Raw genomic sequence first — 57,671 nt, forward strand, 5'->3', positions numbered from 1 at the left:
TGGTGATCACCATCTCCCCAAGCGAAGGCGAGCGCTATCAGGGCGTGGTCGGTCTGGAAGGGGATACGCTGGCCGCCTGCCTGGAAGATTATTTCATGCGTTCCGAGCAGCTGCCAACTCGTCTGTTTATTCGTACCGGTGAAGTAGACGGTAAAGCGGCGGCGGGCGGTATGTTGCTGCAGGTTCTGCCAGCGCAAAACGCGGAAACCGACGACTTCAACCACCTCGCGACGCTGACCGAAACCATCAAGGCCGAAGAGCTGCTGACGCTACCAGCGAACGATGTGCTATGGCGCCTGTATCACGAAGAAGAAGTCACGCTGTACGATCCTCAGGACGTAGAGTTCAAATGCACCTGCTCACGCGAGCGCTGTGCTGACGCGCTGCGCACGCTGCCGGATGAAGAGGTCGACAGTATTCTGGCCGAAGATGGCGAAATCGACATGAACTGTGATTACTGTGGCAGCCGCTATGTGTTTGACTCCATGGACATCACGGCGATCCGCAACAATGCCTCTCCGGCGGATCCGCAGGTTCACTAAGTTTGCAAAACGCCTCCGATTGGAGGCGTTTTTTTTCAGCGGTAATAGTCGATTTTAACCCGCTGCCCCTGCACCATCACGTCCTGCCAGACCTTCGGCGCCGCCGTCAGTTTTCCTTCAGAAGCGGCCTGCTTCAGCGCTGACATCATCTGGTTTTTATCCAGATCCCGGGCCTGACCGATATCCTTCCAGTTCCCGTCTATCTTGCCGTACACTTTGCAGTAGCTCATTTCCGGCTGGCACAGCAGCCATTCATCCTGCCCGTCGCCGTTCAAATCCATCCCAACCAGCAGACACTTATCCTCGTCATCCAGACACTCGCGAGCCTGGTAACTTTCATCTTTTACCATGGCCTGCCACCACGCGTTTTCCGGCACGCGATTTTTATCCGCCAGCACGATACGCTGACGCAGAGATTCAACCGTCAGCTTCACCACCGCCACACCGCCCGTTTTGCCATTGCTCAACAGCATCGCCAATTGCCTTCTGCGATCGGGACTGGCGACAAACACCGGGTCTTTTTGCAGCTCGCTGAGCGCATCGTAGCCCCGCCGCCCGGCGTATTGCAGCATGGTCATACTCACCTTCTCGGGCTTCAGGACGCCGCTGTGGTAACGCGCCATTTGGTTATTAACGCTGATCCGGTAAGGGTCCAGAAGCGGGGAATTCACCGCGACCAGCAAGGCCAGCGCCAGCAAAAGCACCGCGCGGTTAATCCCTCCCGGCTGTAGAACAGTCTCCCGACGCTGGCGAACGAGCGTGACGACATAGCCAAAGGCCCACACCAATACGGTGAAGGTTATCAGCGCCGCATATACCCTCGTCGGCGTCCAGCCGTATGACGAAACGCGCAACCACAGCGCATAGCTTGCCAGCAAAGCATAAACCGGCGACAGCAATAACGTCAGCTTTATCGCACCATCAAGCAGAGCAGGATAAGGTCGGGTTTCTCTTTCCGGATGATAAGCCACTGCGGCAGTGCCCATCACCATCAGCGTCAGCGTGTTGAGCAGCGCATTACAGGAGAAGTGCAGTGAAATCGACCCCAGGCCAACCACCGGCAGCGTCGCCAAAAACATCAGAGAAATCAGCGACAGCAGCGGTAAAAGCCCCGTGGCAAAAACGCTGAAGAAATGTTTTACCGCGTTAATAGCCCGAACCTGGTCACGGCAAAGCGTGACCGCCAGCGCCGCTGCCGTACAGGTAGCAATCCAGGCAAACGCCGACGAACTGAAAAACAGGCGATCAAAGAAGGCGATATCCACCAGCTTAAATAACCCGGCCCAAAGCGCCAGCACGCCCCAGAAAAAGAGCACCAGCAGCCCGGTCAGCAGCAGAGTAATACCGTTCCGCCAGAGCTGGCCGTAGAATACCTGCCAGCCTCCCCAACCGCGATTCGAGTGCAGCCGCCCCTGCAGCCAGGGCAAGGTCAGAAACAGCATCACCGCCAGCGAACAGAGATACCCCAGCACAATATCGTGCCGACTCCAGCTTTCCAGCCCCTGGGTCGTCCAGTTCACCCAGCCGCTCATCAGCGCCACAATCGGCAAGGGGAGCAACGCCAGGCCCCAAAATCGCAGGCCATTGAAACGCACGGTGATAAGCGCCAGCGTCGCCGCCAGCACTACGGACAGGGAGCGCAGATACAGGGCTTGATTATCCCCTCGCAGCCAGATGCTACTCACCCTGTCTCCTTCGGTGAGGTACAGCACCACGCCTAAAAGAAACCCCACCAGCAAAATCCCCCAGCGGGTCGCCTTAGGCAACGGTTCAGACATGAACATAGTTGTCATCCCTTATTAGCTCATTTTTGACTTAGTGTAACGACCTGCTGCGACTTGCAAATGACGCTCTTGTTTCATTGCGTTGCGCATGAGAGCGCGTTCATTCACAAAGTTCTTCGTTATTATCCTAATTATTAACATATCTGCCATATTTTCCCCGAAAGCCAGCGAATTCCTGCCATACTCTGCCCCCGTTGCGGCATCCCCTGTGCATTTCCCCTGTTAAATTTAAGCAGGCGCGTAAATTTATGATAGTGGTCGCGGTTAACACCCCCTAAACAACCCTACAATATTCGGCAGTATAAATTGGCTAAGGAGCAGTGAAATGCGAGTTAAAGGCATAACCCCGCAAGATCTCAAGGCTTATGGCATTCATGACGTCAGCGAAGTCGTCTATAACCCCGATTACGACACCCTTTACCGCGAAGAACTCGACCCTAACCTGCAGGGTTTTGAGCGCGGTGTGGTCACTAACTTAGGCGCCGTCTCCGTAGATACCGGGATCTTTACCGGCCGCTCTCCAAAAGATAAATACATCGTCCGCGATGACACCACCCGCGACACCTTATGGTGGGCCGACAACGGTAAAGGCAAAAACGATAACAAACCGCTTTCCGAAGAAACCTGGCACCAGCTCAAAGGGCTCGTCACTCATCAACTGTCGGGCAAGCGCCTGTTTATTATTGACGCTTTCTGCGGGGCCAATGCCGATACCCGCCTGTCAGTGCGTTTTATCACCGAGGTTGCCTGGCAGGCACACTTCGTGAAAAACATGTTTATTCGCCCAACGGACGAAGAGCTGGCAACGTTTGAGCCCGATTTTGTGGTGATGAATGGGGCTAAATGTACCAATCCAAACTGGAAAGAACAGGGCCTGAACTCCGAAAACTTTGTGGCGTTTAACCTGACTGAACGCATGCAGCTTATCGGCGGCACCTGGTACGGTGGCGAGATGAAGAAAGGGATGTTCTCTATCATGAACTACCTGCTGCCGCTGAAGGGCATCGCCTCCATGCACTGCTCGGCAAACGTCGGTGAAAAAGGGGATGTGGCGGTGTTCTTCGGCCTGTCCGGCACCGGTAAAACGACGCTTTCTACCGACCCGAAACGCCGCCTGATTGGCGACGATGAGCACGGCTGGGACGACGACGGTGTGTTTAACTTTGAAGGCGGCTGTTACGCGAAAACCATTCGTCTGTCAGAAGAAGCTGAGCCGGATATCTATCACGCGATTCGCCGCGATGCGCTGCTGGAAAACGTGACCGTCCGTGCCGACGGCACAATCGACTTCGACGATGCGTCCAAAACGGAAAACACCCGCGTTTCTTACCCGATTTATCACATCGACAACATCGTTAAGCCGGTGTCGAAAGCGGGTCACGCTACTAAAGTCATCTTCCTGACTGCGGATGCCTTCGGCGTACTGCCACCGGTTTCCCGCCTCACCGCGAACCAGACTCAGTACCACTTCCTGTCCGGTTTTACCGCCAAACTGGCGGGTACCGAACGCGGCGTGACGGAGCCAACGCCAACCTTCTCCGCCTGCTTCGGCGCGGCGTTCCTGTCGCTGCACCCAACGCAGTATGCTGAAGTGCTGGTGAAACGCATGCAGGCATCCGGTGCCCAGGCGTACCTGGTGAATACCGGCTGGAACGGTACCGGCAAACGCATTTCTATCAAAGACACCCGCGCGATCATCGACGCTATTCTCGACGGCTCGCTGGACGACGCAGAAACCTTTACGCTGCCGATGTTTAACCTCGCCATTCCAACCTCGCTCGCGGGCGTTGATACCCAAATTCTGGACCCGCGTAATACCTACGCGTCCCCGGAGCAGTGGCAGGAAAAAGCTGAGCAACTGGCGAAGCTGTTTGTCGAAAACTTCGAGAAATACACCGATACTCCTGCCGGTGCGGCCCTGGTCGAAGCCGGTCCGAAGCTGTAAATCTGAAGCATTAGACGAAAAAAAACGAACCCTTCGGGGTTCGTTTTTTATTGGGCCACAGGCCAGCTAGCTTTCCCGATGAGTCACCACCCGGGTTATCGGCAGCGGGAGATAAGCCCTGATTCGCAGCCCTCCCCGCTCGCTCTTCCCGAGATCCAACATCCCGTTATGGTTGTCGATGATGCGCTGCACGATGGCTAAACCCAGCCCTGTGCCGCTGGTACTGCGGGCGCTATCGCCGCGAACAAACGGCTGGAACAGATGCTGAAGCTGGTCTGGCTCAATGCCTGGGCCATCATCTTCCACCTGGAACCAGGCGCGATTTAATTCGCTGCCGCTGCTGACTTTGATCCAGCCATTGCCGTAGCGCGCCGCGTTCACCACCATATTCGCCACCGCGCGCTTGATAGACAGCGGATGGATATTCAGGCGGATTTCGCCGGCCTGCAGATCGGTATCGATTTCACGCTCGTAACCGCTTTCTGCCGCAATAACTTCCCCGAGCACGCCGTTGAGATCCGCCATCTCCAGCGGCATCTCCTGCCCGGTGCGCAGGTAGTCGATAAACTGTTCGATAATCGCATTACACTCTTCGATATCTTTGTTAATCGACTCGGCCAGATAGCCATCCTCCTGCCCCATCATTTCAGTCGCCAGGCGGATACGCGTCAGCGGCGTGCGCAGATCATGGCTAACGCCCGCCATCAGCAGCGTGCGGTCATCGGCCAACTGTTTAACACCCGCGGCCATATGGTTAAACGCCCGCGTTACCGACCGCACTTCCGAAGCGCCATATTCGCGCAAAGGAGGAGGAATAATCCCTTTACCGACCTGCAGCGCAGCGTGCTCCAGGTCGACCAGCGGTCGGTTCTGTATTCGAATAAACAGCCATGCGCCGCCTATCGCCAACAGCATGATCGCCAGCGTGTAGCGGAACAGCGGGGAGAAATCGCCCTGATGGATTTCGGTCAGCGGAACGCGGACCCAGATATTCGGCGACAGCCAGGTCTTCAGCCAGACAACCGGGGAGCTTTTGTTCACCTCAACGCGCACTTCGGTCGGGCCGCCAAGCTGCTGCGCCATTTGCTGGCTCAGAAACTCGTAGTGCTGCGCCCAGCGCAGGCCAGCGTCTTCCGCCGCCTCGTTGGAGTAAAGTGAAATGCCCAGCTCGCGGTAAATCTCACGACGAAACGCAGGCGGCACCACAAGTTGGGTGCCGTCTTCAAGCTGCAGTTTGTCGGTCATTAGCATTCTGACTTCGTACGCCAGCACCTTATTAAACTGCTGCAGGCTCGGCAAAATCGCGAAGTTCAGAACGACAAGATAAGTCGTCACCAGGCTGACAAACAGCAAGGTGACGATCAGCAACAGCGTACGGGCAAACGAGCTTCTGGGGGAGAAGCGAACTCGCCTCATGCCTTAGCGCCGTCCGGGACAAAGACGTAGCCAAGACCCCAAACGGTCTGGATATAACGCGGATGCGCCGGGTCCTCTTCCACCATGCGGCGCAGGCGGGAGATTTGCACGTCAATGGAACGCTCCATCGCGGAGTATTCGCGGCCACGGGCCAGGTTCATCAGTTTGTCGCGGGAAAGCGGCTCGCGCGGGTGGCTGACCAGCGCTTTCAGCACCGCAAACTCACCGCTGGTCAGCGGCATTGGCTCGTCTTCGCGAAACATTTCACGAGTGCCTAGATTCAGCTTGAACTTACCGAAAGCGATAACTGCTTCTTCCTGAGAAGGCGCACCCGGCAGTTCGTTCGCCTGACGGCGCAGGACCGCGCGAATACGGGCCAGCAGTTCACGCGGGTTAAACGGCTTAGGAATATAGTCATCAGCGCCGATTTCCAGGCCGACGATACGGTCAACTTCTTCACCTTTCGCGGTCACCATGATGATCGGCATTGGGTTACTCTGACTGCGCAGACGGCGGCAGATAGAAAGACCATCCTCGCCCGGCAGCATGAGATCCAGCACCATCAGGTGGAAGGATTCACGGGTCAGCAGGCGATCCATTTGTTCGGCGTTAGCGACGCTGCGAACCTGGAAGCCCTGCTCGGTGAGATAACGCTCTAACAGCGCGCGCAGACGCATGTCGTCATCGACCACCAGAATTTTATAGTTCTCTTGCATCGTTTGTACTCCCAAAGGCTCGAACAGTTGAGTGTGTATTCTTAAAAAACTGCGCTAATACAACCAGTCAATTCTGGTATACATTCTAGTCGAAATTGTTACAAAGCATATTAAACAGTCGGTTATCAACGTTTTAAATCAAAATTTGGTGACTTGCTTCCCAAAATGCGCCGGTTGCATTCCTTATTGAGCATCGGTTTAAATCACACTCTGATTTTACAGGCTGTAGGGCAGAAAGATGAAAACGCCGTTAATCACCCGTGAAGGCTACGAAAAGCTCAAAAAAGAGCTGGATTATCTGTGGCGTGAAGAGCGCCCCGAAGTGACCAAAAAAGTGACCTGGGCCGCCAGCCTCGGCGATCGCAGCGAAAACGCCGACTATCAGTACAACAAAAAACGCCTGCGTGAAATTGACCGCCGGGTTCGCTACATCACCAAATCTCTGGAGCGCCTGAAAATCGTCGATTACTCACCGCAGCAGGAAGGCAAAGTCTTCTTCGGCGCGTGGGTCGAAATTGAAAACGACGACGGCGACCTGCTGCGTTTTCGCATCGTTGGTTACGACGAGATTTTTGGCCGCAAGGACTACATTTCTATTGATTCGCCGATGGCGCGCGCGCTGCTCAAAAAAGAAGTGGGCGATTTAGCCGTGGTGCAAACGCCGGCGGGAGAAGCGCAGTGGTACGTCAATGAAATTGAGTACCCTAAACCCGAGTAATGTGCACAGAACTGTCTGAAACCCAATATCCGTGGGTCGTCGGCTGGCATTTTCGCGCCCCGATCCGTATAACTGTTTGCTGAATTTTCCGTACTACACAGATGAAAAGCCATGATGAATGATTCGCTTTGCCGCATTATTGCGGGTGAGCTTCAGGCCAGAAACGAACAGGTGGAAGCCGCCGTTCGCCTGCTGGATGAAGGGAATACCGTGCCGTTTATTGCACGTTATCGTAAGGAAGTCACCGGCGGTCTGGATGACACGCAACTGCGTCAACTGGAGACTCGTCTTAGCTACCTGCGCGAGCTGGAAGAGCGCCGTCAGTCCATCCTCAAGTCTATTGCCGAGCAGGGTAAACTGAGCGACGAACTTGCCGGTGCCATCAACGGCACGCTGAGCAAAACCGAACTCGAAGACCTTTACCTGCCGTATAAACCCAAGCGCCGTACCCGCGGGCAAATCGCCATCGAAGCCGGCCTTGAGCCGCTGGCGGATTTGCTGTGGAACGAACCTTCACACGACCCGGAGCAGGAAGCCGCTCGCTTTGTGGATGCCGACAAAGGCGTCACCGACACCAAGGCCGCGCTGGACGGCGCACGCTACATCCTGATGGAACGCTTCGCCGAAGATGCCGCTCTGCTGGCAAAAGTGCGCGACTATTTGTGGAAAAATGCGCATCTGGTTTCCGCCGTGGTAAGCGGTAAAGAGGAAGAAGGCGCGAAATTCCGCGACTACTTCGCCCACCACGAAGCCATTGCCAACGTTCCCTCTCACCGCGCGCTGGCGATGTTCCGCGGGCGTAACGAAGGTATTTTACAGCTGTCGCTGAATGCCGACCCGCAGTTTGATGAGCCGCCGCGCGAGAGCTACTGCGAGCAGTTGATCATCTCTCACCTGAATCTGCGCCTGAACAATGCCCCGGCCGACAGCTGGCGTAAGGCCGTGGTGAGCTGGACCTGGCGCATCAAGGTGTTAATGCACCTTGAAACCGAGCTGATGGGCACCGTGCGCGAACGCGCCGAAGATGAAGCCATCAACGTTTTCGCCCGCAACCTTCACGATCTGCTGATGGCGGCCCCGGCTGGCCTGCGCGCCACCATGGGCCTCGATCCGGGCCTGCGTACCGGCGTAAAAGTCGCGGTGGTTGACGCCACCGGCAAGCTGGTAGCGACCGATACTATTTATCCGCATACCGGTCAGGCTGCGAAAGCCGCCGTGGCCGTGGCTGCCCTTTGTGAAAAACATAACGTCGAGCTGGTCGCTATCGGCAACGGTACCGCATCCCGTGAAACCGAGCGCTTCTTCCTGGATGTGCAAAAACAGTTCCCGAAAGTCACCGCCCAGAAGGTGATCGTCAGCGAGGCCGGCGCTTCCGTTTACTCAGCTTCCGAGCTGGCGGCGCTGGAATTCCCGGATCTGGACGTGTCTATTCGCGGCGCGGTCTCGATTGCCCGCCGTCTGCAGGATCCGCTGGCCGAGCTGGTGAAAATCGACCCGAAATCTATCGGTGTGGGCCAGTACCAGCACGATGTCAGCCAGACTCAGCTGGCGAAAAAACTGGATGCGGTCGTCGAAGACTGCGTAAACGCCGTTGGCGTGGATCTGAACACCGCTTCCGTGCCGCTGCTGACCCGCGTGGCTGGCCTGACCCGCATGATGGCGCAGAACATCGTCAACTGGCGTGACGAAAATGGCCGCTTCCAGAACCGCCAGCAGTTGCTAAAAGTCAGCCGCCTGGGGCCAAAAGCTTTTGAGCAGTGTGCGGGCTTCCTGCGCATCAACCACGGCGATAACCCGCTGGATGCCTCTACCGTACACCCGGAAGCCTATCCGGTGGTCGAACGTATTCTGGCCGCCACTCAGCAGGCGCTGCAGGACCTGATGGGCAACAGCAGCGAATTACGCGATCTGAAGGCCAGCCAGTTTACCGATGAGCGTTTCGGTGTCCCTACCGTGACGGACATTATTAAAGAACTGGAAAAACCGGGCCGTGACCCGCGCCCTGAGTTTAAGACCGCACAGTTTGCCGAAGGCGTGGAAACCATGAACGACCTGACGCCGGGCATGGTGCTGGAAGGCGCGGTGACGAACGTCACCAACTTCGGCGCATTTGTCGACATCGGTGTACATCAGGACGGCCTGGTGCATATTTCGTCCCTGTCGGACAAATTCATCGACGATCCGCACAAAGTGGTGAAAGCGGGCGATATCGTTAAAGTTAAAGTCCTGGAAGTGGACCTGCAGCGGAAACGCATCGCCCTGACCATGCGCCTTGATGAACAGCCTGGCGAAGGTGGCAGCCGTCGCGGTAATGGGGGTGGCAACGCACCTCGCGAGCAAAAAGGCAGGCCAACAGCACAACAAAAACCGCGCGGGCGTGAAAACGCCGCCGGTGGGAATAGCGCGATGATGGATGCGCTGGCCGCTGCGATGGGCAAGAAGCGTTAATTGTCTGACCTCTTCCTTCGGGGAGAGGTCTTATTTTTTCCATCTCCGACAAAAAGCAGAAAAATAACGTACTCTTGATCTAAATCAATTTTCAATATCTACCCCGCCATGAAACCAGCAATTATCATCCCTGTAACATCGGCAATAACGAAATAACATTCATCGTTCACCAAAGAGAGGCCATTACTCTATTTTTCATGCAATTAAGACACCACTTTCTTCCGCTCGTTAAAATCAACCCCACTAAATCAGCCAGAAAAATTCCTATTTTGGTTAAATTCACTCAGAAAAATAAATATTGTCGACAGTAACCATTCTCATTATCATTGCATTGAACGATATTTCTTCTCTTTCTTCCGATAGCTTAATTCGTTTTTATTACACGCATCGCTCGTGAATAAAACGATCATTCAGTCAGCGTCAATGCAGAGCCCAGCTCTAAGTAGGTCTTATGCAATTCATACCGAATAGCGCGTGGAAAATTACCGGCTTCGCCAGTGAAATCAGTCCGGCTTATCGCCAAAAATTATTGTCCCTCGGCATGCTGCCGGGTTCCTCATTCAACGTCGTCCGCGTGGCACCTCTCGGCGACCCTATTCATATCGAAACGCGCCGCGTTAGCCTGGTGCTGCGCAAAAAAGATCTCGCGCTGGTCAATATCGAAGCCGTGGCGTAACGGCGGGGAAACGTTCGCGTTATTTTGCACATTCAACGAAGTTTACGAATAAAATGAAAAACTTAACCATAGGTTTAATCGGTAATCCTAACTCGGGTAAAACCACGTTATTTAATCAGTTGACGGGTGCCCGCCAGCGCGTGGGGAACTGGGCGGGTGTCACCGTAGAACGCAAAGAAGGTCAGTTTTCCACCCTTGAGCACCAGGTCACGCTGGTTGATTTACCCGGCACCTACTCACTCACCACCATTTCGTCACAAACTTCGCTTGATGAGCAAATCGCCTGCCACTACATCCTGAGCGGCGATGCCGATCTGTTAATCAACGTAGTGGATGCTTCTAACCTTGAGCGTAACCTCTACCTGACGCTCCAGCTACTCGAACTGGGCATCCCGTGCGTGGTGGCGCTCAATATGTTGGATATTGCCGAGAAACAGGCGATTCGCATCGACATCGACGCGCTGGCCGCCCGCCTCGGCTGCCCCGTCGTGCCGCTGGTGTCTACTCGCGGGCGCGGTATTGAAAGTCTGAAACTCGCCATTGACCGCAAGCAGCCCAACGAGAAAAACGAGCTGGTGCACTATCCGCAGATTTTGCTGCAAGAGGCAAAAAAGCTGGCCGAGGATATGCCGCAGGAAATGCCGGTGACGCAGCGCCGTTGGCTGGCGCTGCAGATGCTGGAAGGGGATATCTACAGCCTCGCGTATGCGGGCAATGCCACAGACAAACTTGATTCAGCGCGCGCGCGCCTGGCAGAGACCATTGACGATCCCGCGCTGCTGATCGCAGATGCTCGTTACCAAAGCATCGCTTCCATTTGCGACGCGGTTAGCAATAGCCTGACAGCCGAACCCAACCGGCTGACGGTGGCGATGGATAAAATCATCCTCAATCGTTACCTCGGCCTGCCGATCTTCATGCTGGTGATGTATCTGATGTTCCTGCTGGCGATTAACATCGGCGGCGCGCTGCAGCCTATTTTTGATGGCGGTTCGGTGGCGATATTCATTCACGGCATCCAGTGGCTCGGTTATACGCTGCACTTCCCTGAATGGCTGACGATTTTCCTGGCCCAGGGGATCGGCGGCGGGATCAATACCGTGCTGCCGCTGGTGCCACAAATCGGCATGATGTACCTGTTCCTTTCCTTCCTCGAAGATTCCGGCTATATGGCGCGCGCAGCCTTCGTGATGGATCGCCTGATGCAGTCGCTGGGTTTACCGGGTAAATCCTTTGTGCCGCTGATTGTCGGCTTCGGCTGTAACGTGCCTTCGGTCATGGGCGCCCGTACCCTTGATGCGCCGCGCGAAAGGCTGATGACCATCATGATGGCGCCGTTTATGTCCTGCGGTGCACGCCTGGCGATTTTCGCGGTGTTTGCCGCCGCATTCTTCGGCCAGCAGGGCGCGCTGGTGGTGTTCTCGCTTTATATTCTCGGCATTGTCATGGCTATTCTCACCGGCCTGATGCTGAAGCACACCATCATGCGCGGCGAAGCTTCGCCGTTTGTCATGGAGCTGCCGGTTTACCACGTCCCTCACCTCAAGAGCCTGATTTTACAAACCTGGCAGCGCCTGAAAGGCTTCGTGCTTCGCGCCGGGAAGGTCATCGTGATCGTCAGTATTTTCATCGGCGCCCTGAACAGCTTCTCCTTTAGCGGCAAGCCAGTAGATAGCATCAATGATTCCGCCCTTGCCTCCGTCAGCCGTGTGTTGACGCCGCTGCTAAAGCCGATCGGTGTCCATGATGACAACTGGCAGGCTACCGTTGGGCTGTTTACCGGTGCGATGGCCAAAGAAGTTGTGGTCGGCACGTTAAATACCCTCTATACCGCCGAAGATATTCATAATGAAGAGTTTGATGCCGCAAGCTTTAACCTGCTTGATGAACTGGGCGCTGCCGCCGATGAAACCTGGCAGGGGCTGAAAAACACCTTCAGCCTGAGCGTGCTGGCGAACCCGATTGAGGCAAGCAAAGGCGACGGTGAAATGTCCTCCGGGCCGATGGGCGTGATGAGCACGAAATTCGGCAGCGAAGCCGCCGCCTACAGCTATCTGATTTTCGTTCTGCTCTATATTCCGTGCATCTCGGTGATGGGGGCCATCGCCCGTGAATCGAGCCGGGGCTGGATGACGTTTTCTGTGCTGTGGGGGCTGAACATTGCCTATTCGCTCTCCACGCTTTACTACCAGAGCGTTACCTTCAGCGAGCACCCGCAGTTCAGCCTGATTTGCATCCTCGCGGTGATATTGTTCAACGTCCTGCTGCTTGGCGGGCTGCGCCGGGCAAGAAGTCGCGTGGATGTATCGCTGCTCGCCACCAGAAAAACGCCGTCGTCCTGCTGCCAAAGCAGCACCGGCGACTGTCACTAAGGAGCGATGATGGCAAGCCTGATTGATATCCGTAACGCCCTGGCGCTTCAGGGCCGCCTGGAAGCGAAGCAGATAAGCCAGCAGCTTGCCACGCCTCTGCCGCTGGTAGCCGCCATGCTCGATCGACTGGAAGCGATGGGCAAAGCCAGACGCATCAGCGAAGATCCGAGCAGTTGCCTGACGGGAAGCTGCAAAAGCTGCCCAGAAGGGAAAAAGTGCGCCCGGGAACTTTGGGCACTGCGTTAAGTTAATCTGATGAAAGGCGGTTTCCCCCGCCTTTTTACTGCCCGTCAGCTAAGCCGTTGTTGCCCCCAGGCCAGCAGAGCCTGGCAGAATTCAGCCGGATGAGAGATAAACGGCGCGTGGGCGGCCTTGTCGAAGATAACCGAGCTGGACTGCGGCCACAGGGCGTCCAGCAGGGGAACCACTTTCCGTGGCACAAGCCCGTCCAGTCGGCCATACAGACGTAAATGCGGTATTGCAGAATGCGAAAGCTCCTGGCGCAGATCGGCGGTTCTCAGGATCTCAAGCCCGCCATTAAGCACGGCCACGTCCGGCATCGGCTGTTCCAGAACAACGGTTTTCAGCAGGCGAGCATCCTGGCGCGCGGTTTCTGTGCCCAGGGTTTGCAACGCCAGAAAACGCTCCACGGTACGCTGAAAATCTTCGCTTAGCTGCTGCTGGAACCCGGCCAGCACGTCCGGTTTAATGCCCGGCCAGTCTTCTGCGGCGGTAAAACAGGGTGAGGAAGCCACCGTCACCAGCGCATTCACACGTTCAGGCCTGGCGAGCGCAGCCTGGCTTGCTACCAGCCCACCCAGGCTCCAGCCAAGCCATGTGGCACATTCAGGCGCTTTAGCCAGCACAATGTCGGCCATTTCCTCCAGCGTTAGCGCACCAAACCCCCTGCTCCGGCCATACCCCGGTAAGTCGACCAGATGCAGCCGAAATTGCGAGCCGAGCTCGGATTCTATGTTGTGCCAAACCTCCGCATTCAGTCCCCATCCGTGCAGCAGCACAAGATCGCTTTTTCCTTTACCTTTTGTTTGCCACCACAGCTCACTCATCAGTTACCGTTCTCATTTTCATCAGCAAGGAGAACGCTATGCTAGCAATCCCTGGCCGCTGTTGGCTATGCCGGTTACCGCTTGCCCGTCCGACATGGGGCATTTGCTCCTGCTGCGCCGCCTCGCTGCTTCAGCCCCTGGCCTGCTGTTTACAGTGTGGTTTACCGGCGTTGAGCGGGCATTTGCCCTGCGGGCGTTGCCTGCAAAGAGCGCCTGAGTGGGACGCAATGGCCTATGTGACAGACTACCTGCCGCCGTTAAGCACGCTGATTCATCACCTGAAATTTACCGGAACGCCCTCGCTTGCACCGGCCTTAGCCCGCCTTTTGCTACTGCGTATTCTGGCAGCCAGGCGAGAGGGCAGGCTTCATTTGCCTGATGCTATTGTGAGTGTACCGCTGCACCATACCCGAGCGTGGCGGCGCGGCTATAACCAAAGCGCACTTATTGCTACTCCGTTGTCTCGCTGGCTAGGGCTGGAGCATTATCCCTCTGCAATCAAACGCATACGCGCCTCGCCAGCCCAACATACGTTGACAGCAAAGGAAAGAAAGAGGAATTTGAAAGGCATCTTTAGGGTTGAAATTCCCGTTGCGGGTCGCCATATGGCGATTGTGGATGATGTCGTGACGACGGGTAGTACTGTTGCGGAGATAGCGCGATTGCTGAAAAGGCAGGGCGCGGCGACTGTCCAGGTATGGTGCCTGTGTCGAACCTTGTAGACCCTCGATGATGGGCGTATTATAACCGACTAAAATAGTCAACTATTGAGCAATCGTTATGATCCGTATTTCCGATGCTGCACAATCCCACTTTGCCAAGTTGCTGGCAAATCAGGAAGAAGGGACGCAAATCCGCGTATTCGTTATCAATCCTGGCACCCCGAATGCGGAGTGTGGTGTGTCTTATTGTCCGCCGGATGCGGTTGAAGCGACCGACACGGCGCTGCCGTTCGAGCAGTTAACCGCTTATGTCGATGAGCTGAGCGCGCCTTATCTGGAAGATGCCGAAATCGACTTCGTCACCGACCAGCTCGGTTCCCAGCTGACGCTGAAAGCCCCTAACGCAAAAATGCGTAAGGTGTCTGACGACGCGCCGCTGATGGAGCGCGTTGAGTATATGCTGCAGGCGACCGTTAACCCACAGCTGGCGGGCCACGGTGGTCGCGTCACGCTGATGGAAATTACCGACGAAGGCTATGCCATTCTGCAGTTTGGCGGCGGCTGTAACGGCTGTTCTATGGTGGATGTGACGCTGAAAGAAGGGATCGAGAAACAGCTTCTGGCTGAGTTCCCTGAGCTGAAAGGCGTACGTGACCTGACCGAACACCAGCGCGGTGAGCACTCTTACTATTAGTTTGACCCTCACCCTAACCCTCTCCCTAAAAGGGAGAGGGAATAGACCGAGAAACGTGAGACGAAACTACGTCTTCTTACGCCGCTTATCCAAATCTTTCAGCAACTTATTCACCCGTTCATCGGCAAACATCGCTTCCAGAGAGACGGTCAGCTTGCGCCGCCAGTTCTTATACTGATCGCTGGTGCCAGGAATATTCACCGGCTCGGCCATATCCAGCCAGTCCTCCGGCTGCAGCCCCAGCAGCGCGCTATGGCTGTCGGCGATATAACGCTGCATTCCACGGTTGAGCGTGTCGGTCATCGTCATTAACGCGGCCTTATGTCCCGCCCGCTTCGGCAAGCAGCCGTATTTATGCAGCCCGTCCAGCAGGCCTTGCTTAGCCCTTTCGCGGTCCTCATACAGCCCCGCCAGCACCTCTTCATCAGGGTAAAGTCCCAGCGTTTTGCCCAGCGTTAAATCACCGCTATTCCAGTAGCCACGCAGCGTGGGCAAGTCGTGCGTTGCGGCAACCGCCATCGACTGCTCAGGCCATGCGGCCGGAGCCCGGAATTGCTTCTCTCCGTCGTGTTCGAAGTACAGCACTTTGTAAGAATAAACGCCGCTGTCGCGAAGCTTGCCGACGATTTCAACCGGCACGGTACCGAGGTCCTCGCCAATCACCATGCAGCGGTGACGCTGGCTTTCCAGGGCCAGAATCGAAAGCAGATCGTCCACCGGGTACTGCACATAGGCGCCTTTATCCGCCGTCTCGCCGTACGGGATCCACCACAGCCGCAGCATCGACATAACGTGGTCAATGCGCAAGGCGCCACAGTGGGTCATATTGGCACGCAGCAGTTCGATAAACGGCTGATAGCCGCGAGCGGCCATGACGTGGGGATCCATCGGTGGTAGCCCCCAGTTTTGGCCTAACGGGCCGAGGATATCCGGCGGCGCGCCAACGGAGGCTTTCAGGCAGTAAAGCTCACGGTCACACCAGGTTTCAGAGCCGCCTTCCGCTACGCCCACCGCCAGGTCGCGATAAAGGCCAATCGGCATCCCGTCATGCTGGCTGGCATCCCAGCAGGCCTTAAACTGACGCCAGGCGAGATACTGCAGCCAAAGCCAGAAGTTGACCTCATCGCAATGTTGCTCACAGAACTGCATCACTCCCGGGCTATGGGCGTCGCGATAGCCTTCCGGCCACACCGGCCAGCCCCAGCGCAGAGGATCTTCGTTAACCTGGCTGGCATGAAGCGCATCGTAGGCAGCCTGGTAGAACAGACCTTCACCTCCTTCCGCAACGAACCTGCCAAACGCGACGACTTGTTCATCGCTGGCTGTACGCAACGAGAACTGCTGCCACGCTAAACGCAGTCCCGCAACTTTGAGGGCCGTAACGGCAGAATAATCCACCCACTCGGCATCTCTCGCGGCCTGAAGCTGTTTCTGCACTGCGGATGTTTTCCACCACGTCTGCGCCGCTTTGCTGTTCTGGAAATCTTCTACCGCATTGACGTCGATATAGATGACATTCAGCCAGCGGCGTGACGAAGGGCTGTATGGGCTGGCGCTCTCCGGGTTAGCCGGGTAAAGCGAATGAATCGGGTTGAGGCCGATAAACGCCCCGCCCCGCTTCGCCACATCCCCCAGCATCTGCTTCAAATCGCCAAAGTCGCCGATGCCCCAGTTAGCCACCGAGCGCAGCGTGTAAAGCTGCACACATGCCCCCCACAGCTTTTTGCCCTGCAGTAACGCGTCCGGCTCATAGCAGCGCGGCGGGGCGACGATAATTCGGCTCGTCCAGCTCTGCTTTTGCCGACTGACCACCAGCGAATGGTAGCCCTCGGGTAGCTTTGTCGGCAGCGATAACGTCTTCCCACCGGAAACTTGCCCGCGGTGGGTATGACCTTCTTCAGTGGTCAGCGTCCAGCTAAATTCACCCTCTCCTTCCAGCGTCAGCTGCATTCGCTGCCCGGCAGTGAAAACCTGAACCGCTGGCACAGGATCGGTCGACTTTTTTGCAACAGCGGTGCGGTTCATGGCCTCGAGCAGACGCAGTTTTGTCTCCGCAGGAATAGCCTGCGGTTTGCCGTGGGCGTTGATGTAGTTCGGGCTGATACCCGCCGCCAGAGCGGCGCTATCAAGACGTTTGCTCTCCATGGCGCTCCCTTAGCGTTTTGCCTGCCAGATACGTTGTTGGTAATCGCGGATCGAGCGATCGGAGCTGAACATGCCGCAACGGGCGCTGTTCAAAATGGCGGCGCGCGTCCAGGCTTCCTGGTCCAGATAAAGTTTGTCGGCAAGCTTTTGCGCCTCGGCATAAGCAGTGAAGTCCGCCATCAACAGGTAAGGATCGCCGCCCTCTTTGCCGATGCTGTGCAGCATCTGATCAAAGGCGTGTTTATCTCCTTCACTGTATTTGCCCTGCTCCAGTTCTTTAAGCACGGCATCCAGCACTTTATCTTTTTTGCGCCATTTCACCGGATCATAGCCTTTGGCTTTCAGGGCTTTAACCTGCTCGACGGTGTGGCCGAAAATAAAGATATTCTCTTCACCCACCTTCTCTGCAATTTCAACGTTGGCACCGTCCAGCGTCCCCACCGTCAGCGCGCCGTTCAGCGCCAGCTTCATGTTGCCGGTGCCTGATGCCTCTTTACCGGCAGTCGAAATCTGTTCGGAAATATCAGCCGCCGGGATCATGATTTCCGCCGCTGATACGCAATAGTCCGGCAGGAAAACGACCTTCAGTTTGTCGCCCACCAGCGGATCGTTGTTGATCGCCTCAGCCACTTTGTTGATAGCAAAGATAATATTTTTGGCCAGGTAATAACCCGGAGCCGCCTTCGCGCCAAACAGGTAAACGCGCGGCACACGGTTTGCTTTCGGGTTCTCGCGGATCTCTTTGTACTGCGCCAGGATATGCAGCAGGTTCAAGTGCTGACGTTTGTATTCGTGCAGGCGTTTGATTTGCACGTCGAACAACGCATCCGGGCTAATCACGATGCCGGTACGAGCCTTCACAAATGCAGCCAGTTTTACTTTGTTCTGATGCTTGATTTCGCGCCAGGTCTGGCGGAATTTGGCGTCATCGGCGTGCTTTTCCAGTCCTTCCAGCACGTCGAGGTTATTCGCCCACTCTTTCTTCAGCGTCTTGTCGAACAGCGTGGCAAGCGCCGGGTTGCACTGCTTGATCCAGCGGCGCGGCGTAATGCCGTTCGTCACGTTATGGAATTTGTTCGGCCACAGCTGGTGGTATTCCGGGAACAGATCTTTCACCACCAGCTCAGAATGAAGCGCCGCAACGCCGTTCACCGCAAAGCCTCCGACCACGCACAGGTTAGCCATACGTACCTGCTTGCTATGCACCACGGCAAGCTTCGCCCAGACGGCTTCATCCCCCGGCCAGGTTTTGTCGACCAGCAGCTTAAAGCGTTTGTTAATCTCATTGATGATTTGCATATGGCGAGGCAGCAGCGCTTTCACCAGCTTCTCGTCCCAGCACTCCAGAGCTTCAGGCATCAGGGTGTGGTTAGTGTAGGCGAACGTTTTACTGGTAATCGCCCAAGCGTCATCCCAGCTAAGCTGATGTTCGTCAATCAGCACGCGAAGCAGCTCAGGGATAGCGATGGTTGGGTGGGTATCGTTCAGTTGAATCACTTCGTAGGCCGGCAGCTCGGCGAGCTTGCGGCCTGCCAGATGATGGCGGCGCAGAATGTCAGCCACCGAACAGGCACACTGGAAATACTGCTGCATCAGGCGCAGCTTTTTACCGTTCAGGTGATTGTCATTCGGATAGAGCACCTTGGTGAGCTTTTCAGCGTCAATGCCCTGCTGCTCGGCTTTAAGAAACTCACCGTCATTAAATTTCGTCAAATCAAATGGATGAGCATGTTTTGCCTGCCACAGGCGCAGCGGCTGCGCCACGCCATTTCGGTAGCCCAGCACCGGTAAATCCCACGCCTCGCCCTGGAAAATAAAGGCTGGCTCCCAGCGGGAACGCTTACCGTCCTTCACGAGTTTCCCACCAATGCCCACCTGCACATCCAGCGCGCTGTTGTGGCGGAACCAAGGGTAGCTCCCGCGCTGCCAGTCATCCGGGGCTTCCATCTGTTTGCCGTCCTTAAAGGACTGGCGGAACAGGCCATACTGATAGTTGAGGCCATAGCCGATGGCCGATTGCCCGACCGTGGCCATTGAGTCCAGGAAGCAGGCCGCAAGCCGTCCCAACCCGCCGTTGCCTAAAGCCGGGTCCGTTTCTTCTTCCAGTAAATCGGTGAGGTTTATCTGGTAATCCTTCAGTACCTCGCTCACCTCAGTGAACCAGCCAAGATTAAGCAGGTTATTCCCCGTCAGGCGGCCTATCAGAAACTCCATCGAGATGTAGTTTACGTGCCGCTGTCTGGCTTCAGGCTTGGCTGCAGGCTGAGCCGCTAAAAGCTCGGCAAGCGCACCGCTAACGGCGTGCCACCACTGATGCTGAGTCATTTCACTGGCATCATGGAGGCCATAACGCTGCCACTGGCGCGTCAGAGCGGACTGGAACTGTTCTTTGCTGAAGATCGGCTGTGACATAGAAAATCGGTCCTGTAATGTTCGAAAATCATTACCCGTTAGTGTGCCGGGCAGCCCGTGGGAGTTCCTCCTCCCGGCGCGGATTAGGCGGGGAGGAGTAGCGAGGATGAGCGAAAAATGTGATCTCTGCCACTCGATGCGGCGGTGTAACAGGTTTCAGCCGCGCTGCCACAAGCAGTGAGCAATCGCATTCATGAAAAAATGGAACTGTGACAGGGTGCAACTTACCGAGCTCGGAAAGTTCAACAACCTTGCAATAAAAAGCATTCTGGCAGACCTTATCCGTAAGCATTAATTACGAAGCGTAAAAAAAATCGCATCCTTGAACTTTTCCCTCCATTATTTTCTCTGCAGTCCGGCAGCCCCGCCCTGCAGCGCGAAAAATGCCGGGGAAATTTATACACAGTGAAGTGATCAACTATGTTAATCCCATCCAAATTAAGCCGCCCCGTTCGGCTGGAAAACACTGTGGTTCGCGATCGCCTGTTGGTGAAGCTTTCAACTGCCGCCAACTATCGCTTAGCGCTGATCGCCAGCCCGGCCGGTTATGGTAAAACGACCCTCGTGTCGCAGTGGGCGGCGGGGCGAAAAGAGCTGGGTTGGTATTCCCTTGATGAGGGAGATAACCAGCAGGAGCGCTTTGCCAGCTACCTGATTGCCGCCGTGCAGCACGCCACCGGCGGCCACTGCGCCAGTAGCGAAATCATGGCGCAAAAGCGGCAATACGCCAGCCTGTCTTCGCTCTTTTCTCAGCTGTTCATTGAGCTGGCGGGGTGGGACAAACCGCTGTACCTGGTGATTGATGATTATCATCTGATTGCCAACCCGGTTATTCATGAAGCCATGCGCTTTTTCATTCGCCACCAGCCAGAAAACCTGACACTGGTGATCCTGTCGCGCAATCTCCCGCAGCTTGGCATTGCCAACCTTCGCGTGCGCGATCAGCTCCTGGAAATTGGTAGCCAGCAGCTCGCCTTTACGCATCAGGAAGCCAAACAGTTCTTCGACAACCGCCTGGCAACGCCGATTGAACAAGCGGACAGCAGCCGCCTGTGTGATGACGTTGCTGGCTGGGTAACGGCGCTCCAGTTAATCGCCTTGTCCGCGCGCCAGAGCAATACGCCAGCTCAACATTCCGCACGCCGTCTGTCGGGCATTAACGCCAGCCATCTTTCAGATTATCTGGTGGATGAAGTCCTGAACAACGTTGATGCCGATACCCGCAACTTCCTGCTGAGAAGCTCCATCCTGCGCTCAATGAATGACGCATTGATCATCCAGGTAACGGGTGAAGAAAATGGCCAGATGCGGCTGGAGGAGATTGAGCGCCAGGGCTTGTTCCTGCAGCGTATGGACGATTCCGGCGAATGGTTCTGCTTCCACCCGCTGTTTGGCAGTTTCCTTCGCCAGCGCTGCCAGTGGGAGCTGGCCGCAGAGCTGCCGGATATTCACCGGGCGGCCGCCGAAAGTTGGATGGCGCAAGGCTTCCCAAGCGAGGCTATTCACCACGCGCTGGCGGCAGGTGATGCCAATATGCTGCGCGATATTCTGCTGGGCCACGCGTGGGCGCTGTTTAACCACAGCGAACTGACGCTGCTCGAGGAGTCACTGAAGGCGCTGCCGTGGGAAAGTCTGCTGGAAAACCCAAAACTTGTGCTGCTGCAGGCCTGGCTGATGCAAAGCCAGCACCGCTACGGCGAAGTGAATACCCTGCTGGCAAGGGCCGAGCAGGAAATGGACCTGGTCATCGACGACACGTTGCACGGTGAATTTAACGCCCTGAGAGCCCAGGTTGCCATCAACGCGGGCGATCCGGCGGAAGCCGAGCGTCTGGCCATGGTCGCGCTGGAAATGCTGCCGCTGGCCAATTTTTACAGCCGCATAGTAGCAACTTCGGTTCACGGCGAAGTGCTGCACTGCAAGGGCGATCTGACGAAGTCTCTTTCCGTTATGCAGCAGACCGAGCAAATGGCCCGCCGCCACGATGTGTGGCACTACGCGCTGTGGAGTCTCATTCAGCAAAGCGAAATCCTGCTGGCTCAGGGGTTCTTACAGGCCGCCTGGGAAACCCAGGAGAAAGCCTTTGTGCTGATCCGCGAGCAGCACCTCGAACAATTGCCACTGCATGAGTTTCTACAGCGTATCCGCGCCCAGCTGCTTTGGGCCTGGGCCCGGCTGGATGAAGCCGAAGCGGCAGCCCGCAGCGGAATGGAGGTCCTTTCCAGCTTCCAGCCGCAGCAACAGCTCCAGTGTCTGGCGCTGCTGGTGCAGTGCTCGCTGGCGCGCGGAGACCTGGATAATGCTCGCAATCACCTTAATCGCCTTGAAAATTTGCTTGGGAACGGTCCCTGGCACAGCGACTGGGTCTCCAACGCCGACAAGGTGCGGGTGATTTACTGGCAAATGATTGGCGATAAAAAGTCGGCAGCCAACTGGCTGCGCCAGACGCCGAAGCCTGAATTTGCCAATAACCACTTCCTGCAAAGCCAGTGGCGGAATATCGCCCGCGTACAAATTCTGCTGGGTGAGTACGATCCGGCGGAAATGGTGCTGGAAGAACTTAACGAAAACGCCCGCAGCCTGCGTCTGATGAGCGACCTTAACCGCAACCTGCTGCTGCTCAACCAGCTTTACTGGCAGGCGGGCAGAAAAAGTGACGCTCAGCGCGTGCTGCTGGAAGCTCTGGCGCTGGCAAACCGCACCGGGTTTATCAGTCACTTCGTTATCGAAGGGGAGGCGATGGCGCAGCAGCTGCGCCAGCTTATTCAGCTCAACACGCTGCCGGAGCTGGATCAGCACCGCGCTCAACGCATCCTGCGTGAGATAAACCAGCACCACCGCCATAAGTTTGCGCACTTTGATGAAAGCTTTGTGAACCGCCTGCTGAATCACCCGGAAGTGCCGGAGCTTATCCGCACCAGCCCGCTGACGCAGCGAGAATGGCAGGTGTTGGGGCTGATTTATTCCGGTTATAGCAACGAGCAGATCGCCGGAGAGTTGGATGTTGCGGCCACCACCATCAAAACGCATATCCGAAATCTTTACCAGAAGCTGGGCGTGGCGCACCGCCAGGACGCGGTACAGCATGCACAGAAATTACTGAAGATGATGGGGTATGGGGTTTAGCTGGAGATATTCTGAAGGCTAGTTTCAGCCCCTCACCCCGGCCCTCTCCCCATAGGGGAGAGGGGGGATAAAAATCTGAAGATGAGCGGAACCGGCCAACACTCGGACTGAAAAGGGTTCAACTCTCTTTAAGACGCCAGCGACAGTCCCGCTTTAGCCGCCTGCTTGACCAGCCACTGCGCCACCCGCGCCTGCTGCTCTTCGTTTAGCCACATGCCCAACTTAGTACGGCGCCACAGCGCATCTTCCGCACATCTGACCCATTCATGCTCAACCAGGTAGCGAAGCTCGGCTTCATAAAACTCATGGCCAAAATCTTCGCCCAGATCGCCCAGGGTTTTGGCCTCGCCCAGCACCAGGTCGCTGTTGCTGCCATAGGTGCGCGCCAGGTGACGGGCAAGGCTTTCGGTCAGGAAACCGTAACGACAGCGCAGTTTGGCCGCATAATCATCACGATCGCCACCGATGTCACCGCCAGGCAGGCGGCACTCTTTGGTCCAGGCCGGGCCGATATTCGGGTAGTAACGCTCCAGCTTATCCAGCGCATGTTCAGCCAGCTTACGGTAGGTCGTCAGTTTACCGCCGAAGACCGACAGCAGCGGTGCCTGACCATTTTCGTCATGAATATCGAGAGTGTAATCGCGGGTCACCGCCTGCGGAGAATCAGACTCGTCATCACACAGCGGGCGCACGCCAGAATAGGTCCAGACGATATCATCTTTGGTCAGCGTCTTTTTGAAATGCGCGTTGTAAACGTTCAGCAGATAGCTCACTTCTTTGTCATCAATCTGCACCGCTTTCGGGTCACCGTGATATTCCACGTCGGTGGTGCCGATGATGGAGAATTCGTCCATCCACGGGATCACAAACACAATACGTTTATCTTCGTTTTGCAGGATGTAAGCCTGCTTCTGGGTATGCACGCGAGGCACCACGATGTGGCTGCCTTTGATCAGGCGGATACCGTAAGGCGAAGGCAGGTGTAGCCCTTCGTCAAAGAAGGTTTTCACCCACGGACCGGTGGCGTTCACCAGGCCTTTCGCGCGCCATGTAAAGGTTTCGCCGGTATCAATATCCTGCGCTTCAACGACCCACAGCCCATTTTCGCGGGTTGCTTTGGTGGCGCGAGTACGGGTTTTCACCTCTCCGCCCTTGCGGGTCGCCATTTGGGCGTTAGCCAGCACCAGGCGAGCATCATCCACCCAGCAATCGGAATATTCGAAACCGCGCACGATCTCAGGCTTCAGCACTGAATCTGCGCCAAAACGCAAGCCGGTCGAGGCCGGCAAACTGGTGCGTTTCCCCAGATGATCGTACATGAACAGGCCAGTCCGAATCATCCAGGCCGGACGAAGGTGCGGCCGGTGCGGTAAACGGAAGCGCATCGGGAAAGCAATGTGCGGCGCCATTTTCAACAGCACTTCACGCTCCGCCAGCGCCTCACTCACCAGGCGAAACTCATAATGCTCCAGGTAACGCAGGCCGCCGTGAATCAGCTTCGAGCTGGCGGAAGAGGTCGCGCAGGCCAGATCCTGCCCCTCCAGCATCAACACGGATAACCCGCGGCCAGCGGCGTCCGCCGCAATACCGGCGCCGTTGATTCCACCGCCAATAACAATCAGATCTTTGGTTTCCATGTTGCCCTCACGCACTTTCGTTAAAGCTCAAAAATGTTCGATATCGCTCATGATAGCAAGTGTTCGCCCGCTTTGGTAACGAAATAAAAACATTTCTACGTGATATGGATAACATATTGGCGTTAATATCAGCGCCAGCGGGGCGCGATGCCTTAACATGCCCCTTGTTTCCTTTCTTTCTCGACGAGTAAAACCATGGATCAATTTGAATGTATTGGTGTGGAAGAAGCACACCAGAAACTCCAGCAGCAGCAGGCGGTATTGGTGGATATCCGCGATCCGCAGAGCTTTGCCATGGGACACACGCCGGGGGCTTACCACCTTACCAACGACACGCTGGTGAATTTTATGCAGCAAACCGACTTCGACACGCCGGTCATGGTGATGTGCTACCACGGCAACAGCAGCAAAGGCGCCGCCCAATATCTGCTGCAGCAAGGCTATGACCAGGTCTACAGCATCGACGGTGGCTTTGATGCCTGGCACCGCCATTTCCCGGCTGAAGTCGCTCACGGCGCGTAAAGTTCAGCCCTTGTCGCTCCCTGCAGGTATACTGCTTGCCTTTGTACGGCTTTATAGACGAAGTTGGTTAAACTTTCATGATCATGATTACCTCTTTCGCCAACCCGCGCGTGGCGCAGGCTTTTGTCGATTACATGGCAACTCAGGGCGTTATTCTTACGATTCAGCAACATACGCAAAGCGATGTCTGGCTGGCGGATGAGAACCAGGTACAGTATGTCCGCGCCGAGCTGGAAAAGTTCGTCGCGAACCCTGGCGACCCGCGCTACCAGGCCGCCAGCTGGAGCACCGGCCACAGCGGCGTGGGTTTCAGCTATAAACGCTATCCGTTTTTCGCCACCATCAAAGAGCGCGCCGGCCCGCTGACGCTTATCGTCATCGGCGTGTGTATCGCGCTGTTTGTCCTGCTCAATATCGTGGGCTTCGGTCCGGTGATCTCCGTGCTTGGCTGGCCGCTCGTGCCCGAGCAGCGCTTTGAGTTTTGGCGCTATTTCACGCACGGATTACTGCATTTCTCCTTGCTGCATATCCTCTTTAACCTACTATGGTGGTGGTATTTAGGCGGCGCGCTCGAAAAACGCCTCGGCACCGGCAAACTGCTGACGCTGACGCTTATCTCCACCCTGCTGAGCGGTTTTATGCAGGCAAAATTTACCGGCCCACTGTTTGGCGGCCTGTCAGGCACGGTGTTTGCGCTGATGGGTTATGTCTGGCTGCGCGGAGAGCGAGATCCCGACAGCGGCATTCAGATGCAGCGCGGGCTGCTGGCGTTTGCGGTAATTTGGTTGGTTATTGAGGTCTTCACTCAGTCCGCTGTCATTCCAGCGCACCTGACCGGCATGCTGGTTGGCCTGGCGATGGCGCTGGTAGATACCCTGAATACGCGAAAACGAACATAACAATGCTGGAGTAGCTTGTGAAGCAGACACAACGTCATGACGCGATTATTGAGCTGGTTAAGCAGCAGGGATACGTCAGTACCGAAGAGTTGGTGGAACAGTTTGCCGTCAGCCCGCAAACCATCCGCCGGGATTTAAACGACCTGGCCGATCAGAATATGATCCTGCGCCACCACGGCGGGGCGGCCCTGCCCTCCAGCTCGGTTAACACCCCGTGGCATGACCGAAAAGCAACGCAAACAGCAGAAAAAGAGCGTATTGCGCAGAAGGTTGCCAGCCAAATTCCTAACGGCGCCACGCTGTTTATCGACATCGGCACGACGCCGGAAGCCGTGGCGCATGCGCTGCTTAATCACAGCAATCTGCGCATTGTGACCAACAACCTCAACGTGGCAAACACGCTGATGGCTAAAGAAGATTTCCGTATCATTCTGGCCGGCGGAGAGCTGCGCAGCCGCGATGGCGGCATTATCGGCGAGGCCACGCTGGACTTCATTTCCCAGTTCCGTCTCGACTTCGGCATTCTCGGCATCAGCGGGATCGACAGCGACGGCTCGCTGCTTGAGTTCGACTACCACGAGGTTCGCACCAAGCGCGCGATTATCGAAAACTCTCGCAGCGTGTTGCTGGTCGTGGACCATTCGAAGTTTGGCCGTAATGCGATGGTGAATCTGGGCAGTATTAGCCTGGTGGATACCGTGTATACCGACGTGGTGCCGCCCGCAGGAGTGATGCAGGTGATTAAAGAGAATAACGTGCAGCTGGAGCTGTGCTGAGTTTTATCCTCGCCCCGGCCCTCTCCTGAAAGGGAGAGGGGGAAAAGAATTTGGTCCTTTTCTCCCATCTAAGTAGGGGATGAAGAAGCATCCTTGTTCTGATCCCCTCTCCCTCGTGGGGAGAGGGTTAGGGTGAGGGGAAAAGTTACAATCTCACCGGCTTAATATGCCAAATCTCGTCGGCATACTCTTGAATCGTCCTGTCTGACGAGAAATAGCCCATATTGGCAATATTGTGCATCGTGCGGATAGTCCACTCCTCCGGCTGCTGGTAAACCTCATCCACCTTGTCCTGACAGTCCACATAGCTGCGGTAATCCGCCAGCACCTGGTAGTGATCGCCAAAGTTAATCAGCGAGTCGACTAAGTCCCGATAGCGCCCCGGCTCCCCGGGGCTGAATGCCCCCGTCGCGATTTGCGTCAGCACCTGGCGCAGCTCTTCATCCTTCTCGTAATACTCCCGAGGGTTGTAGCCTTTACTGCGGAGTGTCTCCACCTCTTCTGCGGTGTTGCCGAAGATAAAGATGTTGTCCTTGCCGACGTGGTCGAGCATCTCCACGTTGGCGCCGTCCAGGGTCCCGATGGTCAACGCCCCGTTAAGCGCAAACTTCATGTTACTGGTCCCCGAAGCTTCGGTTCCCGCCAGCGAAATTTGCTCGGAGAGATCTGCCGCCGGAATAATCAACTGGGCGAGGCTAACGCTGTAGTTGGGGATAAACACCACCTTCAGCTTATCTTTAACCTGCAGGTCGTTGTTGATGACCTCCGCAACGTCGTTGATAAGATGAATAATATGCTTCGCCATGTAATAGGCCGATGCCGCTTTACCCGCGAAAATATTCACGCGTGGCACCCATTCCGCCTCAGGATCGGCCTTGATGCGGTTATAGCGGGCGATCACATGCAGGACGTTCATTAGCTGGCGCTTATATTCATGAATGCGCTTAATCTGCACGTCGAATAAGGCGTCCGGGCTCACCACGACATTCAGTTGCTGCCCAATGTACGTCGCCAGCCGTTTTTTATTCGCCAGCTTGGCCTTACGCACCGCCTGATGCACCGTCGGGTAGTCAATGTGCTGCTTCAGGTCGTTCAGTTGGCTTAAGTCCGTCCGCCAGGTCTGCCCGATATTCTCATCCAGCACTTCAGACAGCGCCGGGTTGGCAAGCGCCAGCCAGCGGCGCGGCGTGACGCCGTTCGTTTTGTTGCTAAAGCGCATCGGGAAGATACTGGCGAAGTCAGCAAACAGGGACTGCACCATCAGATTGGAGTGCAGCTCAGACACGCCGTTCACCTTATGGCTGACCACCACCGCGAGCCAGGCCATCCGCACTCGCCTGCCGTTGGATTCGTCGATGATCGATGCCCTGCCCAGCAGCCCCGTGTCGTTCGGGTGCTGTTCCTGCAGGGTTTTCAGGAAGTAGTCGTTAATCTCAAAGATGATCTGCAGATGGCGCGGCAGGATCTTGCCGAGCATGTCCACCGGCCAGGTTTCCAGGGCCTCGCTCATCAGCGTGTGGTTGGTGTACGAGAAGACCTGGCAGGTCACTTCGAACGCTTCCTCCCATTCAAACTTATGCTCGTCAATCAGCAGCCGCATCAACTCCGGAATCGACAGCACCGGGTGAGTGTCATTCAGGTGAATCGCAATTTTATCCGCAAGGTTGGCGTAGGTTTTATGCAGCTGATAATGGCGGCTCAGAATGTCCTGCATGGTCGCCGAAACCAGGAAATACTCCTGGCGCAGGCGAAGCTCACGCCCGGAATAGGTCGAGTCATCGGGATAAAGCACGCGGGACACGTTTTCAGAGTGGTTTTTGTCTTCCACCGCCGCGAAATAATCACCCTGGTTAAACTTACCGAGGTTGATCTCGCTGCTCGCCTGAGCGTTCCACAGCCGCAGCGTGTTGGTCGCGTCGGTGTCGTAGCCCGGAATAATCTGGTCATAGGCAACCGCGAGGATCTCTTCGGTTTCGACCCAACGAGACTTTTTCCCTTCCTGCTGAATACGCCCGCCGAAACGCACCTTGTAGCGCGTATTGTGGCGTTTAAACTCCCAAGGGTTGCCGTACTCAAGCCAGTAGTCCGGCGACTCTTTCTGGCGGCCATCGACGATGTTCTGCTTGAACATACCGTAGTCGTAACGTATGCCGTAGCCACGCCCAGGCAGCCCCAGGGTCGCCAGCGAATCGAGGAAACAGGCGGCGAGACGCCCCAAACCGCCGTTGCCCAGGCCGGGGTCGTTCTCCTCGTCAATCAACTCTTCGAGGTCGAGGCCCATCTCTTCGAGGGCATTTTTCACATCTTCATAGATGCCGAGGGAAAGCAGCGCGTTCGACAGCGTGCGTCCGATCAGAAACTCCATCGACAGGTAGTAAACCTGGCGGACTTCCTGGGAAAGCTGGGCGCGGTTGGAACGCAGCCAGCGCTCCACCAGCCTGTCGCGCACGGCAAACAGCGTCGCGTTAAGCCACTCGTGTTTATTGGCGATGGCAGGGTCTTTCCCCACCGTAAACATCAGCTTATAGGCAATCGAGTGTTTAAGCGCCTCGACGCTCAGCGTGGGTGATGCATAGGAAAAGGGTGCGTTCATATCAGTGATTCCTGGTGTATGGGTAATTACATCAAGCGTTGATAAAGGTCGCGGTATGACTGCGCCGCTACCTGCCAGCTAAAATCCATATTCATTGCCTGCCGCTGCACAAAACGCCACAGCGACGGGCGGGACCACAGCACGAAAGCACGCCGGATCGCGCGAAGCAGCGACCAGGCATTACTGTCTTCAAACACAAAACCGGTCGCCACACCGTCAGCCAGATTCTCGAGAGAAGTATCAGACACGGTGTCAGCCAGGCCACCGGTTCGCCGCACCAGCGGCAAGGTGCCATATTTCAGACCGTAGAGCTGCGTTAAGCCGCAGGGCTCAAAGCGGCTCGGGACTAAAATCACGTCGGCACCGCCCATGATGCGGTGGGAAAATGCCTCGTGATAGCCAATCTGGACGCCGACCTGGCCGGGATGCTCGGCCGCCGCCGCCAGGAACCCTTCCTGCAGCACGGAATCCCCGGCCCCCAGCAGCGCCAGCTGCCCGCCCTGCTCCAGCAACCCCGGCAATGCCTCAAGCACCAGATCCAGCCCTTTTTGGTTGGTTAACCGACTGACCACCGCGAACAGCGGGACTTTGTCGTTCACCTTCAGCCCCATCGCTACCTGCAGCTGGCGTTTGTTTTCGGCTTTCTCCTCCAGCGAATCGCGGTTATACCGCGAGGCCAGCAGCAGGTCGCTTTCCGGGTTCCAGATCTTGTCGTCCACGCCGTTTAAAATGCCCGACAGGCGCCCTTCACGCTGGCGCTGGCGCAGCAGCCCTTCCATGCCATAGGCAAAATGCGGGTCGGTAATCTCCCGAGCATAGGTTGGGCTGACGGCGGTAATGTGGTCGGCATAGTAAAGCCCGGCCTTCAGGTACGAAATCTGGCCGTGGAATTCCAGCCCGTTCATGTCGTAGACCCACCACGGCAAATCAATTTCACTTAAGTGATGAGCATAGAACATTCCCTGATAGGCGAGGTTATGGACGGTAAATACCGACCTGGCTGGCCGCCCGCGAACCTCGAGATAGGCCGGCGTCAGCCCGGCGTGCCAGTCGTGGGCATGCACCACATCGGGATGCCAGAAAGGATCCAGGCCGCAGGCCATTTCCGCCCCAACCCAGCCAAGCAGCGCAAAGCGCAGTACGTTGTCCTGGTAAGCAAACTGGTTCGTGTCGTGGTATGGGCTGCCCGGGCGTTCATAAAGATGGGGGGCATCAATCAGATAAATACCTACGCCGTTGTAGTGGCCGTAGAGCAGACGCATTGGGCCTGCGAACGTCTGTCGGTGGGCAACCACCTGAATATCTTCGATTCCTCGCCGCACATCAGGAAAGGCGGGCAGCAGGACGCGCGTATCAACGCCGCCGGCAATTTGTGCCGCAGGCAAAGCGCCCAGCACATCCGCAAGGCCGCCCGTTTTCAGCAAAGGAAACATCTCGGAACAGACATGTAAGACCTGCATTATCGCTCCCATATGGAAAGTCGCGGCGCTGTGTCTTAATCATCAGGCAACGCCGAACGATAAAATAACCGCGCACAGCCATCACCGTGCGCAGGCCAATCTTCTACGCGTTTCAGCCCTGCAGCTTCGCCAGCATCTCACGCGTGACCAGTACAATGCCCTCTTCAGAGCGATAAAAACGGCGCGCATCCTCTTCGGCATTTTCACCAACCACCATGCCTTCAGGGATCACGCAGGCGCGGTCAATAATGCAGCGGCGTAATCGGCAGGAGCGCCCGACAATAACGTCTGGCAGCAGGACGGATGAATCGATGTTGCAGAACGAGTTGATACGCACGCGAGGAAACAGCACTGACTGCACAACGACTGAACCAGAAATAATGCAGCCGCCGGACACCAGCGAGTTCAGCGTCATGCCGTGACTGCCGGAGCGATCCTGAACGAATTTAGCGGGCGGCAGCGGCTCCATATGGGTGCGGATCGGCCAGGCCTGGTCATACATATCCAGTTCCGGCATCACCGAGGCCAGGTCAAGGTTGGCTTTCCAGTAGGCTTCCAGCGTGCCTACATCGCGCCAGTAAGGCTCGGCGTTAGGGTCGGACTGTACGCAGGAGAGCGGGAACGGGTGGGCGTAAGCTTCTCCCGCGCGAGTGATTTTCGGGATAATGTCTTTGCCAAAATCGTGGCTGGAGTTTTCATCCCGGTCATCTTCTTCCAGCAGCTTAAACAGGTAATCCGCATCAAAAACGTAAATGCCCATGCTGGCCAGAGACTTACTGCTGTCGTTGGGCATCGTCGGCGGGTTTTCCGGCTTCTCCACGAAATCGATAATTTTTTCGTCCGCGTCCACCGCCATAACACCAAACGCTGATGCTTCATGCACCGGCACCGGCATGCAGGCCACGGTGCAGCGTGCGCCCTTTTCGACGTGATCGATCAGCATGCGCGAGTAGTCCTGCTTGTAGATGTGATCCCCGGCCAGGATGACCACATATTCGGCGTCGTAACGTCGAATAATGTCGAGGTTCTGGGTCACGGCGTCCGCCGTGCCGCGATACCAGTTCTCACCGTGTACGCGCTGCTGGGCGGGCAGCAAATCCACAAACTCGTTCATCTCTTCGCTGAAAAAAGACCAGCCGCGCTGAATATGCTGCACCAGGGTGTGCGATTGATATTGAGTAATCACCCCAATGCGGCGAATGCCGGAGTTAATGCAGTTGGATAGCGCAAAATCAATAATGCGGAACTTGCCGCCAAAGTGAACAGCAGGCTTGGCGCGGGTCGACGTGAGATCCTTCAGTCGAGTCCCGCGGCCACCGGCCAGAATTAACGCAACGGATTTGATGGGCAGCTGGCGGGCCAACATCAGCGGATCGTTTTTCTCAAACCTAACCATGACGAACTCCTTTTTCATGACTTGTGGAACACGCAAACTCCGTGCGCGGGACCATGCCATACAACCATCACGACCGGGTTGTCCTCTCCGGCAAACGGAGGAACAGCGTGCCATTCCCCCTCAGGTAGAACGATGTCCGCAACTTCTTCGGTCGCGTTAATTGCGATAAGCCAGCGGTCGGACAGCTGGATTTGCAGGCGATGTACGCCGTTTTGCCACTCATCGACGTTCAGGGGCTGTGCGTCTTTATTCAGCCAACGGACGTTGCCATCACCCTCTTCCCACCAGCGGTTGGCGGTCAGCGCCGGGATCGCCTGTCGAAGCTGGAGGAGCGCCGCCGTAAAGGCCGTCAGGCCGTCATTGCCCTCAGCCCAGTCAAGCCAGGTCAGCACGTTGTCCTGGCAGTAGGCATTGTTGTTGCCGTGCTGGCTGTGGCCGTGTTCATCCCCGGCCAGCAGCATCGGTGTGCCCTGCGAGAGCAGCAGCGTGGTGAGCAGGGCATGCACGCTGTCGCGCCGCCGTTCCTTGGTAATCAAGCTGGCTTCAAGCCCTTCAAACCCATAGTTGTTACTAAAATTGCTGTTGGTGCCGTCGCGGTTATCTTCGCCGTTGGCTTCGTTATGCTTCTGGTTAAAACTTACGCAATCCCGCAGCGTAAAACCATCATGGGCGGTGATTAAATTAATACTGGTGGAAGGCAGCCTTTCGCCGTGGCGATAAACGTCGCTCGAGCCAGCAAAGCGGCAGGCGAAGCCGCCCAAAGAGAGATCCTGCTGGAGCCAGAAGCGGCGCATCCCGTCCCTGAAATGATCGTTCCATTCGGCAAACAGCGGAGGGAAATTACCGACCTGATAACCGCCCTGGCCGATGTCCCAGGGCTCCGCAATCAGCTTCACCTGCGACAGGTGAGGATCGTTTTTGATTGCCTCAAACAGCGGGGCGTCCTGCCGAAATTCGGGCGTGCGCCCCATTACCGAAGCCAAATCGAACCGGAAACCGTCCACGTGAAAACTGTCCACCCAGTAGCGCAGGCAGTCGATCATCAGGGCAACCACGCCCGGCGTGCTGAGATTCAGGGTGTTCCCGCAGCCGGTCCAGTTCTGGTAATCGCCATTGTCCATTAACCAATAATAGCTACGGTTGTCGATTCCGCTCAGCGACAGCGTTGGGCCGTCCTTGTCCAGCTCCGCGCTGTGGTTCAACACAATGTCGAGGATCACTTCTATACCGGCCTGATGCAGCGCTTTGATGGCGCCACGCAGCTCGTTGGCAGCGTTGTGGGGGTTCTGGTCTATCGCGTAGTAGCTTTCAACGGCATAGAAAGCGCGAGGGTTGTAACCCCAATAGTTACTCAGCCCAAGCTGGGAGATGCGTGGCTCGGTAACAAAATGCGCCACGGGCAGCAGCTCAAGCGCCGTGATGCCCAGGCGCTTGAAGTAGTCGATGATCACCGGATGCCCAAGCGCCGCATAAGTCCCACGCAGCTCTTCCGGGATGCCGGGGTGGAGCAACGTCAGCCCGCGAACATGGGCTTCATAGATAACCGTGTTGCCCCACGGCGTCCGGAGCGGCCGGTCGTCTTCCCAGTCAAATTTCTCTCTGGCCACCACGCACTTCGCCATGTGCGGGGCGCTGTCTTCAAGGTTGGGCTCATCGTAGCCGCAGTGAAAATGCGGGTGATCTTCTGCCCCGCCGACGACCACGCGAGCACAAGGATCGAGCAGCAGCTTCGCCGGGTTGAAACGGTGGCCCTGCTCAGGTGCCCACGGGCCATGAACCCGGTAACCGTACAGCTGCCCCGGCTTGCCATCCGGCAAATAGCCATGCCAGATATCCCCGGAGCGCGCAGGCATGTCGTAGCGGCGCTCGTGGCCATGCTCGTCGAACAAGCACAGCTCGACCTTTTCCGCATGCACGGAATAGAGCGTGAAGTTAACGCCTTTGCCGTCGAAATACGCCCCAAAGGGAGCCGAATTGCCTTGGGTAAGCTGCGTCATGCGTCCCCCTTGCGGATCAACCAGAGCGTGGACAGCGGCGGTAGCGTAATACACAGCGAATGGTCGCGACCGTGGCTCGGCACCGCCTCGCTACGCACCGTGCCGCTGTTACCGGCGTTGCTGCCGTGATAGTGCATGGAGTCGGTATTCAGCTCTTCGCGCCAGCGCCCTGGCTGGTTGATGCCGAAGCGATAGTGGTAACGCGGCACCGGCGTAAAGTTGCTGGCGACAATCACTTCATTGCCCTCGGCATCACGCCGCACGAAAATAAAGACTGAATTGGCCTTATCTTCCACCACCAGCCATTCAAAGCCGTAGCCGTCAAAATCCAGCTGATGCAAGGCCGCATGACGCCGATAGGTATGATTCAGGTCGCGCACGAGGCGCTGCACGCCGTGGTGCCAGTTATCGCCGCCCTGCAGCAGGTGCCAGTCGAGGCTGCTGTCATGGTTCCACTCTCGCCCCTGGGCAAATTCGTTGCCCATAAACAGCAGCTTTTTGCCTGGAAATGCCCACATCCAGCCGTAGTAGGCGCGAAGATTGGCAAACTTCTGCCAGGCATCCCCCGGCATACGATCAAGAATGGATTTTTTGCCGTGCACGACTTCATCGTGAGACAGCGGCAGCACAAAGTTTTCGGTGCCGTTATACAGCATGCCGAAGGTCATTTTGTCGTGATGGTACTGGCGGTAAACCGGGTCAAGCTTCATGTAATCGAGCGTGTCGTGCATCCAGCCCAGGTTCCACTTAAACCAGAACCCCAGGCCGCCCATACTTGGTGGGCGAGAGACACCGGCAAAATCGGTGGACTCTTCCGCCATGGTCACCGCCCCCGGGGTTTGCTCGCCGATGATGCGGTTAGTGCTACGCAAAAACGCAATCGCTTCCAGGTTCTCACGCCCGCCGTGCTCATTCGGCACCCATTGGCCGCCTTCCCGGCTATAGTCGCGATAAATCATCGACGCCACGGCATCCACACGCAGGCCGTCAATGCCAAACCGCTCAATCCAGTAGAGCGCGTTGCCCACCAGATAGTTGCTGACTTCCCGGCGGCCATAGTTGTAAATCAGCGTGTTCCAGTCCTGGTGGTAGCCCTCTTGCGGATTGCCGTGCTCATACAGCGCAGTGCCGTCGAACTTCGCCAGCCCGGCGTCATCCGTCGGGAAATGGCCCGGTACCCAGTCCAGCAGAACATTAAGCCCGGCTTCGTGGGCGGTTCTGATGAAATAGAGGAAGTCGTCACGAGTACCGAAACGACGCGTCGGCGCGTAAAGCCCCTGCGGCTGATAGCCCCAGCTGCCGTCAAACGGATGCTCGTTAACCGGCAGCAGTTCAAGATGGGTAAAGCCCATCTCTTTGACGTAGGGAATGAGCTGATCCGCCAGTTCGCGGTAGCTGAGCCAGAAATTATTGTCGGTGTGGCGACGCCAGGAGCCGAGATGCACCTCATAGATGGAGATGGGTTGATCAAAACCGTTAGCTTTCTGCCGCTCGGGGCTGAGCGTGGTTTTCTCCGGCAGGCCGCAAATCAGCGAGGCCGTTTCCGGGCGCATTTGCGCTTCAAAAGCATAAGGATCGGCTTTAATACGCAGCCGCCCTTCGGCGTCCAGCAATTCAAATTTATAAAGCTGGCCGTTGTGCGCCCCGGGGATAAACAGCTCCCAAATGCCGCTTTCGCGCCGCAGCCGCATCGGATGGCGGCGGCCATCCCAATAGTTAAACTGCCCCACCACGGAAACGCGACGGGCGTTGGGGGCCCACAGCAAGAAACGCGTTCCGGTCACGCCGTCCAAGGTATCTGCATGCGCACCCAGCGTTTCATAAGGGCGTAAATGCGTGCCTTCTGAGAGCAGCCAGCTATCCAGCTCCTGAGTCAAAGGACCAAAACGGTAGGGATCGTCGATCAGGTTTTCCTGGCCGTGCCAGACAACGGCAAGCTGGTAGCGAAAAACATTTTTACGGCGAGGGATCAGCCCGCAGAAGAAGCCGCGGGAATCGAGGCAGTCGAGCTGGGCGACTTTACGCCCTGTTTTAGGCTCAATAACCCACACTTCGGTGGCGTCAGGCAGGAGTGCCCGAACTTCAAGCCCGGCGTCGGTTTGGTGCATTCCCAGCAGGGAAAACGGATCGGCAAAATGACCCGCAATTAGCGCATTAATCACGTCTCTTTCCGGCAGAACAGACATGGCATTTTCCTTTTTTATGTGTCACCGATGACCCGCCCTACGCCTGCGTGCGGATACGACACTTATCATTGACCCCGACGAACGGCGCGCAACTCCTGTAAGCCAGTTCGCCCAATACTCGCCAAAACGCTTGCGCGTGCTGACTTAAGCATAGCCAACGCTTTATTAACTCCTCGTGAAATTAATTAATGAATTCCGTTGTACCTTAAATTACGGGCAAAAAAAGAGGGGCCACAAAGCCCCTCAGGTAAATAAGTGTAATTATGCGAGTGACCGCAGCATTCTGCGCAGCGGTTCGGCGGCGCCCCACAGCAGCTGGTCACCGACGGTGAAGGCGGAAAGGTACTCCGGCCCCATGTTCAGCTTACGCAGACGGCCAACCGGCGTCGACAGCGTGCCAGTTACCGCGGCAGGCGTCAGTTCACGCATGGTGATATCGCGGTCGTTTGGCACCACTTTCGCCCACGGGTTGTGCGCGGCCAGCAGCTCTTCCACGGTAGGAATAGACACGTCTTTTTTCAGCTTGATGGTGAATGCCTGGCTGTGGCAGCGCAGCGCGCCAACGCGCACGCACAGACCGTCAACCGGGATAACAGCAGAGGTCGCAAGAATTTTGTTGGTCTCGGCCTGGCCTTTCCACTCTTCACGGCTCTGGCCGTTGTCGAGCTGCTTGTCGATCCACGGGATCAGGCTCCCGGCCAGCGGCACGCCGAAGTTATCCACCGGCAGTTTGCCGCTGCGGCCAAGTTCGGTGACCTTACGTTCGATATCAAGAATAGCGGAAGCCGGATTTGCCAATTCGGTAGAGACTTCGCCGTACAGCTGGCCCATTTGGTTCAGTAGCTCGCGCATATGACGCGCGCCGCCGCCGGATGCCGCCTGGTAAGTCGCCACGGAAACCCAGTCAACCAGGTCGTTGGCAAACAGGCCGCCGAGGGACATCAGCATCAGGCTGACGGTGCAGTTACCGCCGACGAAGGTTTTCACGCCTTTGTTCAGGCCTTCCTGAATAACGTGCTGGTTTACCGGGTCGAGGATAATAATCGCGTCATCTTTCATGCGTAGAGAAGAAGCTGCGTCGATCCAGTAACCCTGCCAGCCGCTTTCACGGAGCTTTGGATAGATTTCGTTGGTATAATCGCCGCCCTGGCAGGTCACGATGATATCCAGCGCCTTCAGCGCTTCCAGATCAAATGCGTCCTGCAGTGTACCGCCGGTGGTGCCGGCAAACGTAGGGGCTGCCTGCCCAAGCTGGGAAGTGGAGAAGAAAACCGGACGAATGGCGTCAAAATCGCGCTCTTCCACCATGCGTTGCATGAGTACAGAGCCGACCATACCGCGCCAGCCAATAAAACCAACATTTTTCATAGCGACTTAATCCTGCAGAGATGATTGCGTGTGTAAGCGCTGGCCGTGGGCCAGAACATCACTCCACCTTACAAAATGCAGCCAAAGTCGCAAGTGAAATTAATCAATGATATCCACCGAGTCAGAAACAAAGCTTATTACCAGAAACAACTTGCCAGATTTTGGGGAAAACAGATGACTGAAATCATATCCGCCGCGGTACTCCTGATCCTGATTATGGACCCGCTGGGTAACCTGCCGATCTTTATGTCGGTCCTAAAACACACGGAGCCAAAGCGCCGCCGGGCCATTATGATCCGCGAACTGCTTATTGCTCTGCTGCTGATGCTTATCTTCCTGTTTGCCGGAGAAAAAATTCTTGGCTTCCTGAATTTACGCGCTGAAACCGTGTCGATTTCAGGCGGCATCATTCTGTTCCTGATTGCCATTAAGATGATTTTCCCAGGCCAGGAAGGCAGTTCATCCGGCCTGCCTGCGGGTGAAGAACCGTTTATCGTACCGCTGGCGATTCCGCTGGTTGCTGGCCCTTCTTTGCTGGCGACGCTGATGCTGCTTTCGCACCAGTATCCAAATCAGATGGGGCATTTAGTGGCCGCGCTGATGCTGGCCTGGGGCGGTACCGTGGCAATTCTGCTGCAGTCTTCCCTGTTCCTGCGCCTGTTGGGTGAGAAAGGGGTTAACGCCCTGGAGCGTCTGATGGGGCTGGTGCTGGTGATGATTTCCACCCAGATGTTCCTGGACGGCATCCGCGCCTGGATGCGTGGGTAGGACATCCCTCCCTCTGGGAGAAAGCCTGTTCAGGAGTAATAAAAAAGGCAGCCTCCGAAGAGCGCTGCCTTTTTGCTGGTCAGGATACTTTAACTCAGCAGGCTGAACGCAATCATCCCGACAATCGCCCCGGTGGTGCCGAGAATGGTTTCCATCATCGTCCAGGTTTTCAGCGTCTGCGCTTCGGTTGCGCCGGTAAACTTACCGAACAGCCAGAAGCCCGCGTCGTTCACGTGGCTCACCACAATAGAACCGCCGGCGATACAAATCGACAGAGCTGCCATTTGAGCGCCGTTATAATTCAGCTGCTCAATAACCGGCATCACCAGGCCAACCGCGGTGAGACAGGCCACGGTAGCGGAACCCTGAATGATACGCACCGCCGCCGCCAGCACGAAGCAGGTAATCGCGATAGGCAGGCCCATTCCGGTCAGCGCTTCGCCCAGTGCCGGGCCCACGCCGGAGTCAACCAGCACCTGTTTGAACACGCCACCGGCACCGATAACCAGCAGGATAATGCCCGCCGGCTGCAGCGCCTGGCCGCAAATCGCCATCACTTTTTCTTTATCCATGCCCTGACGATACGCCAGGCCATAAATAGCCACCAGGCAGGCGACCAGAATCGCAGTAAACGGATGGCCGATGAATTCGAGCCATTCGTACAGCGAAGAACCCGGCGCGGTAAAGCGAGCAGCGATAGTTTTCAGGCCGACCAGCACCAGCGGCAGCAGGATCAGCGACAGGCTGAAACCGAAGGACGGCAGCTTGCCTTCACCCAGATGCGGCTCGGAAATGTCTTCCGGAATTTCCAGCGAAACAAATTTGCTGATGAAGTTCCCGAACAGCGGCCCGGCAATAATCATGCCCGGGATCGCGGCGCACAGGCCAATCAGGATCATCCAGCCAAAGTCAGCGTGCATCTGGGAGGCCAGCAGCATTGGTGCAGGCCCCGGCAACAGGAACGCCGCAGCGGCAGCGACGCCAGCAAACAAAGGAATCACCAGTTTCACCAGGTTCGTCCCGGTGTGGCGCGCCATTGAAAATGCCACGCTAATCAGCAGCACGATAGCCACTTCAAAGAACAGCGGCAGCGCGCAAATCAGGCCGGCCAGGCCAATCGCATAGTGCGCACGGCTGTGGCCGAAGGATTTCAGCATTTTGACGGCAATCTGATCCACCGCGCCGGTTTCATGCAGGATTTTACCGAACATGGCACCCAGGGCGACCACAATCGCCAGGAAGCCCAGCGTCCCGCCCATGCCTTTCTGCATGGTGTCGGCAATTTTGTCGAGCGGCATGCCGGAGAAAAGCCCGGCACCAATAGAAACCACCATCAAAGCCACGAAGGCGTGCATACGCGCCTTCATCACTAAAAACAGCAGGAGCAGCACGGAGCCGACCGCGGTTAAAACAAGCGTTAATGTACTCACTCTGCGCTGCCTTGGTTGATCAATGCGAGGGTGCTGGCGACGACGCCGTCCAGCGGCTGGTCGATATCGACGATCAGCACGTCTTTTTCATCCGCCTGCGGTTCTTGCAGGGTTTCGAATTGGGTCACCAGCATCTGGGTTTTAAAGAAGTGGCCTTTCCGCGCCTTCAGACGGTTTTCGATCACTTCAAAATCACCTTTCATATAGATGAAGGAGAGGTTCGGGTTACCGTCACGCAGCAGGTCGCGATAGTGCTTTTTCAGCGCCGAGCAGACGATCAGTGAAACCTTGTTGGTGCGCTGCATCGCAAACGCGGCATCGTTCAACGCTTTTAGCCACGGGGTACGGTCGTCGTCGTTCAGCGGCTCGCCGGAGGCCATTTTCAGGATGTTGCTGCGGGGGTGCAGGAAGTCGCCGTCAAGAAACGCGGCGTTCAGCTGATGGGCAACTTCGCTGGCAACGGCGGATTTACCGCTGCCGGAGACGCCCATCAGGACGTAAATGTGGTGGTCGTGGTTAGTAGTGCTCATGATGGCTCCGACTCTGACACAAAGCAATGCGCCTGGCTTTGTTACGGGTAACTGTTACCGATAACATTTTCCAGTCTGGCTGAGCAATAAGCAATAACCATTAGCTTGCAAAGTGTATAAGTGTGAGCTACATCAAATAAAAAAATTTGGCCTAGATCGAGCCACCAGGCGACAACGTAAAACCTAAATCCAGCATTTTCGGGGTAATGATTTCACCGCGAATACGCGCCAGCAAACGCTCTGCGCCGATACGCCCCATGCGCTCTCGCGGGGTCAGCACGCTCGCCAGACGCGGCTCCATTACCTGCCCAATATCGTGGCCGTGGAAACCGGCAATCGCCATATCTTCCGGGATACGCAGCCCCTGGCGCTGGCATTCAAAGGCCGCACCAATCGCTAAGTCATCGTTGGTGCAGAAGATGCTGTCGAGCTGCGGATACTCGCGTTTTGCCTGGCGCAGCAGTTCAATGCCGGTGGAATAAGACGAGGAGTTTTCAATCATCACGCTGTACGGCGTCAGCCCGGCGTCGAGCATCGCCTGCTCGTAGCCTTTTTGCTTGATGAGGGTACGTTCATCGAGGCGCGCCCCCAGGTAAGCCACGTGTTTATGACCACGGGCAATAATGCTGGCCGTCATTTGACGAGCCGCCTCGAAGTTATCAAAACCTACGGCGATATCCAGGCAAGGAGAAACGCTGTCCATCAGCTCCACCACCGGAATACCGGCAACTTCAATCATTTTCAGCGTTCTGGGCGTGTGGTTGCGCTCGGTCAGGATCAGGCCGTCGATATTCCAGGACAGCATGGATTCCAGACGCTCCTGCTCCAGTTCCGGCTTATAGCCGTAGTGAGCCAGCATAGTCTGGTAACCGTGGGCATCAATGACGTTTTCAATGCCGCGCAGCACTTCGGCGAACACCTGGTTGGTCAGGGAAGGCAGCAGGACGCCAATGGCCCGGCTGGTTGAATTAGAAAGGATATCCGGCGCACGGTTCGGGATATAGCCCAGTTCATCTAACGCGGCGGCAATTTTAACCTGCAGCGCGGCAGACACCTGATCCGGGTTGCGTAAAAAACGGCTGACCGTCATTTTGGTCACCCCAACGCGATCTGCAACATCCTGTAGTACCGGTCTTTTCTTTTTCATTGTCCTGCGCGACTTGTGAGTTTCGACAGCCGAGTTTAGCACGGACAAAAGAAAACCCGCCCCTTTTTCAGGGGCAGGCTGTGACGGGTAACGTTATACCGGTGGCAGGTCGAACAGCAGGATCTCGCTCGCTTCGTTGGCGTGAACGGAAATCGCCTGTTCATCCCAGACCGCGATCGCGTCGCTGGTTTTTGCCTGCGTACCGTTAATGGACACATCGCCTTTTACGACCTGGATCCAGACGCGGCGGTCGGCCGGAATTTGATAAACCGACTGTTCGTCTTTGGCCAGCGCCCAGCGGGACAGTTCCATATCCTGGTAAACCTTCAGCGAACCGTCGCGTGCATCCGGGGAAAGCACCAGCTGGCGCCCCTGAGGCGCATCAAAACGGCGCTGATCGTAGCGCGGCGTAATCCCGGTTTTTTCTGGAATGATCCAAATCTGGTACAGGCGCAACGGTTCGGTCTGGCTGGCGTTGTACTCAGAGTGACGGATCCCGGTCCCGGCGCTCATGATCTGGAACTCACCCGCAGGCACGCGTTCTTTGTTGCCCATGCTGTCCTGGTGCTCAACCGCGCCTTCCAGCACATAGGTCAGGATTTCCATGTCTTTGTGCGGATGGGTCCCAAAACCCTGCCCCGCGTCGATCACGTCTTCGTTAATGACCCGCAGCGCCGAGAAGCCCATAAAGTTGGCGTCATAATAGTCGGCAAAAGAGAAGGTATGCCAGCTGTCCAGCCAGCCGTGGTTCGCATGGCCGCGGTCCTGTGCTTTTCTTAAGTAGATCATGGTATGTCCTCCGCAATTCGTTTGATGGGATAAGTGTGGACCCATTTCGCGGAGGATCATAGAGGGTGAAAATTGACTCCTCTGTTCAAAAAAAGTGAACGAGTTCGAGGAGTCAAAAAGCTATCAGACGAGGCTTATTGTCGCAGGAGAAGGCTGTTCAAAACCGCGCTCGAGGATTTCCAGGTTGGTGAGAACTTCAATTTCTCTGACGTAATTAGGCTTGCCGCCGATCAGCGTGTCGTACAGCGCATCATAGACGCGGCCATAGTCGCCCACTTCCGGTTTCCACTCCTCGCGCACCGTTTCCCCGGCTTCGTTAACGTACTCCAGCGTCGCTACGCTGCTGTCGGCCCCGAATCCTGGCTCACCCGGCATGATGTACGCTTTGAGGCTGGTTTCCTGCTGATCGATGCCGTACTTCACGAACGAGCCTTTGGTACCGTGCACGATAAATTTCGGGTAATCGATTTTCACCAGATGGCTGGTTTTCACGATCGCTTTCAGGTCGCCGTAGAACAGCTGGGCTTCAAAGGTATCGTCCGGATTAGCTTTGTTGCGCAGGCTGCGGATGTCATAGGCGACGTGGTCCGGGCGACCAAACAGGGAGATGATTTGGTCCATGGTGTGCACGCCCAGGCCGTAGAAAGCGCCGTCCGCCGGTTTACCAGGATTCGCAGGCGCATCCGGGCGATACATATCGAAGTGGCTTTCAATTTCCACAATCTTGCCGAGCTTGCCGCTCTCGATGACTTTTTTCATCGTCAGGAAGCAGGCGTCAAAGCGACGGTTCTGGTAAGGCGTCACGAGCAGGCCCTTCTCTTTTGCCAGCGCAAACAGCTCGCGCGCTTCGGCAAGCGTCGGGGTGAAAGGTTTTTCCACGAGCACGTTTTTACCCGCTTCGAGCGCTTTTTTCGCGTACTCAAAATGGCTGTCAACGTGGGTGCAAATCACCACCAGTTTGACTAACGGGTCATTGAGAATGTCATCGAGCTGGCTGGTGAAGTGAATGCCCGCGTACTGCGGCTGTTGTTCCAGTTCCGGCTTTTCGCTGCGGCGGAAGATATGGGCCACGTTGAGTTTGTCTTTACGAACCAGAACGAACGGCAGGTGATAGCGGGTGGTACTTTTACCAAAGCCGATGAAGGCGCAGTGCAGAGTCATTTCATTGTCCTTTTTGATTTGAGCTGCCTGTACCTTACTGCATTTTTCACCCACGTTTTATTAAAACCGGACAAAGGTTTGCCCAAAGGAGTTGGCGCTGTAGCAAGGCGGCAAGGGAAGGCATCCCGATGAGCTTACTTCGGTAAGTGATTCGGGCAACTGAGCGCAGCCAACGCGGCTACGGGTTCAAATAAGAAAGGCAAAAAAAAAGCCAGCACCCGGCTGGCTAAAGTAATACTGGAAGCAATGTGAGCAATGTCGTGCTTTCAGGATGTCTCCGTAGGGGTCTCCCCTGAACGCATGGCAATAATAATCATTATCATTCGCACTTGTAAAGCGTTTTTTGAAAAAAATAGCGTTGACTTATTGTTCAAAGTCAATGATGTTTAAAAGGTTTTCTATAACTCATTGAGGAGAAAAGGATGAAATCAGTTGTTGTGCGTCACGCCGAACCTGGCGATGCGGAAGCTTTACAGAAAATGTATGCCCATCCGGCGCTTTACCGCGACACGCTGCAGCTACCTCATCCTCCTCTAAAAGCCTGGCTGGACCGAATTACCGACCCCAGACCGGGGAGCCGACATCTGGTGGCATGCATCGACGATGAGATTGTGGGGCAGCTAACGGTCACGGTGGAACAGTTCCCACGCCGCAGCCACGTCGCCACTTTCGGCATGGGCGTGCATTACGATCATCAGGGGAAAGGCATCGCTTCGGCTTTGCTTAAGGAAATGGTTGGCCTGTGCGATAAGTGGCTGCGCATCGAGCGCATCGAGCTGACGGTGTATACCGATAACGCGGCTGCGCTGGCGGTGTACCGCAAGTTTGGCTTCGAGGTGGAAGGCACCGGAAAGCGCTTTGCGCTGCGCGACGGCGAGTATGTGGATGCCTATTTTATGGCGCGTTTTAAGCCGGAGTGATTTTTACCCTCACCCCGACCCTCTCCCTAAAAGGGAGAGGGGGAAAACAAGCCTGTTTCTTGCCGCCCTCTCGGTGAGGGGGCAATCAATACCCCGCGGTTAAATCATCCACCGAACGTGGATCAGATGCGCCATACAGCTTGCCGTCCGGCGCAATCATAATACTTTGCGTGCTGCCCATCGCAGCCTTCACCTGGACGTTTTGCCCCTTCTCTTTCAGCAACCTGAGCGTATCCGGGCTAAAACCTTTCTCCACCCGCAGTTCGTCCGGCAGCCACTGGTGATGGAAGCGCGGCGCGTTGGTCGCTTCTGCCACGTTCATGCCAAAATCGATGCTGTTAACCACCATTTGCAGCACGGTGGTGATAATTCGGCTCCCGCCTGGGCTGCCCGTGACCAGCCAGGTTTTCCCGTCCTTCACCACGATGGTTGGCGACATAGAAGATAGCGGGCGCTTGTGCGGCCCCACGGCGTTGGCTTCCCCACCGACCAGACCGTACACGTTCGGCACGCCCGGTTTAGCGGAGAAATCATCCATCTGGTTGTTCATCAGAATGCCGGTATTCCCGGCCACGATCCCGGTGCCGAAGGTAGTATTCAGCGTATAAGTCACCGCCACGGCGTTACCGTCTTTATCCACCACGGAGAAATGCGTGGTCTGGTTACTTTCATACGGGGCCAGGTTACCCGGCTTGATTTCGCTCGACGGGCGAGCCTTGTTGATATCAATTTTCTCCGCCAGCGATTTCGCATAATCCTTGCTGGTCAGCGCCTGCCACGGCACCTTCACAAAGTCCGGATCGCCGAGGTATTCAGAGCGGTCGGCGTAGGCGTATTTTTCCGCCTCGGCCATGATTTGCAGGGCGTCCGCGCTGCCAAAGCCGTATTTCGCCAGATCGAAGTTTTCGAGAATATTGAGGATCTGCACGATGTGGATCCCGCCGGAAGACGGCGGCGGCATGGAATAGACTTCGTAGCCACGGTATTCCCCGCTGACGGGCTGACGCTCAATGGCTTTGTAAATGGCCAAATCCGCCTTGCTTATCAGCCCGCCGCTCTTCGCCATCTCTTCGCTAATCTGGTCGGCAATCACCCCCTTGTAGAAGGCATCTGGCCCCTGCTCGGCAATCATCTCCAGGCTTTTCGCCAGGTTGGCCTGCACCAGCCTGTCACCTTTCTGCAGCGGCTCTCCGTCCGCTTTCCAGAAGATAGCCTTGCTGTTGGCGTGATTCGGGATCACTTCCGCCCCGTACTGTTTCAGGTCGTCCGCCAGCGCATCGTTCACAATGATGCCGTCTCGTGCCAGTTTGATAGCCGGTTGCACGACTTTATTCAGCGGCATGGTGCCGTACTTTTCCAGCGCCAGGCTAAAGCCTGCCACTGTACCCGGGGTGCCGGAAGCCAGGTGCGAGGTCAGCGACTTCTTGCTGTCCGCATTGCCTTTATCATCGAGGAACATATCCCGGCTGGCTTTTTCCGGCGCCATTTCCCGGAAGTCTATCGCGGTTGTTTTGCCGTCTTTAGTGCGCAGCATCATAAAACCACCGCCGCCGATATTGCCCGCCTGCGGGTGCGTGACCGCAAGGGCATAACCCACGGCGACCGCGGCATCTACCGCATTACCGCCCTGCTTTAAAATATCGACGCCCACCTGAGTCGCCGCTGCGTCCACCGAAGCCACCATACCGTGCTCCGCGCGCACCGGATGGTAAACGTCCATTTCCACGCCATAAGAGACCGGCGGAGGAGCGGCTATAACCGTCAAACACAGCCCGATTGTCAGGGCTGGAATCGCTACCCAGCGTAAAATTTTCCACTGCTTTATCATCGTTATATCCTCATTTACCCGGGGAAAGTCCCCGCTTAAGCCTGGTTCACAAATCCGAAATAATCACCGTGATAAAGGAAACGGAGTAAACTTAAGCAACCCCTGATGGGAGGAGATAACGATGAAAAAGGTATGGCTTCTGGCAGCCTTGCTGCCGCTAACCGCGCTCGCACAGCCGCTCAACACGACCAACAACCCTAACCTGCCGGTCTATCAGAACCCGAGCCAGCAGCGGATGCTGACGCAGATGCAAACGCAGCAGTCTCAGCAGCAGGGGATGTTAAAGCAGCAGATACAATCGCAAAATCAGCTTCAACAACAGCAGCTTCAGACGCAGTTGAACAATAATCAGCAGCGTGTCCTGCAGTCGCAGCCGGGCATGAACCCGCTGCCGAACACCAATGGTGGGATGCTAAGAGGAAATAACGGCGGCATGTTGAAGCCAAACAGTTCAACGCTGCCGCCGCCAGTCACGCCGTAAGGCGTTATGCGGAGAAGTCCGGGCCTATCTCGTCGATGCGGTCGGTACAGATGGCATCGACGCCCCACTGCAGCAGCACGGCCGCGCGGTGGGGAACGTTCACGGTATAAACCAGAATATACAGTCCAGTGGCTTTCAATGCCTTCACCCGAGCCTCATCAAGCAGCTGATGATTCAGGTGAATAGACACGCACTGTAACCGGGTCGTCAGTTCCTGCCAGTCATCACGCCATTCATCCAGCAGCAGACCGCGAGGCAGTTCAGGGGCCGCAAGCTGTGCGGCTTCCAGAGCTTCAATCTCAAAAGAAGAAAGCAGCGGTGCGGTTTGCCCGGTCCACAGCTCACGGGCAGCCAGCGCAACCACTTTGCCGGTTTCGGTTTCCAGGCCGGTGGTTGGCTTGATCTCAATGTTGGCCATCATGCCGTGCTGTTTACAGCGTTCAGCCACCTGAGAAAGCAGCGGCAGCGGCTCGCCCGCATATTCACGGCTGAACCAGCTTCCCGCGTCAACTTTCAGCAGATTGTCCCAGGTCAGTTCGCCGGCAACCCCCCAGCCATTGCTGGTACGCTCGAGCGTGTCGTCGTGGAGGAGGAAGATTTGCCCGTCGCGCGAGAGCTTGGCGTCAAACTCAATCATGGTGTGGCCGTAACGCGCTCCGACGTCGATTGCCGCAAGAGTGTTTTCCGGCGCAAGTTTACCGCCGCCACGGTGGGCGACGATTTTTGGGTAAGGCCAGTTGCTCATAAACGTTGTCCGTTTTTGCCATCAAAGAAGTGCAGATGTTCTTCCGGCAGGTGAACCCAAAGCGTGGTGCCCGGCTGCGGGCGTTCCTGATGCCCAAGGCGAATCACCACTTTTTGACCGCCCCAGCGGCCGTGAACCAGGTTATCAGCCCCCAGCATTTCAAGGGTTTCCACCACAATAGGGATGCCACCTGCAGCCTGTGAGCTTAGCGCAATATGTTCCGGGCGGATACCCAGCGTCATTGGCCGGCCAACCCACTGCAGACGCTGGCTGCCAGTAGGCAACGCATCGCCGCCGTCCAGCTCAAAGCGTGAGCCGTCGATACTGATGTTGCCATCCAGCAGGTTCATTGCCGGAGAGCCAATAAAACTTGCCACAAAGCGGCTCGCCGGGCGCTCGTAAACCTCGACTGGCGTACCAATCTGCTCCGCCACGCCTTTGTTCATCACCATCACGCGTTGGGCGAGGGTCATGGCCTCAACCTGATCGTGCGTCACGTACAGGCTGGTGGTTTTCAGGCGGCGATGAAGCTGTTGAAGCTCAAGGCGCATCTGCACGCGCAGCTTGGCATCAAGGTTGGATAGCGGTTCGTCAAACAGGAATACCGCCGGATCGCGCACGATGGCGCGGCCCATGGCAACGCGCTGGCGCTGGCCACCAGAAAGTTCGCGCGGGCGGCGAGTTAACAGCGCATCCAGCTCCAGAATACGGGCGGCTTCCAGCACTTTCTGGCGGATCTGTTCTTTGCCCAGACCGCGAATTTTCAGGCCCCAGGCCATGTTCTCTTCCACCGTCATGTGCGGATAGAGCGCATAGTTCTGGAACACCATGGCGATGCCACGCTCTTTGGGCTCCATGTCGGTGACGCGCTGGCTGTCGATCCAGATATCCCCGCTGGTCACCTGCTCCAGCCCGGCGACCATACGCAGCAGCGTAGATTTCCCGCAGCCAGAAGGCCCGACCATCACGATGAATTCGCCATCCGCTACGTCCACGGTCAGCGGCTGAATCACCTGGGTTTTACCGTCCCAGCTCTTGGTTACTGCCTGTAATTTTAAACCAGCCATGAAAGGTTCCTACTTCTCGCTATCAACCAGACCACGCACAAAGGCGCGCTGCATAACTAAAACAATAACAACCGGCGGAACAAGCGTGAGCAGCATCGCTGCCATCACCTGGTTCCACTGCGTCACGCCATCACCGCTGGCAATCATGCTCTTGATGCCCGCCACGGCTGTGCCCAAATCGGCATCGGTGATTATCAGCAGCGGCCAGAGATACTGGTTCCAGCCATAGATAAAGGTGATCACGAACAGCGCCGCCAGGTTGGTTTTGGACAGCGGCAGCACGATGTCAAAGAAAAAGCGCATCGGCGAGGCGCCGTCGATGCGGGCCGCTTCCATCAGCTCGTCTGGCAGCGTCATGAAAAACTGGCGAAACAGGAACGTGGCCGTGGCCGACGCCATCAGCGGCAGCGTCAGGCCGGTGTAGCTGTCGAGCATTTTCAGGTTAGAGATAACCTCAACCGTCGGGAAAATACGCACTTCGACCGGCAGCATCAGGGTGATAAAAATCATCCAGAAGAACAGGTTACGCAGCGGGAAACGGAACCAGACGATGGCGAAAGCCGACAGCATCGACACGGCGATTTTGCCGATGGTGATCACCAGCGCCATCACCGTGCTGTTAAACAGCATCCGGCCGAACGGGGCGCTGTTGACCGCCACGCCGTTGGTCCAGATGTAGCTGATGTTTTCCCACAGGTGAGTACCGGGGATCAGCGTCATCGGCGTATCGAAGACGGCTTTGTTGTCCAGTGTCGCGGCAACAAATGCCACGTACAGCGGGAACAGAATGACGATGATGCCCAGAATCAGCATGGTGTGGCTGAAGATAGTCAGCCCGCGACGGTTCTCAATCATTGGTAGCGCACCTTACGTTCAACGAAGCGGAACTGAACCACCGTCAGGACAATCACCAGCAGCATCAGCACCACGGATTGCGCCGCCGAGGAAGAGAGATCCAGCCCGGTAAACCCTTCGCGATAAATCTTGTAGATAAGCGTGGTGGTTGCCTGCACCGGGCCACCGCCTGTTGCCGCGTCGATCACCGGGAAGGTGTCGAAGAAGGCATACACCAGGTTCACCACCAGCAGGAAGAAGCTCACCGGGGCAATCAGCGGCAGCGAGATAAAGAAGAAGCGGCGCACGGGGCCAGCTCCGTCAATGGCTGCGGCTTCCACCAGCGAACGCGGAATCGACTGCAAAGCGGCAAAGAAGAACAGGAAGTTGTAGCTAATCTGTTTCCACACGGACGCGAACACGACCAGGAACATGGCCTGCCCGCTGTTCTGCGCGTGGTTCCAGTTGTAGCCAAACTCTTCCAGCGTGTGGGTAATTAGCCCGCGCCCTGGGTTGAACAGGAAAATCCACAGCACCGCAGCAATGGCGGGTGCAACGGCATAGGGCAGCAGCATCAGCGTTTGATAAAAACGGCTGCCGCGTACCACATAATCCACCAGCGCGGCGAAGAACAGCGAAGCCAGAAGCCCGCAGCCCGCCACCAGCCCGCTGAAGATCATGGTGGTGTAGAAAGAGTCCAGATAGTAGCTATCGTGGAAAAGCTGCACGAAGTTATCCAGGCCAACGAAATGGCTGGACAGACCAAACGGGTCAAGGTTTTGCAGCGAGTACCAGAGGGCTTCGCCCGCCGGCCAGATAAAGAAAATGACGGTGATGATCAGCTGCGGCAGAACCAGCGCATAAGGTAGCCAACTTGAACGGAACACCGGGCGAGATGATGACATAGGGTTACTCGGTTAATGTTAGAACAGGCGGTGCTTTGCCCCTTAGCACAACGCCCTCCTGTGACAGAGAGCGCGGTACTTTGCCCCCTCCTTTTGGGAGGGGACGAGGGTAGAACTTAAGACTTGGTAGACTGCTCGAAGCGGCGCAGCAGCTGGTTACCACGCTCAACGGAAGCGTCCAGCGCCTGCTGTGGCGTTTTCTTACCGGTCCAGACGGATTCCAGCTCTTCGTCAACCACGGTACGAATCTGCGGCATGTTGCCCAGACGCAGGCCTTTGGTGAACGGCAACGGTGGCTTGTTCAGCATCTGGCGAGTTGCGGTGTCCGCGCCCGGATTCTTGTCGTAGAAGCCTTCTTTACGAGTCAGCTCGTAAGCGGCGGTGGTGATTGGCAGGTAGCCGGTTTTCTGGTGCCATTCAGCGGCGATTTCTGGTTTAGCCAGGAACTGCATAAACTCGGCCACGCCTTTGTAGGTTGGCTTGTCTTTGCCCTGCATTACCCACAGGCTTGCCCCACCGATGATGGCGTTCTGTGGCGCGCCTTTCACGTCTGCGTCGTAAGGCATCATGCCTACGCCGTAGTTGAATTTCGCGTACTGACGAATGTCAGCCAGAGAGCCAGAAGACGCGGTAGTGATCGCGCAGTCACCGTTGTAGAACTTCTCGGTGGACTCATCTTTACGGCCGAAATAGGTGAAGTCGCCCTTCTTGTTCATCTCTTCCAGCAGGGCAATGTGTTTCACCTGCTCAGGTTTGTTGAACTCCAGCACGGCATCAGTGCCGTCAAAGCCGTTGTTTTTGGTGGCGAACGGCAGGCCGTGCCAGGCGCTGAAGTTCTCCAACTGGATCCAGCCCTGCCAGCCGCTGGCGTAGCCACACTTCATGCCCGCTGCGCGCAGTTTGGCACTGTATGCCGCCACGTCCTGCCAGGTTTTAGGTGGCTGATCCGGGTTCAGACCGGCTTTCTTGAAAGCGTCTTTGTTGTAGTACAGCACTGGGGTGGAGCTGTTGAAAGGCTGGGACAGCAGGTGGCCCGTTTTAGAGTCGGTGTAGTACCCGGCCACGGTCGGGACAAACTGGGATTCGTCGAAGTTGATGCCAGCGTCTTTAAACACTTCGTAGACCGGTTTGATAGCCTTGGAAGCCATCATGGTCGCGGTGCCAACTTCATATACCTGCAGGATGGCCGGGGCGTTACCGGAACGGTATGCCGCGATACCCGCCGCCAGGCTTTGATCGTAGTTGCCTTTATAAACCGGCACAATTTTGTAATCAGGGTGCGTTTCATTGAAACGGTTTGCCAGAGAATCCACTTCTTTACCCAGTTCCCCGTCCATTGAATGCCAGAAAGGAATCGTGGTAACGGCCATCGCCTGGGAGGCAAATGCCAGACCAAGCGTCAGCGCTAAAGCTGTGTGTCGTAACGATGTCATTCGGTTATCTCTCTTGTTGTGCCGGATGCGCGAAATCACGCGTTTTATGCTCGCGAGGTAACATGACACGCTCGAATGACAGAAAAATAACGGCTGGATGACAGAATAGTTACAGCGGAGTGAATGAAATGTTTCTTTGTCGACGGGAGATATATTTTTCTTTCCCCGTGTATTCCCTGAATAATTCAAACTCAACCCATGCTGTTCCCTCTCCCACAGGGAGAGAGTGCAAACAAAAAAAACGGCAACCGAAGTTGCCGTTATGCTTTTTATTAGCCGCCTAAATAAGCGCTGCGCACCGCTTCGTTCGCCAGCAGCGCATCGCCGGTGTCTTCCAGCACGACGTGGCCGTTTTCCAGCACGTAGCCCCGGTCAGCCAGCTTCAGCGCCTGGTTGGCGTTCTGCTCCACGAGGAAGATGGTCATCCCTTCGCTGCGCAGCTGCTCAATGGTGTCGAAAATTTGCTGGATGATGATAGGCGCCAGACCCAGCGACGGTTCATCTAACAGTAACAGACGCGGCTGGCTCATGAGTGCGCGGCCTATCGCCAGCATCTGCTGCTCACCGCCGGACATGGTACCCGCCCGCTGAATGCGGCGTTCGTGCAGACGCGGGAACAGATCGTAGACGCGCTTAATACGCGACTGGAACTGGTCACGTTCGGCAAAAAAGCCGCCCATCGCCAGGTTCTCTTCCACCGTCATGCGGGAGAAAACACGGCGCCCTTCCGGCACAATCGCCACGGCCTCACGCATGATGCGCGCGGTGTGCCAGTCTGTAATATCTTTGCCATCAAACACGATGCGGCCGCTGGTCGCGCGCGGGTCGCCGCAAAGCGTGCCAAGCAGCGTCGTTTTACCAGCGCCGTTAGCGCCGATGAGCGTAACAATTTCGCCCTGTTTAATATGCAGACTGACGTCGTGCAGCGCCTGAATTTTGCCGTAGTGGGCGCTCACCTTGTCAAACGACAGCATTACATTTTCCATCTTAAGCCTCACCCAGATAGGCGCGAATGACATCAGGGTTGTTGCGGATTTGCTCCGGCGTGCCGTTGGCTAACGGCGTTCCCTGGTTCACCACGTAGATACGGTCAGAAATGCCCATGACCAGCTTCATGTCATGCTCAATCAGCAACACCGTGGTGTTGTGATGATTGCGCAGCTCCATGATCAGCTCATCCAGCTCATGGGTTTCTTTCGGGTTAAGGCCGGCGGCAGGTTCATCCAGCATCAGGATTTCCGGCTGGGTCACCATGCAGCGAGCGATTTCAAGGCGACGCTGATCGCCATAGGCCAGGTTGCTTGCCTGGCGGTTAGCGTGCTCCAGCAGCCCGATACGTTCGAGCCAGGTGGCCGCTCTGTCCAGCGCTTCGCTCTGAGCGCGACGGAAGCCTGGGGTTTTCAGCAAGCCCGAGAAAATACCGGTTTTCAGCTGTTGATGTTGCGCCACCAGCAGGTTCTCAATCACCGTCATTTCACGGAACAAGCGAACGTGCTGGAAGGTACGCACCACGCCCATGCGCGCAATCTGCTGGCCCGGTAAGCCTTCCAGGTGTTGGTCGCGCAGCAAAATGGTGCCGCCGGTCGGCTTGTAAAAGCCGGTCAGGCAGTTAAACACCGTGGTTTTACCGGCGCCGTTCGGGCCGATAAGCGAAACAATTTCCTGTGGATGCAGCTCGAGCGAGACATTGTTGACGGCCAGCAGGCCGCCGAAACGCATCATCAGACCGCTTACGGATAACAATGGCTGACTCATGCCTGCTCTCCTTTCACTTGCTCTTTCTTCAGCTTCAGATGCGGACGCGTCATCGGCAGCAAGCCTTGTGGACGCCAAATCATCATCAGCACCATCAGGCCACCGAGCACCAGCATGCTGTACTCGTTCAGGTCACGCATCAGCTCGCGGGAAACCACCAGCAGAACAGCGGCCAGAATCACCGCGAACTGCGAGCCCATCCCGCCGAGCACCACAATCGCCAGCACAAACGCCGACTCGGCGAAGGTGAAGGATTCCGGGCTGACAAAGCCCTGGCGTGCGGCGAACAACGTCCCGGCGAAGCCCGCAAAAGCGGCGCTGATGGTGAACGCAGTCAGCTTGATACGGGTTGGGTTCAGGCCCAGCGAACGGCAGGCGATCTCATCTTCGCGCAGCGCTTCCCAGGCGCGGCCAAGCGGCATACGCAGCAGGCGGTTAATCACGAACAGCGACAGCACCACCAGCAGCAACGCTACCAGGTACAGGAAAATAATCCTGTCGCTCGGGTCGTAGGCCACGTTAAAGAAATTACTGAAGGTATCCCAGCCGCCTTCGCGGGCGGTACGGCTAAACTCCAGGCCGAAGAAGGTCGGTTTTGGGATCTGGCTGATGCCGTTCGGGCCGCCGGTAATATCGGTGTTGTTCAGCAGCAGGATACGGACGATTTCCCCGAAGCCCAGCGTCACGATCGCCAGGTAGTCCCCACGCAGGCGCAGTACCGGGAAGCCGAGCAGGAAGCCTGCGGCAGCAGCCACCAGCCCCGCCAGCGGCAGACAGGTCCAGAAGCCCAGGCCGTAATAGTGGTTCAGCAACGCAAAAGTGTAAGCGCCGATAGCGTAGAAGCCGCCATAGCCCAGCACCAACAGGCCAGACAGCCCCACCACCACGTTCAGCCCCAGGCCGAGGATGATGTAAATCATGGTTAATGTAGCAATGTCCACGGTGCCGCGTGAAACAAGGAACGGCCACGCCACAGCGGCAACCAACAGCGCCACCAGGAACAGCTTCTGCTTAGCCGTGGAACCATCCAGCGCCGGCAGCACAAACTTCGGCCCGGACACTTTCTTCATGCCCTTCTGGAACAGCGGGCGCAGCAGTTGGAACACCAGCACCGCAGCGGTGCCGATGAAGACCCATTCCCAGCGCACGGAAGGTGCGCTGTTCACCACCAGTTTGGTGCCGTCCAGGCTAAGCTGAACGCCCATAAATACCGATGCTAAAACAAAAAACATGGCTGCGGAGAGCAGCGAAAAAACAATATGCATCGGTTTCATACTTTCTCAACCTCCGGACGACCCAGGATCCCGGTAGGCATCACCAGCAGCACCACTATCAGCAGCGCGAAGGAGACGACGTCTTTATATTCCGTGCTCAGGTAGGCTGAAGTCAGCGCTTCGGCCACGCCGAGGATCAGGCCGCCAATCATGGCGCCAGGAATACTGCCGATGCCGCCAAGTACCGCCGCGGTAAAGGCTTTCATCCCTGCCATAAAGCCGATGTACGGGTTGATTACGCCGTAGAACTGGCCCAACAGTACGCCAGCCACTGCCGCCATCGCGGCACCGATGACGAAGGTGAGCGAGATAACGCGGTCGGTATTAATCCCGAGCAGGCTGGCCATTTTCAGGTCTTCAGCACAGGCGCGGCAGGCGCGGCCCATGCGGGAATAACGGATGAACAGCGTCAGCGCCAGCATAGCCAGGAAGGTCACAACCCAGATAACCAGCTGCATGGTGGTGATGGTGGCAGTGAAGTTATCGCTCGCCCCCACAATCCACTGCCCGTTAAACAGGCTTGGCAGCGCGATGTCGCGCGAACCTTCCGTCAGGCTGACGTAGTTTTGCAGGAAGATAGACATCCCGATGGCGGAAATCAGCGCGATCAGGCGCTTGGAGTTACGCACCGGCTTGTAGGCGACGCGCTCAATGCTCCAGCCGTAGGCGCTGGCGATGATAATGGCGCCAATAAAACCTGCGCCCACCAGCATCCAGCCCACATCAATACCGAGCATCATTAACGCGGCGATGATCATGAAAGAGACGTAGCTGCCGATCATATACACTTCGCCGTGGGCGAAGTTGATCATGCCAATAATGCCGTACACCATCGTGTAACCGATGGCGATCAGCGCGTAGGTACTGCCCAGCGTGACGCCGTTAAACATCTGCTGCAGGAAGTAGAGAAACTGCTCGGACATAACTTAACCTTTTAAAAACCCCCGGCATAGGCCGGGGGTGGGATGACTGTGCAGCCTTCGCCTTACTTCGCCACGGAGGACGAACCATCGGCGTGCCACTGGAAGACACCGAATTCAAATCCTTTCAAATCGCCTTTATCATCCCAGTTCAGCGGCCCAATCACAGTGTTCGCACCGTGTGCTTTTAAATCTTTCACCAGCGCAGCAGGATCTTTGCTGCCGGTGCGGTCCATGGCGGTGGCCAGAGACTGAACTGCCGCGTAGGTGATCCACACATACGGGCCGCTCGGGTCTTTCTTCGCCGCTTTCAGCTCATCAACGATAGCTTTATTGGCCGGATCCTGGTCATAGCGCTTAGGCATGGTGACCAGCATCCCTTCGCCCGCAGGGCCAGCGATATTGGACAGAGAAGCGTTACCCACGCCTTCCGGCCCCATAAACTGAGTTTTCAGGCCAACGGCGCGTGCCTGGCGCAGGATCTGCCCCATTTCCGGGTAGTAGCCGCCGTAGTAAACGAAGTCGATATTTTCTTTCTGCAGACGCGTCACCAGGGTGGAGAAGTCTTTGTCTCCGGCGGTGATCCCGTCGAAGAACACGATGTTAGCGCCGCCTTTTTTCAGGCCATCCTGCACGGAGCGCGCCAGACCTTCGCCGTACTGCTGCTTATCGTGGATGATCGCGATGCGCTGCGGCTTAACGTGCTCCAGAATATATTTGGACGCCGTTGGACCCTGGGAAGAGTCGAGGCCCGCGGTACGCATGATCATGCCGTAGCCGCGCTGGGTCAGCTCAGGGTTGGTCGCGCCCGGAGTGATCATCAGGATGCCTTCATCTTCATAGATGTCAGAAGCCGGCTGGGTGGAAGAGGAGCACAGGTGGCCGATAACGTACTTCACGCCGTCGTTAACGATTTTGTTGGCAACCGCCACGGCCTGTTTTGGATCGCAGGCATCGTCATATTCAACGCCAACCAGCTTGTCGCCTTTGATCCCGCCTTTGGCGTTGATGTCTTTGATAGCCTGGCGAGCACCGTTAAATTCCATGTCGCCCCACTGCGCGACCGGGCCTGACATTGCCCCGACAACAGCCACTTTGATATCACCCGCGGTTGCCGCGTGAGACACGGCCAACGCCACCAGCCCGGCCAGTAATGTCTTCGCGTTCATCTTCATTCGTTCCATCCCCATAACTTGGTTAAAAAGCACTCAGTACCTTTTATAATCAATGACCATTTTTATCAGTGCCGTTAAGGAGTTAGCGGTAAATTTTACAATTTATCAGACTAAACTCTCTATTTTTCAGGCGATTAAGTAGAGATAATATTCTGTATTTCGCCATAGTTAAACAAAAAAAAGCACCAAAATCAGCATAAAATAGCGGTACAAAGAGCCGAACAATTCACTGGATTTTAGTGCTTTATCCTGGTCAGGATTCAATCTGCCGCGTTAAAGGCTGGCTTATCTTTTCGCTAAAAAGTAATCAACTGCTGAACGGCATAAAAAAGATAAAGCGTCTGAGGCAAATAAATTGGTTACACTCGGGGTTTTCCCGCTTTTTGGTTAGGTCACTTATGAAACTCACTATCATTCGTCTGTTTGAGTTTAGCGCTCAGGATAAAATTGACCTCGGCAAGATCTGGCCGGAATACTCCAGCGGTTCACTGACCCTTAGCGACAATGAAAGGATCTACGCCGCAAAATTTAACGAACGACTGCTCGGCGCGGTGCGCGTCACGCTCACAGGGGATGCCGGAGCGCTGGATTCTCTGCGCGTTCGTGAAATTACCCGCCGCCGGGGCGTGGGGCAGTATTTGCTGGAAGAGGTTATGCGGGATAACCCGGCGATTAAACGCTGGTGGCTGGCGGATGTTGGCGTTGAGGATCATGCCGTGATGACGGCGTTTATGCAGGCTTCCGGGTTCTGCGAGCAGAGCGGCGGTTGGGGGAGGTAAGCTGCCCTTACCCCGCCCCTCTCCCGGAGGGAGAGGGAGCAAACACTAAAACGGCAACCCTGGGTTGCCGTTTGCTTTTATTTTGCGTCGGTGGCTGTGCCGTTGGCATGCCAGGTGAACACGCCGAACTCAAAGCCTTTCAGGTCGCCTTTCTCATCCCACGACAGCGGCCC

At 56.4% G+C, this 57,671-nt stretch carries 47 protein-coding genes (2 of these 47 cut by a window edge); 17 read left to right on the plus strand and 30 right to left on the minus strand.

Annotation, left to right across the window (positions count from 1 at the left end; translation table 11 throughout):
• A protein-coding gene (hslO, locus tag WFK85_RS08605; RefSeq protein ID WP_008457859.1) for an Hsp33 family molecular chaperone HslO crosses the window boundary here: on the plus strand, positions 1 to 542 show its 3' portion. Its footprint begins 337 nt before the window's first position; 542 of the gene's 879 nt are visible here — the last part of the coding sequence; its start codon lies beyond the left edge, outside the window; it ends in the stop codon at positions 540 to 542.
• A gap of 35 nt (positions 543 to 577) precedes the next feature.
• On the opposite strand, the gene WFK85_RS08610 is transcribed toward hslO, so the two are convergent.
• On the minus strand, positions 578 to 2,326 hold the full coding sequence (locus tag WFK85_RS08610) for a DUF4153 domain-containing protein (RefSeq protein WP_166994660.1): 1,749 nt from the start codon (positions 2,324 to 2,326) through the stop codon (positions 578 to 580).
• A 325-nt stretch (positions 2,327 to 2,651) separates the two neighbouring features.
• On the opposite strand from WFK85_RS08610, the gene pckA reads away from it, so the two are divergent.
• Positions 2,652 to 4,271, plus strand: a complete 1,620-nt coding sequence (pckA, locus tag WFK85_RS08615; RefSeq protein WP_008457863.1) for a phosphoenolpyruvate carboxykinase (ATP) — start codon at positions 2,652 to 2,654, stop codon at positions 4,269 to 4,271.
• A gap of 66 nt (positions 4,272 to 4,337) precedes the next feature.
• On the opposite strand, the gene envZ is transcribed toward pckA, so the two are convergent.
• Together envZ and ompR are read right to left on the minus strand one after the other, a co-directional pair.
• Positions 4,338 to 5,687, minus strand: coding sequence for a two-component system sensor histidine kinase EnvZ (gene envZ, locus WFK85_RS08620; RefSeq protein WP_008457865.1), 1,350 nt, complete (start codon positions 5,685 to 5,687; stop codon positions 4,338 to 4,340).
• A complete protein-coding gene (gene ompR / locus WFK85_RS08625) occupies positions 5,684 to 6,403 on the minus strand; it encodes an osmolarity response regulator transcription factor OmpR (RefSeq protein WP_006177890.1) in 720 nt (239 codons plus the stop codon). The genes envZ and ompR overlap by 4 nt, the downstream gene beginning before the upstream one ends.
• Positions 6,404 to 6,641: 238 nt before the next feature.
• On the opposite strand from ompR, the gene greB reads away from it, so the two are divergent.
• The 5 genes from greB (at position 6,642) to feoC (ending at position 12,863) form a co-directional block, all read left to right on the plus strand.
• Positions 6,642 to 7,121, plus strand: coding sequence for a transcription elongation factor GreB (gene greB, locus WFK85_RS08630; protein WP_038478036.1), 480 nt, complete (start codon positions 6,642 to 6,644; stop codon positions 7,119 to 7,121).
• A 111-nt stretch (positions 7,122 to 7,232) separates the two neighbouring features.
• Positions 7,233 to 9,569, plus strand: a complete 2,337-nt coding sequence (locus WFK85_RS08635; RefSeq protein WP_336706475.1) for a Tex family protein — start codon at positions 7,233 to 7,235, stop codon at positions 9,567 to 9,569.
• A gap of 451 nt (positions 9,570 to 10,020) precedes the next feature.
• Positions 10,021 to 10,245, plus strand: a complete 225-nt coding sequence (gene feoA, locus WFK85_RS08640; RefSeq protein WP_008457875.1) for a ferrous iron transporter A — start codon at positions 10,021 to 10,023, stop codon at positions 10,243 to 10,245.
• A gap of 53 nt (positions 10,246 to 10,298) precedes the next feature.
• Positions 10,299 to 12,617 carry a Fe(2+) transporter permease subunit FeoB gene (gene feoB / locus WFK85_RS08645; RefSeq protein WP_166994664.1) on the plus strand — a complete coding sequence of 773 codons (2,319 nt, stop codon included), beginning with the start codon at positions 10,299 to 10,301 and terminating at the stop codon, positions 12,615 to 12,617.
• A 9-nt stretch (positions 12,618 to 12,626) separates the two neighbouring features.
• Entirely contained in the window at positions 12,627 to 12,863 is a 237-nt protein-coding gene (gene feoC / locus WFK85_RS08650) for a [Fe-S]-dependent transcriptional repressor FeoC (protein ID WP_336706716.1), read from the plus strand.
• A gap of 44 nt (positions 12,864 to 12,907) precedes the next feature.
• Here feoC and bioH read toward each other — a convergent pair whose 3' ends face one another.
• Positions 12,908 to 13,684, minus strand: coding sequence for a pimeloyl-ACP methyl ester esterase BioH (gene bioH, locus WFK85_RS08655; protein WP_336706477.1), 777 nt, complete (start codon positions 13,682 to 13,684; stop codon positions 12,908 to 12,910).
• 38 nt (positions 13,685 to 13,722) lie between these two features.
• Here bioH and gntX point away from each other — a divergent pair, with 38 nt between their 5' ends.
• Together gntX and nfuA are read left to right on the plus strand one after the other, a co-directional pair.
• On the plus strand, positions 13,723 to 14,406 hold the full coding sequence (gene gntX / locus WFK85_RS08660; RefSeq protein WP_166994666.1) for a DNA utilization protein GntX: 684 nt from the start codon (positions 13,723 to 13,725) through the stop codon (positions 14,404 to 14,406).
• A 58-nt stretch (positions 14,407 to 14,464) separates the two neighbouring features.
• Positions 14,465 to 15,040, plus strand: coding sequence for a Fe-S biogenesis protein NfuA (nfuA, locus tag WFK85_RS08665; protein WP_008457887.1), 576 nt, complete (start codon positions 14,465 to 14,467; stop codon positions 15,038 to 15,040).
• A 66-nt stretch (positions 15,041 to 15,106) separates the two neighbouring features.
• Here the strand turns inward: nfuA and malQ are convergent, their stop codons facing one another.
• Both malQ and malP read right to left on the minus strand, forming a co-directional pair.
• Positions 15,107 to 17,185, minus strand: a complete 2,079-nt coding sequence (malQ, locus tag WFK85_RS08670) for a 4-alpha-glucanotransferase (RefSeq protein ID WP_336706478.1) — start codon at positions 17,183 to 17,185, stop codon at positions 15,107 to 15,109.
• A gap of 9 nt (positions 17,186 to 17,194) precedes the next feature.
• Positions 17,195 to 19,597 carry a maltodextrin phosphorylase gene (gene malP / locus WFK85_RS08675; RefSeq protein WP_336706480.1) on the minus strand — a complete coding sequence of 801 codons (2,403 nt, stop codon included), beginning with the start codon at positions 19,595 to 19,597 and terminating at the stop codon, positions 17,195 to 17,197.
• Positions 19,598 to 20,017: 420 nt separating this feature from the next.
• Here malP and malT point away from each other — a divergent pair, with 420 nt between their 5' ends.
• Positions 20,018 to 22,723, plus strand: a complete 2,706-nt coding sequence (gene malT / locus WFK85_RS08680; RefSeq protein WP_008457891.1) for an HTH-type transcriptional regulator MalT — start codon at positions 20,018 to 20,020, stop codon at positions 22,721 to 22,723.
• Positions 22,724 to 22,851: 128 nt separating this feature from the next.
• Here malT and glpD read toward each other — a convergent pair whose 3' ends face one another.
• On the minus strand, positions 22,852 to 24,360 hold the full coding sequence (gene glpD / locus WFK85_RS08685) for a glycerol-3-phosphate dehydrogenase (protein ID WP_336706482.1): 1,509 nt from the start codon (positions 24,358 to 24,360) through the stop codon (positions 22,852 to 22,854).
• A gap of 195 nt (positions 24,361 to 24,555) precedes the next feature.
• On the opposite strand from glpD, the gene glpE reads away from it, so the two are divergent.
• The 3 genes from glpE to WFK85_RS08700 all read left to right on the plus strand — a co-directional run bounded on the left by glpE (position 24,556) and on the right by WFK85_RS08700 (position 26,557).
• Complete coding sequence (gene glpE / locus WFK85_RS08690; protein ID WP_008457894.1) at positions 24,556 to 24,882, plus strand: thiosulfate sulfurtransferase GlpE; 327 nt, start codon at positions 24,556 to 24,558, stop codon at positions 24,880 to 24,882.
• Positions 24,883 to 24,959: 77 nt separating this feature from the next.
• Positions 24,960 to 25,781, plus strand: a complete 822-nt coding sequence (gene glpG, locus WFK85_RS08695; protein ID WP_336706483.1) for a rhomboid family intramembrane serine protease GlpG — start codon at positions 24,960 to 24,962, stop codon at positions 25,779 to 25,781.
• A gap of 17 nt (positions 25,782 to 25,798) precedes the next feature.
• Positions 25,799 to 26,557 carry a DeoR/GlpR family transcriptional regulator gene (locus WFK85_RS08700; protein WP_008457897.1) on the plus strand — a complete coding sequence of 253 codons (759 nt, stop codon included), beginning with the start codon at positions 25,799 to 25,801 and terminating at the stop codon, positions 26,555 to 26,557.
• 145 nt (positions 26,558 to 26,702) lie between these two features.
• Here WFK85_RS08700 and glgP read toward each other — a convergent pair whose 3' ends face one another.
• The 6 genes from glgP to asd all read right to left on the minus strand — a co-directional run bounded on the left by glgP (position 26,703) and on the right by asd (position 37,557).
• The gene (glgP, locus tag WFK85_RS08705; RefSeq protein ID WP_336706484.1) at positions 26,703 to 29,150 is read right to left on the minus strand and encodes a glycogen phosphorylase; all 2,448 of its coding nucleotides are present in this window, start codon (positions 29,148 to 29,150) and stop codon (positions 26,703 to 26,705) included.
• A 26-nt stretch (positions 29,151 to 29,176) separates the two neighbouring features.
• Positions 29,177 to 30,610: a glycogen synthase GlgA gene (glgA, locus tag WFK85_RS08710; protein WP_008457900.1), complete on the minus strand. Its 1,434-nt coding sequence runs from the start codon at positions 30,608 to 30,610 to the stop codon at positions 29,177 to 29,179.
• Positions 30,611 to 30,722: 112 nt separating this feature from the next.
• Positions 30,723 to 32,006, minus strand: coding sequence for a glucose-1-phosphate adenylyltransferase (gene glgC / locus WFK85_RS08715; RefSeq protein ID WP_008457902.1), 1,284 nt, complete (start codon positions 32,004 to 32,006; stop codon positions 30,723 to 30,725).
• Between the two features lie 14 nt (positions 32,007 to 32,020).
• Entirely contained in the window at positions 32,021 to 34,003 is a 1,983-nt protein-coding gene (gene glgX, locus WFK85_RS08720) for a glycogen debranching protein GlgX (RefSeq protein WP_336706485.1), read from the minus strand.
• A complete protein-coding gene (gene glgB / locus WFK85_RS08725; RefSeq protein WP_336706487.1) occupies positions 34,000 to 36,189 on the minus strand; it encodes a 1,4-alpha-glucan branching enzyme in 2,190 nt (729 codons plus the stop codon). Before glgB ends, glgX begins: the two co-directional genes overlap by 4 nt.
• 261 nt (positions 36,190 to 36,450) lie before the next feature.
• A complete protein-coding gene (asd, locus tag WFK85_RS08730) occupies positions 36,451 to 37,557 on the minus strand; it encodes an aspartate-semialdehyde dehydrogenase (protein ID WP_166867984.1) in 1,107 nt (368 codons plus the stop codon).
• Positions 37,558 to 37,731: 174 nt separating this feature from the next.
• Between asd and WFK85_RS08735 the strand changes: the two genes are divergently transcribed.
• Positions 37,732 to 38,325 (plus strand): YhgN family NAAT transporter, encoded by a 594-nt coding sequence (locus WFK85_RS08735; RefSeq protein ID WP_008457909.1) that lies wholly within the window; start codon positions 37,732 to 37,734, stop codon positions 38,323 to 38,325.
• An 89-nt stretch (positions 38,326 to 38,414) separates the two neighbouring features.
• Here the strand turns inward: WFK85_RS08735 and gntU are convergent, their stop codons facing one another.
• The 5 genes from gntU to WFK85_RS08760 form a co-directional block, all read right to left on the minus strand.
• Positions 38,415 to 39,755: a gluconate transporter gene (gntU, locus tag WFK85_RS08740; RefSeq protein WP_008457911.1), complete on the minus strand. Its 1,341-nt coding sequence runs from the start codon at positions 39,753 to 39,755 to the stop codon at positions 38,415 to 38,417.
• Complete coding sequence (gene gntK / locus WFK85_RS08745; protein ID WP_008457913.1) at positions 39,752 to 40,285, minus strand: gluconokinase; 534 nt, start codon at positions 40,283 to 40,285, stop codon at positions 39,752 to 39,754. The genes gntU and gntK overlap by 4 nt, the downstream gene beginning before the upstream one ends.
• 151 nt (positions 40,286 to 40,436) lie before the next feature.
• The gene (gntR, locus tag WFK85_RS08750) at positions 40,437 to 41,432 is read right to left on the minus strand and encodes a gluconate operon transcriptional repressor GntR (RefSeq protein ID WP_008457915.1); all 996 of its coding nucleotides are present in this window, start codon (positions 41,430 to 41,432) and stop codon (positions 40,437 to 40,439) included.
• A gap of 93 nt (positions 41,433 to 41,525) precedes the next feature.
• Complete coding sequence (locus WFK85_RS08755; RefSeq protein WP_166867980.1) at positions 41,526 to 42,221, minus strand: pirin family protein; 696 nt, start codon at positions 42,219 to 42,221, stop codon at positions 41,526 to 41,528.
• A gap of 123 nt (positions 42,222 to 42,344) precedes the next feature.
• Entirely contained in the window at positions 42,345 to 43,382 is a 1,038-nt protein-coding gene (locus WFK85_RS08760) for an oxidoreductase (protein WP_336706490.1), read from the minus strand.
• A gap of 422 nt (positions 43,383 to 43,804) precedes the next feature.
• Here WFK85_RS08760 and WFK85_RS08765 point away from each other — a divergent pair, with 422 nt between their 5' ends.
• A complete protein-coding gene (locus WFK85_RS08765) occupies positions 43,805 to 44,302 on the plus strand; it encodes a GNAT family N-acetyltransferase (RefSeq protein WP_166994680.1) in 498 nt (165 codons plus the stop codon).
• Positions 44,303 to 44,387: 85 nt separating this feature from the next.
• Here WFK85_RS08765 and ggt read toward each other — a convergent pair whose 3' ends face one another.
• The gene (gene ggt / locus WFK85_RS08770; protein ID WP_336706493.1) at positions 44,388 to 46,130 is read right to left on the minus strand and encodes a gamma-glutamyltransferase; all 1,743 of its coding nucleotides are present in this window, start codon (positions 46,128 to 46,130) and stop codon (positions 44,388 to 44,390) included.
• A 121-nt stretch (positions 46,131 to 46,251) separates the two neighbouring features.
• Here ggt and WFK85_RS08775 point away from each other — a divergent pair, with 121 nt between their 5' ends.
• Positions 46,252 to 46,611 (plus strand): DUF2756 family protein, encoded by a 360-nt coding sequence (locus WFK85_RS08775; protein ID WP_008457926.1) that lies wholly within the window; start codon positions 46,252 to 46,254, stop codon positions 46,609 to 46,611.
• Positions 46,612 to 46,615: 4 nt separating this feature from the next.
• Here the strand turns inward: WFK85_RS08775 and ugpQ are convergent, their stop codons facing one another.
• The 10 genes from ugpQ to livK form a co-directional block, all read right to left on the minus strand.
• Positions 46,616 to 47,356: a glycerophosphodiester phosphodiesterase gene (ugpQ, locus tag WFK85_RS08780; protein ID WP_336706496.1), complete on the minus strand. Its 741-nt coding sequence runs from the start codon at positions 47,354 to 47,356 to the stop codon at positions 46,616 to 46,618.
• Positions 47,353 to 48,423 (minus strand): sn-glycerol-3-phosphate import ATP-binding protein UgpC, encoded by a 1,071-nt coding sequence (locus tag WFK85_RS08785; protein WP_008457931.1) that lies wholly within the window; start codon positions 48,421 to 48,423, stop codon positions 47,353 to 47,355. Before WFK85_RS08785 ends, ugpQ begins: the two co-directional genes overlap by 4 nt.
• Positions 48,424 to 48,432: 9 nt before the next feature.
• The gene (gene ugpE, locus WFK85_RS08790) at positions 48,433 to 49,278 is read right to left on the minus strand and encodes a sn-glycerol-3-phosphate ABC transporter permease UgpE (RefSeq protein ID WP_008457932.1); all 846 of its coding nucleotides are present in this window, start codon (positions 49,276 to 49,278) and stop codon (positions 48,433 to 48,435) included.
• On the minus strand, positions 49,275 to 50,162 hold the full coding sequence (gene ugpA / locus WFK85_RS08795; RefSeq protein ID WP_008457934.1) for a sn-glycerol-3-phosphate ABC transporter permease UgpA: 888 nt from the start codon (positions 50,160 to 50,162) through the stop codon (positions 49,275 to 49,277). Before ugpA ends, ugpE begins: the two co-directional genes overlap by 4 nt.
• A 116-nt stretch (positions 50,163 to 50,278) precedes the next feature.
• On the minus strand, positions 50,279 to 51,595 hold the full coding sequence (gene ugpB / locus WFK85_RS08800; protein WP_008457936.1) for a sn-glycerol-3-phosphate ABC transporter substrate-binding protein UgpB: 1,317 nt from the start codon (positions 51,593 to 51,595) through the stop codon (positions 50,279 to 50,281).
• 272 nt (positions 51,596 to 51,867) lie between these two features.
• Positions 51,868 to 52,581, minus strand: coding sequence for a high-affinity branched-chain amino acid ABC transporter ATP-binding protein LivF (gene livF / locus WFK85_RS08805; RefSeq protein ID WP_085938903.1), 714 nt, complete (start codon positions 52,579 to 52,581; stop codon positions 51,868 to 51,870).
• Between the two features lies 1 nt (position 52,582).
• The gene (gene livG / locus WFK85_RS08810; RefSeq protein WP_008457941.1) at positions 52,583 to 53,350 is read right to left on the minus strand and encodes a high-affinity branched-chain amino acid ABC transporter ATP-binding protein LivG; all 768 of its coding nucleotides are present in this window, start codon (positions 53,348 to 53,350) and stop codon (positions 52,583 to 52,585) included.
• Entirely contained in the window at positions 53,347 to 54,624 is a 1,278-nt protein-coding gene (locus tag WFK85_RS08815; RefSeq protein ID WP_008457943.1) for a high-affinity branched-chain amino acid ABC transporter permease LivM, read from the minus strand. Before WFK85_RS08815 ends, livG begins: the two co-directional genes overlap by 4 nt.
• The gene (gene livH, locus WFK85_RS08820; RefSeq protein WP_008457946.1) at positions 54,621 to 55,547 is read right to left on the minus strand and encodes a high-affinity branched-chain amino acid ABC transporter permease LivH; all 927 of its coding nucleotides are present in this window, start codon (positions 55,545 to 55,547) and stop codon (positions 54,621 to 54,623) included. Before livH ends, WFK85_RS08815 begins: the two co-directional genes overlap by 4 nt.
• A gap of 62 nt (positions 55,548 to 55,609) precedes the next feature.
• The gene (gene livK / locus WFK85_RS08825) at positions 55,610 to 56,719 is read right to left on the minus strand and encodes a high-affinity branched-chain amino acid ABC transporter substrate-binding protein LivK (protein WP_336706502.1); all 1,110 of its coding nucleotides are present in this window, start codon (positions 56,717 to 56,719) and stop codon (positions 55,610 to 55,612) included.
• A 398-nt stretch (positions 56,720 to 57,117) separates the two neighbouring features.
• On the opposite strand from livK, the gene panM reads away from it, so the two are divergent.
• Positions 57,118 to 57,498 carry an aspartate 1-decarboxylase autocleavage activator PanM gene (gene panM, locus WFK85_RS08830; protein WP_336706504.1) on the plus strand — a complete coding sequence of 127 codons (381 nt, stop codon included), beginning with the start codon at positions 57,118 to 57,120 and terminating at the stop codon, positions 57,496 to 57,498.
• 77 nt (positions 57,499 to 57,575) lie between these two features.
• Here the strand turns inward: panM and WFK85_RS08835 are convergent, their stop codons facing one another.
• Positions 57,576 to 57,671, minus strand: partial view of a branched-chain amino acid ABC transporter substrate-binding protein gene (locus WFK85_RS08835; protein ID WP_166878525.1) — the 3' end only. Its footprint extends 1,008 nt past the window's final position; 96 of the gene's 1,104 nt are visible here — the last part of the coding sequence; its start codon lies beyond the right edge, outside the window; the stop codon is at positions 57,576 to 57,578.

This window comes from Cedecea sp. VD22 (genome assembly GCF_037150195.1).
Lineage (GTDB): Bacteria > Pseudomonadota > Gammaproteobacteria > Enterobacterales > Enterobacteriaceae > Cedecea.

Excerpts from the sequence above, each read along its gene's own strand:
- WFK85_RS08610 (WP_166994660.1), bottom strand. The coding sequence starts at position 2,326 with ATGTTCATGTCTGAACCGTTGCCTAAGGCGACCCGCTGGGGGATTTTG.
- pckA (WP_008457863.1), top strand. The coding sequence starts at position 2,652 with ATGCGAGTTAAAGGCATAACCCCGCAAGATCTCAAGGCTTATGGCATT.
- envZ (WP_008457865.1), bottom strand. The coding sequence starts at position 5,687 with ATGAGGCGAGTTCGCTTCTCCCCCAGAAGCTCGTTTGCCCGTACGCTG.
- ompR (WP_006177890.1), bottom strand. The coding sequence starts at position 6,403 with ATGCAAGAGAACTATAAAATTCTGGTGGTCGATGACGACATGCGTCTG.
- greB (WP_038478036.1), top strand. The coding sequence starts at position 6,642 with ATGAAAACGCCGTTAATCACCCGTGAAGGCTACGAAAAGCTCAAAAAA.
- WFK85_RS08635 (WP_336706475.1), top strand. The coding sequence starts at position 7,233 with ATGATGAATGATTCGCTTTGCCGCATTATTGCGGGTGAGCTTCAGGCC.
- feoA (WP_008457875.1), top strand. The coding sequence starts at position 10,021 with ATGCAATTCATACCGAATAGCGCGTGGAAAATTACCGGCTTCGCCAGT.
- feoB (WP_166994664.1), top strand. The coding sequence starts at position 10,299 with ATGAAAAACTTAACCATAGGTTTAATCGGTAATCCTAACTCGGGTAAA.
- feoC (WP_336706716.1), top strand. The coding sequence starts at position 12,627 with ATGGCAAGCCTGATTGATATCCGTAACGCCCTGGCGCTTCAGGGCCGC.
- bioH (WP_336706477.1), bottom strand. The coding sequence starts at position 13,684 with ATGAGTGAGCTGTGGTGGCAAACAAAAGGTAAAGGAAAAAGCGATCTT.
- gntX (WP_166994666.1), top strand. The coding sequence starts at position 13,723 with ATGCTAGCAATCCCTGGCCGCTGTTGGCTATGCCGGTTACCGCTTGCC.
- nfuA (WP_008457887.1), top strand. The coding sequence starts at position 14,465 with ATGATCCGTATTTCCGATGCTGCACAATCCCACTTTGCCAAGTTGCTG.
- malQ (WP_336706478.1), bottom strand. The coding sequence starts at position 17,185 with ATGGAGAGCAAACGTCTTGATAGCGCCGCTCTGGCGGCGGGTATCAGC.
- malP (WP_336706480.1), bottom strand. The coding sequence starts at position 19,597 with ATGTCACAGCCGATCTTCAGCAAAGAACAGTTCCAGTCCGCTCTGACG.
- malT (WP_008457891.1), top strand. The coding sequence starts at position 20,018 with ATGTTAATCCCATCCAAATTAAGCCGCCCCGTTCGGCTGGAAAACACT.
- glpD (WP_336706482.1), bottom strand. The coding sequence starts at position 24,360 with ATGGAAACCAAAGATCTGATTGTTATTGGCGGTGGAATCAACGGCGCC.
- glpE (WP_008457894.1), top strand. The coding sequence starts at position 24,556 with ATGGATCAATTTGAATGTATTGGTGTGGAAGAAGCACACCAGAAACTC.
- glpG (WP_336706483.1), top strand. The coding sequence starts at position 24,960 with ATGATCATGATTACCTCTTTCGCCAACCCGCGCGTGGCGCAGGCTTTT.
- glgP (WP_336706484.1), bottom strand. The coding sequence starts at position 29,150 with ATGAACGCACCCTTTTCCTATGCATCACCCACGCTGAGCGTCGAGGCG.
- glgA (WP_008457900.1), bottom strand. The coding sequence starts at position 30,610 with ATGCAGGTCTTACATGTCTGTTCCGAGATGTTTCCTTTGCTGAAAACG.
- glgC (WP_008457902.1), bottom strand. The coding sequence starts at position 32,006 with ATGGTTAGGTTTGAGAAAAACGATCCGCTGATGTTGGCCCGCCAGCTG.
- glgX (WP_336706485.1), bottom strand. The coding sequence starts at position 34,003 with ATGACGCAGCTTACCCAAGGCAATTCGGCTCCCTTTGGGGCGTATTTC.
- glgB (WP_336706487.1), bottom strand. The coding sequence starts at position 36,189 with ATGTCTGTTCTGCCGGAAAGAGACGTGATTAATGCGCTAATTGCGGGT.
- asd (WP_166867984.1), bottom strand. The coding sequence starts at position 37,557 with ATGAAAAATGTTGGTTTTATTGGCTGGCGCGGTATGGTCGGCTCTGTA.
- WFK85_RS08735 (WP_008457909.1), top strand. The coding sequence starts at position 37,732 with ATGACTGAAATCATATCCGCCGCGGTACTCCTGATCCTGATTATGGAC.
- gntK (WP_008457913.1), bottom strand. The coding sequence starts at position 40,285 with ATGAGCACTACTAACCACGACCACCACATTTACGTCCTGATGGGCGTC.
- gntR (WP_008457915.1), bottom strand. The coding sequence starts at position 41,432 with ATGAAAAAGAAAAGACCGGTACTACAGGATGTTGCAGATCGCGTTGGG.
- WFK85_RS08755 (WP_166867980.1), bottom strand. The coding sequence starts at position 42,221 with ATGATCTACTTAAGAAAAGCACAGGACCGCGGCCATGCGAACCACGGC.
- WFK85_RS08760 (WP_336706490.1), bottom strand. The coding sequence starts at position 43,382 with ATGACTCTGCACTGCGCCTTCATCGGCTTTGGTAAAAGTACCACCCGC.
- WFK85_RS08765 (WP_166994680.1), top strand. The coding sequence starts at position 43,805 with ATGAAATCAGTTGTTGTGCGTCACGCCGAACCTGGCGATGCGGAAGCT.
- ggt (WP_336706493.1), bottom strand. The coding sequence starts at position 46,130 with ATGATAAAGCAGTGGAAAATTTTACGCTGGGTAGCGATTCCAGCCCTG.
- WFK85_RS08775 (WP_008457926.1), top strand. The coding sequence starts at position 46,252 with ATGAAAAAGGTATGGCTTCTGGCAGCCTTGCTGCCGCTAACCGCGCTC.
- ugpQ (WP_336706496.1), bottom strand. The coding sequence starts at position 47,356 with ATGAGCAACTGGCCTTACCCAAAAATCGTCGCCCACCGTGGCGGCGGT.
- WFK85_RS08785 (WP_008457931.1), bottom strand. The coding sequence starts at position 48,423 with ATGGCTGGTTTAAAATTACAGGCAGTAACCAAGAGCTGGGACGGTAAA.
- ugpE (WP_008457932.1), bottom strand. The coding sequence starts at position 49,278 with ATGATTGAGAACCGTCGCGGGCTGACTATCTTCAGCCACACCATGCTG.
- ugpA (WP_008457934.1), bottom strand. The coding sequence starts at position 50,162 with ATGTCATCATCTCGCCCGGTGTTCCGTTCAAGTTGGCTACCTTATGCG.
- ugpB (WP_008457936.1), bottom strand. The coding sequence starts at position 51,595 with ATGACATCGTTACGACACACAGCTTTAGCGCTGACGCTTGGTCTGGCA.
- livF (WP_085938903.1), bottom strand. The coding sequence starts at position 52,581 with ATGGAAAATGTAATGCTGTCGTTTGACAAGGTGAGCGCCCACTACGGC.
- livG (WP_008457941.1), bottom strand. The coding sequence starts at position 53,350 with ATGAGTCAGCCATTGTTATCCGTAAGCGGTCTGATGATGCGTTTCGGC.
- WFK85_RS08815 (WP_008457943.1), bottom strand. The coding sequence starts at position 54,624 with ATGAAACCGATGCATATTGTTTTTTCGCTGCTCTCCGCAGCCATGTTT.
- livH (WP_008457946.1), bottom strand. The coding sequence starts at position 55,547 with ATGTCCGAGCAGTTTCTCTACTTCCTGCAGCAGATGTTTAACGGCGTC.
- livK (WP_336706502.1), bottom strand. The coding sequence starts at position 56,719 with ATGAAGATGAACGCGAAGACATTACTGGCCGGGCTGGTGGCGTTGGCC.
- panM (WP_336706504.1), top strand. The coding sequence starts at position 57,118 with ATGAAACTCACTATCATTCGTCTGTTTGAGTTTAGCGCTCAGGATAAA.